Below are 56,287 nucleotides of genomic sequence, written 5' to 3' on the forward strand. Positions count from 1 at the left end.
CCACCTCGGGAACGGTCGTCTCTGCATGCGGTCTGCAGGTGGTCGGTGCCTGCAGATCAGTGCAGCAGGTACAGCGGCAGGGCGACTGCCGCGCCGAGCAGGCCGGCGATGAACAAGGCGGTGGCGGCGACGGCGACGACCGGGATAAGGAAGCGGCCGCGCACATGCGGACGGGGTGTGCCCAGCTCGGTGCCGATGTTGGAGGCGATGACGAGGTAGCTCATCGAGACCGGCAGCCGCAGCAGGGCCGCGGCGACGAAGAGGAAGCCGGCGGAGACGGCGTCGGCGACGGTGGCCTTGACCGGCTCACTCATGGTGACCATGCGGACACTGACGGTGCGCACCATCCGCCAGCCGCTGAGGAAGGTGCCCAGCCCGAGGGCGACGGCGATGAGGATGCGAACCGGCCAGGCGATGCCGAGCACATCGTGGCTGATGCCGACCGGGTCGGTGTGGGCGAGGATCGCGATCATCATGACGACGCCGACCTTCTGCGCGTCCTGCATGCCGTGGGCCAAGCCGAGAAAGGCCGAGAGCACGTTGTTGGCGAACCGGCTGTGGCGGAACAGCGGCTTGGGCGCGTGGCCGGCCAGTACGCGGGTGGTGGCGCTGCTGACGGCGTAGGCGATGACGAGCGCGACGACCGGGAGCAGGAAGGCCGGGGCGATGAGCGTCCAGAACACCAGACCGGCATCGGTGGCGATGCCGAATACGAGGGCTGCGCCGATGATCCCGCCGAACAGACAGTGAGTCGAGGACACCGGCACTGCGACCAGGTAGGTGGTGATGTTCCAGACCAGGGCGGCGAAGATCCCGGCCGCAAGCACTAGTAGGACGGTGTTCTCCACCGGCGGGAACTCGACGAGGGCCACGGCAACGCTTTCAGCCACGCCCTGGCCGAGCAGAGCCCCGATGAAATTGAACACCGCTGCGATGATAAGTGCCAGGCGCGGGTGGACGGACCTGGAGGCCACGGCATTGCCGACGGACAGGCCGGCGTCGTGGAAGCCGTTGACGAAGGCGTAGCTGATGGTGAGGACGATGACGACAGTGAACAGCACGTCGGAGGAGACGACATCCACGTCCGGCCTAGGATTCCTTGAGGGCGATGGCGGCAGCGATGCGGCCGACGTCCTTGAAGGATGCCGAGGCCTGGGTGAAGGCGGACGCCAGCTGCATCGAGGCTGCGGTGTAGGTCAGGCCCCGGCGCGACAGCGGCACGGCGTCGGCGATCGATTGGCTCAAGGAGATGGCGCGCAGGTGCAGACGATCCATCGTCTCGACGTAATCCCACTGGTCATAGTGGCCCTGCAGCCGGCGGGTCATGCGCAGCGTCTGGTCTGATTGGTGCGACAGCACTGCGAGCATCTCCGGCACGCCGGCCGGCAGCTCGTCGAAGACCTGGGAGGTCATGGCGAAGCTGACGGACTCCAGTTGGTAGCAGACCTCGCGCAGGCGATCGGCGAGGGCGAAGATGTCTCCGCGGTCGAGCGGGGTGATGTAGTTCTCGCGCAGCTGCCGGGTGATCACCCCACGTGCGGCGTCGGCCTGGTCGGTCAGCTCCTGCATGCGGGCACTGGCCTGCTGGCGGGCGTCTGCTGGGATGCCGGAGAGTTCGGCGAGGACGAGGTTGCAGCCCTGGATGAGCTCGGCGAGCTCGGTGCAGCGGGCGAAGAGCTGGGTATCCTGCGGTGTCCGTCTCAGGCGCACGCCGTCCTCCGGTGTCTGTCTCAGCGGGATCGTAGGGTGAGGGCCGGCAGCAGGACGCGGGAGGACCGGTTGGTGCCGAAGTGTGGCGGTGCCGGACCGAGAGCGCCTCTCGGCGTGTGGCCGCTCGAAGCGGCTGATGTTGGAGCCCGGGGCTTCAGCGATCCGGCACCGTGCGCCCAGGATACAAGCTCGTCTTGAATTGCCCAACCGGGGCAGATCCCGGCACGGACCCCGGTGCGACACGAGACCGGCTGGAGGCTGGCCGTCTGTTGTGCAGAAGGCCGCCGGCAGAGCCCCTGGTGAGAGGATCGCAGGCGTTCTCTGCAATACTCAGCGCTCTCGATGTGGCGCTCAACGTCGATCAGTCGAGGCGGCCTTGGGTGTAGGCCCGCGCGGCGGCGGCGAGGTCGTCTGCGAGGCGTTCGAAATCCCCCGCGCCCGAGGTGTCGGCTGGGCTCTCGGCCCGACGTCCACGGGCGGTGACGGTGATGAAGGCTGCGGCCCGGGCCAGTGCGATGGCGTAGTCGCCGCGGAAAGCGCCGGCGAGGATCTCATCGGCGGCCCGGGCAACCTCGTCTGGACCCGGCGGGGAGGCGATGCCGGCGATCACCTCGGGTGCGGTGCGGCCGTCCCGGCCGGACGAGAACCAGTCCGCGGCCTGGCGCGGCGAACGGCGGATCCACTCGCGGATGGCGTACAGGCGCCACAGGGAACCGGGCAGGCTCACCGCCGGGGCGCTGGCCCACACCTCGGCGATGGCTTCCAGACCGAACTCCTCGGCCAGGTGGACGAAACGGGCGGTGGCGGCGTCGTCGCGGTCAGGATCGGTGCTGGAGTCGCGGTGCGGGGAGATGAGCAGGGCAGCCGTCGAGTGCGCGAGCTCGGTGCGCGCGGCAGGGTCGGGGGCGGTGTCGAGCGGATCCATGTCCGGCATCGGCAGGGGCTTGTGAAAACGAGGCTGTGACACGCCGCCCAGTCTACGCGGGCTGGCAAGGCGCCCTGCCGGGAATCCTACACCTGTCTCTCAGCCAACGGCGCTACCGTATGGCTATGACCAACAGTGCGAAGGTCCAGACGGGTCTCAAGACTGCTACGAAGTTCGCGTTCACGAAGGACGGCGAGCTCAAGCCGCATGCGGAGGGCACAGTGCGCAGGCTGCTGGCCGTGCAGCGCCCTGCGGTGCTGGCGTACCTGCGAATGCTGCGGCGGAAGAACCCCGAGGCCTCGCCTGCGGAGATCGCCGACATCGTCCGCAAGCACTACCTATGGGCAGCCACCGGTGGAGGTGCTGCAGTCGGCGCAACTGCCGTGGTGCCCGGGCTCGGGACGCTGGCTGCCGCTGGTGTCGCGGCTGTGGAGACGGCCGGATTCTTAGAAGCTTCAGCACTGTACGCGCAGGCGATCACCGAACTGCACGGGCTGCCGGTGCGCGATCCGCAGCGGGCGAACGCGCTGGTGATGGGTCTGATGCTCGGCAACGCAGGCAAGGACCTGGTGAAGAAGTTCTCCGCCCAGGCTGCCGGTGAGGGTCCGGCACTGACCTCGCATTGGGGCCCGATGGTCGCCAAGCAGATCCCGGCACAGATGATGGACACGCTGACCAAGCGGATGCGCAAGACGATGATGCGCAAGTACGCTGCGCGCACCGGCGGGTCGATGGTCGGCCGCCTCATGCCTTTCGGCATCGGTGCGGTGATCGGCGGTGTCGTCAACCATCAGATGGCGCGCACCGTCGTCCGGCATTCGCGCAGCGCTTTCGACCCGTACCCCGGCGCATTCCCCCACGACCTCGACCCGAAGATCAGCACGCCGAAGGCCGACGCCGACCTCATGGGCGGGCTCAAGCACCTCATCCGGCTGCTGCAGCTGCGCAAATCCAAGGGTCAGGTGATCCCCGGCGAGGTCATCGACCCGGTGACCGCTGACAGCCAGATCCTCGTCCACGAGGGTGCGGGGGACTTCGACCCCGAGGCGCCGCGTACCTATCAGACCGGCAACAGTGAGGCTGGCGGCAGAGGCAGCCGGTGGTGGGGACGCAAGACGGGCCAGCCTGCAGACGCTTCCGGGCGCAGGAAGCGCGGGATCAGCCCGTGGAGCGTTGATTGGCGGCTGTGAAGCCGCAGCTCAGTCTGTCGAGTTGGGCACCGTGGGACCAGCGGTCTACAATCAGTCTGCGGGCCTCTAGCTCAGTTGGTAGAGCAACGGACTTTTAATCCGTGGGTCGTGGGTTCGATCCCCACGGGGCCCACCAGGAGGTCGTTGTTCACACCGGTGGCATTACCGGTTTGAGACCTCGTTACAGCGGCCCGCCCCTCGTGGCGGGCCGCTTTCGCGTGAGATTCGGGGTCGGAGAACGCGTTGAACGGTTCTCCCTGATGACCGTCTGCGGTGCGCCGCGCTGTGCTTTGCCCACAGCGTCGAGACCACGGGAGTATCACTGTGCCTATACGACATGACGTCCTCGTATTTCGCAACCGAACACGAAGACGAGCTGCGACGAGGCGGCTGGGCCCAGGAGCATCGTGGATCGCCGCGAGTTCGGTGAAGGGTTCGCAGCGATACGTCGGCCATCATTGCCCCATCATGAGGCGGAGCAGGCCGGAGGCGCGCCTCCGCTTGGCGCGGCAGGTCTGCCGGTAAGTTGAGAGCTCTGTTCTGCCAGTCTCACGCGCAAGGATGGTGTCGATGCCTTCCCCTCGGCCTCTGAAGACCCGCCGGGCTGCCGGGGACCGGAGGCGGCACCGGCTGTGGTGGACCGCGGCTGCGATCATCGTCTTCGCCGTCATCGGGGCGTTCGTCGACTCCGATGACGACGAGCAGTCAGGCAGCGCGGTGCCGGAGGCCGGGCCGTCATCGATCAGCGGGGTTCCGACGAGCGAACCGACGGCCGCAGCTGGCACCGATGCAAGTCCCACCCTGCCGCCGACCAGCACCGAAACGGCCGCGCCGGGCAGCGCTCTGGCGATGCTCGCCGAGCTGGAGGTCAAAGGCCGCGCACCGAGGACCGGGTACGACCGCGAGTTCTTCGGGTGGCGCGACGACACCGACCGCAACGGCTGCGACACGCGCAATGACGTGCTGCGCCGAGACCTGCGCGACATCACCCTGCAGCACAGCGGTTGCGTCGTCCTCGGTGGAAGGCTCACCTCGAAGTTCTCAGGCGACACGTTCGACTTCATCCGCGGCGACGGCAATAACATCGACATCGACCACCTCGTGGCCCTGTCGAACGCCTGGCAGACCGGAGCGCAGTCCTTCGATGCAGCAACGGCAGTGGAGTTCGGCAATGATCCGCTGAATCTGCTGGCCGTCGAGTCACGGCTCAACGCCCAGAAGGGCGATGGTGACGTCGCCACGTGGCTGCCGCCGCGGAAACCCTATCGCTGCGAATACGTCTCGCGGCAGATCGCGGTCAAACGCAAGTACGAGCTGTGGGTGGTTCCTGCGGAGAAAGAGGCGATGATTCAGGTGCTGTCCGCCTGCGATGACGAACCGGCCTTCACCTCCGATGCCAGCTGGCCGAGCACCTCAGGCGGAGACATCGCCTCCTACGTTGATGCACCGACGAAGAACGGGTCGAGCAGTTCAGGTTCGGGCCGATCGAGCTCAGGCGGTTCCGGACCGGGCGGTTCGGGCACCGGCGCCTCCTCCAACGGGTCCGCTGCGAAGTCAGATTCCAGGGGATCGGGTGGCTCTGGGCCAGGGTCGGGCACCGGCGGTGCCTATAAGAACTGCACCGAAGCGCGTGACCGGGGCGGAGCGCCGGTGCACGTCGGGGAGCCGGGCTACGGCTCGCATCTCGACCGCGACGGTGACGGCATCGGCTGCGAATGAACCGGTCGCACCGGGGCACTGCCGCTCCGCCTGCGTGCGCACTGAGCCCCGGGCCGATATCGAATCAGACGTTCCACAGCCCACGGGCGCTCGGTCTCCTGCGGGCGTCGGCGCGGCTCATCATGATCGTCCGGGCCGCCGCCTGGGCAGCCCTGGTGGAGAGCCCGATGAGCACGAGCAGCGAGGCCCCCGGCGCCCAACTCCGACCTACGGTCGCAGCCGAACCCGGCGGCCAGCAGCAGTCCGAGCCAGCGGCAGCCCGCTGGCCCGAGTGCCATCGCAACCAGCGAAGGCCGCCCCGGCGGACGCCCCGAGCCGGCCGGTGGGCTCGGCCGGGGCGGGTTCGGTCTATGGCGGTTCAGTGCCGCCACCGGCGGGAGCCGATGATGCTCAGCAGCCCGCCGATGATGGCGGCGTTCTTGGAGAACTGCAGCTGCTGGCCGGCACGCTTGTCCGGTTCGGTCTCGTTCCAGAAGTCATGCCCGGCGATCGTAGTCGGCACAAGGGAGGCCAGCAGCACAGCTGCTGAGGCCTTCGGCAGCACACCGAGGCCGAGTGCGGTTCCGGCAGCTGCCTGAACGATGCCGTTGAGGCGGACGACGAGTTCGTCGTTCTCGGGGATCGCTGGAACGTCTTCGCGGAGAGTGCCGATAGTGGCGGCGGCCTTGTCGGGTCGGCCGGCAGGGTTCTTGGCGGCGTTGATGCCACCGGTGATGAAGATCGGGGCCAGGGCCAGACGGCCGCCTATGCGGACGAGAGTGGAGAGCATTCTTCCTCGATTCGCTCAGCTGTCGTTTCGTGGATGCAGACTGCGCTCTTCACTCTACGCCTTCGCACTGTCACTGAGATGCGCGTGTGCCGTCGTGGCCGAACATCGACAGGGTCTCCGCCAGGCCGCCGGCGAGGCGGAGGGCATGGCGCTGACCTCCGTCCGCGACGGTGTGGGCGAACGTGCCGTCGATGAGAACAGCAGCAGCATAGTCGCCGACTGCATACCCGAAGGTGTACTCGCCGCCGGAGATCCATGCGCACAGCAGGCCCCGACAGTCGGGCTCACGGGTCCGGACCGAACAGGGAGAGCACCGAGGGGCGGGCCCGGGCGCTGAAGGCGGCTTCGAACCGCTCGGCGGACAAGGCGGCATCACCGCTGGCGGTCGGATGCAACACCCCCGCAGCTGCAGTGAGCCGGTGAGCGCCAGCAGGCAGTCGCCGATGACTGGTGCTCCGTCTTCGGTCAACGAGAAGCCGCCTCCGTCGAGAGTGACGCCTGTGCCTTTCATAGGCTCTCCCGTCCGATGACCGCCGGTCGGCTCGATCGGACTCTGGAAGTTCGCGTGATCTGGGATATTCTGCTGTCATGATCGGCCGCGGAAGTCCCTGGGAGCAGTTCGCGCATGACCCGCGCCGCAATCCGGATCTGCGGGCTTCGACTGCCGACCGCTCGACGGTCTGCGACTTCCTCGCCGAGGCCTACGCGGATGGCCGCCTCGACCGCGAGGAGTTCGATGAGCGCACCGATGCCGCCAACGCGGCCAAGACCCTCGGGCAGCTGCCGCCGCTGCTGTCCGATCTCGCCCCAGATGTCGACCCGCAGAAGTCGGCGCTGGCCGGCCTCAACAAGGACATTCCACTCACCCGCGAGGAGATCGACGCGGCAGCGCTCGAGCACTACCGGTCCCAGCGGCGCAAGGCGCTCCTGGGGATCGTCGCAGGCCCGGTCGGCATCTGCGTGGCGATCTGGGCTTTCACCTCGATCGTCTCCGGAACGGTCATCTGGTTCTGGCCGCTGTTCGTCATCCTCGGCACCGGTCTGGGCTCATTCGGCGTCCTCGCCCGTCGTGACGAGATCATCGACGCCAAACGCGTCAAGCTCACCGAGCAGGCCCGCCGGCAACTCGAAGGCGCCGGCCGGGCACCGCACCCCGAGCTCCGGGAATCCGATCCTGAGGAGGACGCGGACCCCGATCACCGCACCGGCTCAGACCGCTGAGCCAGCGCGGCGGGAACTGCGGATCAGTCCTCGGAGTCGGTAAGCCCGAGCCGGGTGAGGAACTGCTCGAAGGTGCCCGTACCCAGACCGGGGACTGCGGTATAGGCAGCCTCGAGCTCCTCACGGGAGTGGGCGGCCGCATCAGCTGCGGTCGATACGCGCGGGTCGAGGTTGGCGAACGTCATCGCGACGTCCATGAGCGCTTCGCTCTTGAGCCGGCCGGCCATCATGTCCTCGCCCATCACCTCGCGCACGGGCGCCTCACCGAGGTTGATGAGCGCCTGCAGGTCATCGCCGACGTTCGGGTAGGTCTCGTGGAACGTCTCCAGCCGGTGCACGACATCTGTATCGGCATCCGATGCGCGGTCGGCAGGTGTCGTGGCGAAGACCGCTTCGAGCAGGGCGAAACCGATCCCCTCCCCTGAACTGCGGTCTGTGGTGCTGTGCTGCGATTCCGTGGCCATGGGACCCCCTGGGTCAGATGACGTCGCTGTCAGCACCATCGTAACCCGGCTCCTCCGCGCGGCCCGGGGTTTCGCAGAATCGCTGCGTCTGCAGGTTCTTCAGCTCCGCGTGCGCGGCAATGACGATGCGCGGCCGGCCTGCTGTCGTGGGGTGTAGTCGACGACAACGGCATAACGGTGCTCAGCGTCCTTCGAGAGCGCCTCGGCCTTTTGGCCGTGCGGTCGGAGTTGAGGGCTGAGACCCGCCTCTTGGAGTGCCGGGAGCTGCAGCGGGTGCTCCACCGGTCGTTGCGACCGATCCGGGGGCGAGCGTCGTGCCGTCTGGCTTGCCGGCGGGGCCGAAAGCGCATGGGACCCGGTATCCGCTCATCGGGGTCTTACCGTTGCCGGCGATGCCGCGCAGCAGGCCAGCGGAGGCCACACCGGTGATAACGGTCCCAGGTGCGGGCGAAGTTCACCCCCGCAAGGCTGCGATGAGGTCGTCTTTGTTCATCTCCGAGCGGCCGGCGATATCGAGTTCGGCGGCGCGCTTGCGCAGCTGCTCGACGGTCCAGTCCTCGTAGGAGTCGGCATGCCCGCCGCGTTCGCCCACGTCAGAGCGGGAATCCTGCGCGGCGGCGTTGGCGATGCGCGCGGACTTCTCCTTGCTGTTGCCCTCACGGCGCAGCGCTTCATACATCTCGTCGTCTTTGACCGATGGTCCTGGAGTCTTGCGATCCGGTGCAGCCATGCCCTCAGTCTACGCCACGGCGCGACAGACAGCCGGGTCAGCGTCGATCAAGCGCAGGCGCGGGCCGGCTGGCCAGCGGCGGCAAACCGGCGAGCTTCGACCACATCGGTGGGAACGATGCGCTCGCCGATGCTGACATACGGCGGGATGGTGGCAGCGGGGTCGGCGGCCGCAAGCTTGCGGCGCACGGAGAAGCGCAGGCACACGGCATCGAGCGTCAAGCCCTCGACGACCTTGTGGGCGATGTCGATGCTGGTGATATTGTCATCGGCCAGCCACTGCTGTCCGGTGGTCTCGATCCAGGTGCGAAGAGTCGAAATCGTTGCATCCATACTCCCGAGAGTGACAGATCGACATGGCCTGTCGGTGACGCTGACGTAAACAGGGACACGTGAGCCCAGGCGGTCGCAGCCCTCATGCTCAGCTGCGAACCGGCTGCGGAGGGCGTGCGTTCGCCTCCGCCCGGGCGACCGCACACCGGAATACCGCACTTCACACCAGAGCACCGCACCTCATCGCACCCCGCACCAGACATTGCAGCACAGCAGCTGAGACATCAGTCAGTGTGGCAGCGCATCAGTGCGGCTTCAGCGACTGCACCGTCGCCGTCTGCAAGCGCGGCCAGCAGCTCCCGGTGGGTGGCCAGCGTCGCCTGCCGCTGGGCGCGGTCGGCTCCGGCCCGGGCGCCGATGCGCTGCTGGACCGGATGGTCCCACACGCTGGTGAGCACTGAGCGCAGATAGGAGTTCGCGCACGCGTCGACGAGCTCGATGTGGAAGCGGCGGGAGAGTTCGAAGAACTCCGCCGGGTCGTCAAGGGCGAGTTCGGCCTGGTCGAGCCGGTGGGACAGCTCCAGCCGCGCCCGAGGTGTGAGCTGGCCGGTCAGCGAGCGCAGGGCGAGCGCCTCGAGGCTGAAGCGCACCTGCTGGACATCGGCGACGGTGGTGTCGTCCAGTGGGCAGACTTCGAAGCCGCGGCCGCTGCGCTGGCTCACCACCCCGGCGGCAGCCAGCTGCACAAGCGCCTCGCGGGCAGGGGTGCGCGAGACGCCAAAGCGCTCAGCGATGTGCTCCTGGCGCAGCACCGTGCCTGGGGCCAGCTCACCGCTGGCCACCGCGGCAGTGATTTTGCCTTTGACCTCAGCGGTCAGGTTGGCCATCGGCGCCTCCTCTCCTGCGGTGTCTGCGCTGTCGTCGTTCCCATGCCCTTGCGTTCAGCTGTCCCGGCGCTCAGATGTCGAGGACGAGTCGGTCGCCGGTGCAGCGGGAGACGCAGATCATCATGGTATCTCCGGCCTGCCGCTCAGCCTCGGACAGCAGGGAGTCGCGGTGATCGATTGCTCCTGCGAGCACATCGGTCTCACATGATCCGCAGATGCCCTCCCGGCAGGAGTTGAACGGCCGGTAGCCAGCCCCTTCGAGAGCTTCGAGCACACTGCAGCCCACCGGGACTCTCACCTCGGCTCCGGTGTTCGTCTCGACGAGGAACTCCCGGTCATCGGCCATGACGGTGACCCCCTCGCCGGTCTCGTTGACGAACCGCTCGGTGTGCAGCCGGTCAGCGAAGCCCTCCTGTTCGGCGATGATGGCCAGCCCGTCGAGCAGCGCATCGGGCCCGCAGGCGTAGACGCGCGCGCCGGCGGGCAGTCCGGCAAGATCAGCGGCGATGTCGCGCCGGCCGGCGATCGCGGATTCGTGGACGGTGACGTCGTCGCAGAGCTCTTCGACGATGTCGATGAACGGCAGCCGGCCCCGGCTGCGGCCCAGGTAGTACACACGTGCCGGCTTCTTGCGCCACCACGCCTGCCGCAGCATCGGCAGCAGCGGGGTGATGCCGATGCCGCCGGCGATGAAGACGTAGGCGTCAGCGTCGTCGAAGGCGAACCGGTTGATCGGCACAGTCGCCCGCAGCACCGCGCCGGGGGCGAGCTGATCGTGTACGAAGTCCGAGCCGCCTCGGGAGCGGGGCTCGCGGCGCACTGCGATCTGCCAGGTGCGCGGGAGGCGCGGGTCCGAGCACAGCGAGTACTGGCGCACCAGCCCTGCAGCCAGTTCGATGTCGATGTGGGAGCCGGGACTCCAGGTGGGCAGCGGGCCGCCGTCGGCGCGTTCGAGTTCGACGGCCATGACGTCCTCGCACACCGCCTGGGTGCCGATGACCTTCATGTCGATGAGTTCGGGCATGATTCCTCCTTCTGCACTGGCCGTTCAGGGCACCCAGCGCAGCGGGCCGCCGTCGGCGGCGGCGATCTCGATCGCCTCGACGCGGGTGCGGGCATCAGCGGCGGAGATGCGCAGGGTCTCGGTCTCCTCCCCTTCGGCGATGTAGACGTCGCCGGGGGTGATGTCGCGGGCCCATGGGCCGCCGGCGATGCTGATCTGGCAGGCGCCGGCGACTGGGACGATGACGAACTGGCGGCCGGCGGCGCGGTCCAGGTCCTTCTCACCAGGGCCTTCGACGGTGGTGCGGGTGATGGTCACCTGGGCAGGGTCGTGGTCGATGTCCACGCCGGCGTGGGGTTCGGCCCCGGTCAGCCGGATCGTCCACTTCCAGCGGTCTCCGCGCTCTGGGGAGTCCGGGCACGAGGCGAGCACCCGCCCGTTGCCGGCTCGGGCGGTGTAGTCGGCGCCGATGGTGGCGGCCTCACCAGAGGCGTCGAGGGCGCTGCCGCGCGAAAGCATCCACATCGCTCACACCTCCTGACCAGCCGGCTGGGCGGCGCTGTTCACGGGGTCGGTGTTCGCGGTGCTGGCGGTCCCGCCCGAGGCGGCGACGGCGTTCTTCTCAGACGCCTCGCGCTTCGCATCCGCCTCACGCTGCTCAGCGCGGATGAGGGCGTTCATGATGCGGCGCGCCTTGGCGACCCCGCCGTCCTGGGCGATGAGCACGTCGAACTCATCAGCCGGGCGGGTCTTGAGCCCGCGCTCCTGGTTCTCAAGCGCCCACGCGTCCTCCTTGAGGACGGTGGCCAGGCCGACTTCGAGGTCCTTGGTCGCCTGCTCGTCATCGACGGCGAAGTTGCGGGCGAAGCAGTAGTAGTACCAGCAGTGGTCGGCGTCGATCGGGGTGATCGCGTTGGTGACCTTGATGAGGTAGCCGTCTTCGCGCGGCTGACCCTCGGCTGTGATGCCCGAGTGCAGGGTGTGGTGGTTGGGCACATGGAATTCGGTGCAGTGGAACCGGTCGTAGGGCCCGGAGATGCCCATCGTGTCCTTGTACAGCGGCGGGGCCTCGACGCTGGGCATGAATCGGTCGACGCTGACGGTGTTGCCCTCGACTTCGACGGTGACGCCGTATTCGTAGATGTAGTCGTCGCCGACGGTCGTCTGGTGGATCCACGATTCGTGGGTGAGGTCAAGCAGGTTGTCGTGGACGAGTTCGGCCCGGCAGTTGATGCCCAGGGAGTGGAACACCGGTGCCCATTCAGGGTCGTTGTGCCAGTGGGTGTCGGGAATGTCGCTGATGTCAGCACGTTCCGGATCGCCGGTGTAGACCCAGATCCAACCGTCCTTCTCGTAGACCGGATAGGTGCCGACGCGAGCCCGGTCGGGCAGCGCGGTCTGACCAGGCACACGCGTGCAGCGGCCGTCGCGGCCATAGGTGAAGCCGTGATAGGCGCACTCGACCGAGTCGTTGACGACCCGGCCCTCCGAGAGCGGGAAGCCGCGGTGAGCGCAGCGGTCGACGAGCGCGTGTGCTTCGCCGTCCTGGGTGCGGAAGAGCACGAGCGGCAGCTCGCAGATGGTGCGAGCGGTGGGCTTGTCGGTGACTTCGGAGCTCCAGGCGGCGACGTACCAGGTGTTATAGACGTACACGACTACTCCTTTGAGCGTGAGTGAGACGGCGGGCCGCGCTGCCCTGCCTATGTTTTGTATACAGTGTATTCACTGTAGGTGACGAGAGTGATCCGGCGCAAGAGCCAGCCGGGGCGATCTGACTGACCGGACAGGGGGTTTCCAGCGGGACCGCAGGCGAAACGGTCGCGGGAAGTTGCAGCCGCAGGGACCGTCGACACGGACACGCAGGAGTTCGTCACCTATGACGCGACGGCCAGGGAGCTGCGGACGACGACGTCGCGGATGCGGCGGCGGATTCGCAGGTGAAGCCGGAGCTCGACCAACAGGCAACACGTGCCACGGCTCCCGACCGCAGTGGCCTGCGGTGATGCACATCAAACGCCGCTTTAGGCATATTCCATGCCAGTAGAGCATGATTGATTCCATGCCGGTAAAGCATGATTGCTGATGAGCGCATTGGGCGTCGGGTCGAGTCGAGAGCTCACTCCGCCCGGCGTCTTGCGGGGACCCGCAGGCGGTGATGAGATAAGAGCTGTCAGCCGCACGGCAGCGCACCGCCGCGCCGACGACCCCTGACACGCGGGCTCCGGCCGGTCAACCCCATGCCCGGCCGACCGCTGACACAGCCGACCCGCGGCAGTGACAACGCAGCTTCAACTGAGACACGCAGCGCCAGCTGATGAGAGAAAGCAGAGAACCGATGACGAACGGCGCCGACAGACTCCTGGCCACCCTTGAACACAACGACATCGAGGTGTGCTTCGCCAATCCCGGCACCTCGGAGATGCACTTCGTTGCCTCCTTGGACAAGGCGACGAAGATCCGCGGCGTACTCGGGCTGTTCGAGGGCACGGTCACCGGTGCGGCTGACGGTTACTCTCGCATGACCGATCGCCCTGCCGCGACTCTCCTCCACCTCGGGCCAGGTCTGGCCAACGGCCTGTCGAACATGCACAACGCTCTGCGCGCCCGGGCTGGGATCGTCAATGTCATCGGCGATCACGCCACCTACCACCGCGACCTCGACGCGCCGCTGACCTCCGACATCGAAGGCACCGCGCGCCCGTTCAGCCACTGGGTGCGCAGCTCTCCATCACCGGACACCATCGCAGCCGACACCGCCGATGCCATCAGCCAGGCCGAGGCCGGTCGTGTCGCCTCGCTCATCCTGCCGGCTGACACGGCCTGGAACCCGGTCACCGGCGACCCGGCCGTGCCGACTGCCGCCGCATTGCCGCGTCCGGTCCTCGATGAGCGCGTCATCGCTGCCGCTGCCAAGCGCCTGCGCGCCTCCGGTGAGCACACCGCGATCCTCATGGGCGGCCGCTCGCTGCGGGCCGATCAGCTCGCTGTGGCCGGGCGGATCGCTGCTGCCACCGGCGCCCATCTGCTGTCTGACACCTTCGCCCCTCGCACCGAACGCGGCGCCGGGCGGGTGACGACACTCAAGGTGCCGTACCCAGTGGGGCCGTCCCAGGAGCTGCTCGCCGATTTCGATGCGCTCATCCTCGTCGACTCGAAGGAGCCGGTGGCGTTCTTCGCCTACCCGGACAAGTCGAGCGTGCTCACTGCCGCCGGCACGACCTTCTTCGAGATCTGCCCGCGCGAAGGCGATGCGCTCGCCGCATTGGAGGCTCTCGCCGAGGCGGTCGGTGCCACCGATGCGGATGTCACCTGTGATGGGATCGCCTCCGGCGCCGGCACCGCTGAGGGTCGTGGGCAGACTGCTGAGCTGTCTCTGCCGGGCATGCCGAGCGGGACGATCACCCCGGAGAAGATCGGCGCATTCCTCGGCAATGCGATCCCTGAGGGCGCGATCGTCGTCGATGAGTCGATCACGACCGGCGCGAGCTTCTGGGTGCAGACCGTCTCAGCGCGTCCGCACGACTGGTTCTCCGGCACCGGCGGGTCGATCGGCTATGCGATGCCGGTGGCCGCAGGTGCCGCGATCGCCTGCCCGGATCGGCCGGTCATCACGCTCGAAAGCGATGGTTCGGGCCTGTACCAGCCGCAGGCGCTGTGGACTCAGGCCCGCGAAGGCCTCAACGTCGTCACGCTCATCTTCAACAATGCCAAGTACCAGATCCTGCGCAATGAGATGGCCAATGTCGGGGTGCCGGACTTCGGCCCGAAGGCCAGCGCACTGCTCGACCTCAGCGACCCGGTGCCGAACTGGTCCGCCATCTCCGAGGGGATGGGCGTGCCGGCCCGTCGTGTCGAGACCGTCGAGCAGCTCGACGCCGCGTTCTCCGAGGCACTGGCTGAGCCGGGACCGCGGTTGATCGAAGTGATGGTCTGAGCCCCGCTGAGTCCCCCTGAGCCCTCTGCGCTGAGGTTTCCGACCCCGGTTTGCGCGCGATCGTGCGAACCGGGGTCTTTCTCTTCTCGAGTGCCCCCGGGCGGTGCGTGGCACGCGTTTCGGGTTCAGGGCGTGTGGTCGAGCACGGCTCCGCACAGCCAGCGCAGTCGTCTGCGGGCGACATCCAGCGTCAGCTCCAGGTCGGTGGCGCCGAACTGCGGCATGAGCCCATCGCAGGCCGCGCTCAGCAGCGAGGCGCGGTCGGGGATGTCCACTTCGGCAAGATGCCCTTCGGCGGCGAGGACGTGCAGCCATGACTCGACCCTGGCCAGCCCGATCTCGTAGAGCCGTGAGAGCATCCGCGTACTGGAGCCATCAGCCTCCGGGCCGAAGGCATTGGACATCTGGGTGACCCAGATGCCGAGCAGCGAGCGCGTCGATGCGTCATCATGCGGCAGGAACTGCAGCATGCACTCCGTCAGCCGCTCGGCTGGATCCCGCGAGGAGTTCGCGATGTCGAGATCGGGCACCTCACGCGAATAGGCCCGCTCAGCCACTGCGCGCAAGAGCGCACTTTGGGTCGGGAAATAGTACCGAAGCGTGCTCGCGCCGATGCCGGCGCGCTCGGCAACAGCGCGCACGCTCGCAGCACCTGGCCCGCCGGACTCGACGAGCTCAAGGGCGGCCTCGACGATCTGCTCCCGCCTGTCAGCCATCGGACTCCTCCCGTCACGCGCCTCTTCCAGCGCTTCGTTCACGACTCTCAATCGCCACTTGACAATCTAGCACACCGTACTAGTACATTGAACTAGCACGCTGTACTAGACGAGTGCAGCCCTGCGTGAAGCCACCCCTCGTGAAGGAGAGACCATGTTCGAAGCACTCCAGGAATTCACCACCTCGCTGCCGGTGTGGGCCCGCTGGGCCGGCATCATCCTCATCTCCGCACTGCCGTTCGTCGAGTCCTACTTCGGCTCAGTCATCGGCATCGTCGCCGGCGTCCACCCCGTCGTCGCGATCCCGGCTGCGATCCTCGGCAACGTCCTGTCGATGCTCGCCCTCGTCTACGGCGCCCACAAGATCCGCGCCCGGGCGACTGCCAAGAAGCCGGCTGACTCACCGAAGAAGGCACGGCTCAGGAAAGCCTTCGACCGGTGGGGCGTACCAGGCGTCAGCCTGCTCGGCCAGACCGTGCTGCCCAGCCAGATCACCTCGATGGCGATGGTCTCCTTCGGCGCCTCCCGCAACGCTGTGGCGCGCTGGCAGATCGTGTCGATCATCGCCTGGGGCGTGCTCTTCGGCGGGCTTGCGATGGCCGGTGTGCAGCTGTTCGGCTGAGGCACGCGGTCGGCTCTGGCGTCCGCCAGGTAGTGCTCCCAGCCGGTTCGGATGCCGATAGGGCACACTTAGAAGAGCACCAGCACGCGCACCTGTTCGCGAAAGGAGCTCGCATGTCGCCCTACGCCACCGAACCGGCCAAGGATCCCGGCCTCGCCCTCGTCCTCACCCTCCTCGGCTTCGTCCTCATCGCGGGCCTGCAGTACTTCTACATCGGCAAGATCGTCATGGGTCTGCTGTTCCTCTTCACCGGCGGATTCTTCTTCGTCGGCACCGTCATCTCCTGCTTCACCATCCGCGGAGAGACCCGCCGGGTGAATGAGCGCCGGGCACGCCGCGCCGCCCGCTACTGAGACCCGCCACCACCCATCAGCTGAGTCACCGCCCTCGGCGCCGACCGTTTTCCCCAGCCCCTCCCGACGCCAAACCGGCTCCCATCCCGTAGAATTGTTCAACAACGATCAGGGGACTGCGGCCCGCCGAGGCGAACTGGAGGAGAAGCTATGAGCAGCATCGACGTCAACTCCGACCTGGGCGAATCGGTCGCCGGCATTCCCGTCGGCGATGACGAGGCGATCCTCGACGTCGTCTCCTCGGCCAATGTCGCCTGCGGCTTCCATGCCGGCAGCCCGCACGGCATCTCGGCCACCGTCAGCCAGGCCGCTGCCCGCGGTGTGACGATCGGGGCGCACCCGGCCTACAACGACCCGTCGGGCTTCGGCCGCCGGTTCATCGACTACGACCCCAAGCAGCTGGCTGACGAGGTGCTCTACCAGATCGGCGCCCTCGATGCGATCGCCCGCGCGCACGGCTCCGAGGTCCGCTACGTCAAGCCCCATGGCGCGCTGTACAACGCGCTCGTGCGCAATGCCGAGCACGCTCAGGCCGTCATCGACGGGCTGCGGGCCTTCTCCCGCAGCGTCCCGCTGCTTCTGCTGCCCGGCTCGATCGCCGCGGAGATGGCCGTCAAGGCCGGTCTGCAGGTCATCACCGAAGCCTTCGCCGACCGCAATTACAATCCCGACGGCACGCTTGTCTCCCGGTCGGAGGACGATGCGGTCGTCACCGACATCGACACCGTGCGCTCCCGGGTCATCGAGATGGCCACCTCGGGCACGGTCACCGCACGCGATGGCTCGACCCTGCGCGTCGACGCCCAGTCGATCTGCGTGCACGGCGACTCGCCGGGCGCTGTCGAGATGGCCAAGGCCATCCGCGAGGCCCTCGACGAAGCCGGCGTGACAGTCACGAGCTTCGCATGAGCCCGGCCGACCAATCCGGCGCTGCCACCAGCTCTCCGGACTTCCGACCCATGGGCACCCGCGCGGTGCTCATTGAACTGCCCGACACCGCCACCGTCATGGCCTGGCACGCCCACCTGAGCGCCCACCCGCGCGACGCGCAGATCGAGGTCATCGCCGCCGCCCGCACGCTGCTGTTCAAAGCCGCCACCCGCCGCGGCCTCGACTCAGCCCTGGCCGCCCTGCGCGAACTGACTCCGGATGATGCGACCGCCGGCGCGCACAAGCGCATCGACATCGACGTCGTCTACAACGGCGAGGACCTCGAAGCGGTCGCCGAGCACTACGGCATCTCGACCGAGGCGCTCATCGACCGGCACACGAGCGAGGACTGGCTGGCCGCCTTCGGCGGGTTCTCCCCTGGCTTCGCCTACTGCACCGCTGCCGGCAGCGGCTGGGACACCCCGCGCCGGTCCTCCCCGCGCACCAAGGTGCCGCGCGGCTCCGTCGCCCTGGCCGGGCCATTCTCCGCCGTCTACCCGATCGACTCACCCGGCGGCTGGCAGCTGCTCGGCTCCTCCCCCACCCCGGTGTGGGATCTGGGCGAGAATCCACCCAACCGCATCAGCCCGGGTGATGAGATCCGCTACCGGGCGGTGGCCGAGGAGGTCACGCTCTCCCCGGCCACCGCCTCGGCGCCGGCGAGCCAGCCGGCCCGCCCGGCGGCGACCGTCACCGCCGTGGGTCTGCAGGCGCTGTTCCAGGACCGCGGGCGCACCGGCCACGGCGACACCGGCGTGCCGACCTCCGGGGTGCTCGACCGCGCCTCAGCCCGGCAGGCCAACCGGATCGTCGGCAACCGCGGCGACGCCACTGTCATCGAATGCCTCTTCGGCGGGCTCGCGCTGCAAGCTGAGACCGACCTGACGCTGGCCGTCACCGGAGCCGAGGCGCCTGTCACCGTGGGTGGCAAGCCCGCCCCGCTGCGCACCCCGCTCGTCGCCCCGGCTGGTGAGAGTGTGGAGATCGGTGCGCCGACGCATGGGATCCGCTCCTATGTCGCGGTGCGCGGCGGGTTCGTCACCAGCGAGGTGCTCGGCTCGACGGCCACCGATACGCTCTCCCGGCTCGGGCCTGAGCCGATCAGCGTCGGCCAGCAGCTCAAGGTGCCCGTCACACCCGACGTGGTTGCCGTCGGCGGGCCGGAGCCTACGACCCTACCGGAAGGTAATCTCACGACCGCAGAGCTGCGGGTGGTGCCCGGGCCGAGAGATGACTGGTGCGCCCCCGGTGAGCTGGAGACGCTCACCAGCCAAGTGTGGAAGGTCAGCCAGGAGTCCAATCGCATCGCCCTTCGCCTGCAGGCAGGCGAAGACGGCCGGCCGCTGCGCCGGGCCGAGGACACCGGGGAGCTTGCGAGTGAGGGCATGGTCTCCGGTGCGATCCAGGTGCCGCCGGAAGGCCAGCCGGTGCTGTTCCTGGCCGACCATCCGGTGACCGGCGGGTATCCGGTCATCGCCACCGTCATCGCCGAAGACCTCGACCTCGCCGCCCAGCTGCCGCCGGGTGCCGAGGTGCGCTTCACCATCCACGCCGCCGACCTGCCAGGAGAACCGTCATGACGCTAGCTTCCGTGCTCATCGCCAACCGCGGGGAGATCGCCGTGCGCATCGCCCGCGCGGCAGCCGACCACGGGCTGCGCTCAGTGGCCGTGTACTCCGATGCCGACGCCGAGGCACTCCACGCCCGCATCGCCGATGAGGCCCACCGGCTGCCGGGCACCGCCCCGGCCGAGACGTACATGAACATCCCGGCCCTCATCGAAACCGCGCTGCGCGCCGGTGTCGATGCCGTCCACCCCGGCTACGGGTTCCTCGCCGAGAACGCTGAGTTCGCCGCCGCCGTCGCCGAGGCGGGGCTGACGTGGATCGGGCCGTCGGCAGAGGTGATCGAGAAGCTGGGCAACAAGGTCACCGCACGTGAGATCGCGCTATCGGTCGACGCGCCGCTCGCGCCCGGTTCCGATGGCCCGGTCGAGGACTGGGAGGAGGCGCACGCCTTCGCTGAGGAGCACGGGCTGCCGATTGCGATCAAGGCTGCCTACGGCGGTGGCGGGCGCGGGCTCAAAGTCGTCCATGAGCTCGCTGACGTCGAGGATGCTTTCGCGGCCGCCGGGCGCGAGGCGGTGGCGGCGTTCGGGCGCGGGGAGTGCTTTGTGGAGAAGTTCCTCGTCCGCCCCCGCCATGTCGAGGCGCAGGTCCTGGCCGATGCGCACGGGCACACGGTTGTCGTCGGGCTGCGGGACTGTTCTTTGCAGCGGCGCAACCAGAAGCTCGTCGAGGAGGCCCCGGCGCCGTTCCTCACCGCCGAGCAAGAGGCGACGATCCGCGCTGGTGCGGTGAGGATCTGCCGCGCTGCCGGGTACGTCGGCGCCGGCACGGTCGAGTTCCTCATCGCCGAAGACGGCACCATCAGCTTCCTGGAGGTCAATACGCGCCTGCAAGTCGAGCATCCGGTGACCGAGATGACGACCGGCGTCGATCTTGTCGGCGAGCAGTTCCGGATCGCCGCCGGCCTGCCACTATCCTTCGCCGACGGCGATGCTTCTGACGGCAATGCCGCAGGTGGGGACAGCGAGATCACTGTGCCGCAGCTCGGGCATGCGATCGAGTTCCGGCTCAACGCCGAAGACGTCGCCAACGGCTATGTCCCCTGCCCGGGCACCATCACCCGATTCGAGGCCCCGACCGGCCCGGGCATCCGCGTCGACACCGGGGTCACGAGCGGGTCGACGATCCCGGGTGCCTATGACTCGATGATGGCCAAGCTCATCGTCTTCGGTGCCGACCGCGACCAGGCGATCACGCGTGCCCGGCAGGCGCTGCGCGAACTCGTCATCGAGGGAGTCGCCACGGTCGTGCCGTTCCACCAGGCAGTGCTCGAACACTCTGACTTCGCCGATGACTTCGCCGTCCACACGACCTGGATCGAAAACGACTTCGCCGAGCAGTTCGAACGCACCGAGGTCTTCGCCGATCAACGTGACGGTCAGCCGCTCACCCGGTTCGGCGTCGAACTCGATGGCAAGCGCGTCGAGCTCGGTCTGCCTGCTGAGCTGCTGAGCCGGCTCGCCAGCCCAGCCCCAAGCGGTGCGTCCACCGGCGAGGCCCAGCCTGCCGGCACCACGGGCGCGGACACCGAGACCGAGGCGAGCAGCACCGACAACGGCGCCGACGCCTCGGGAGCGGAGGTCACGAGCCCATATGCCGGCAGCTTCGTGACGTGGAAGGTGGCAGACGGCGACGCGGTCGAGGCCGGGCAGACGGTCGCGGTCATCGAGGCGATGAAGATGGAGTCCAATGTCTCCGCCCCGTCCGGCGGAACGATTGCATGTGAGTCCCTGGATGCAGGTGACAGCGTTTCGGCAGGTCAGGTGCTCGCGCGGATCTCCTGAACCGTGCCGAGGATGCGGCGCGAGGCTGGTACTGAGGGCGTATGGGAACGGTAAGGGAACATGACAGAAAGATCACAGCCGCCGCTACCGCGATTGTCTCCTACTATGGCGGCGTGACCATGGAATTCGTATCGGCACAGCAGCGGGTGACCCACACGCTACTGGAGGAGATCTCAACCGGCCAGCTCGCCCCTGGCGAGAAGCTCCACGAGGTTGCCCTGGCCACCCGGCTGGAGGTCTCCCGGAACACGCTGCGCGAGGCGTTCGTCGCACTGCAGGGCTACGGGGTCGTCGTGCGGCTGCCGCACCGCGGGGTGCATGTGACGCTGCCGGAGATCTCGCACGTCGATGAGATCTACCAGTGCCGTTCGCTGCTCGAACCGGCCGTCCTGCAGTGGTCGGACCGGCTCGACACGGCCACGCTTAAGGACTGTGTGGCCGCCGGGCGGGCCGCACGCGAGGCGGGCGACCCCCATGCGGTCGGCGATGCCAACCAGCGGTTCCACTCGGCGATCATCGCCTCGGCCGAGTCCTACTACGCCAACGAGGTCATGACCCGGGTGCTCGCGCTCATGCGGCTCGTCTTCATCCGCGGTTCAGCCGAGCGCCGCGGCTTCCACTACCCCTATATCGAGCTCAACGCCACGATCGCCGACCTTGCCGCAAGCGGCCGGCGCCGCGAGGCCGCTGAGGAGATGCGCAGCTACCTCGACCGGGCGCGCAGCGAGGTCCGCGAGCTGCTGTCCTGAACTTGGTCTCCTCACGCAGGTACGCCCGGCCTATGAGGAACCGACCTCGGGAACCTGGACTTAGGGGACCTGGAACTCGGCATCCCGGGCGTCAGTGATGAGCATCTTCCCGGGTGAGTGGGCGATCGCGATCTCCGGGCGGGCGGCCAGCAGCGCGGCTTGCGGGGTCACCCCGCAGGCCCAGAACACCGGCAGATGCCCATCCGGGATCGTCACCGCATCGCCGTAGTCAGGGTTGCCGAGGTCGCGGATGCCGATCTCTGCCGGGTTGCCGATGTGCACCGGTGCTCCGTGCACGGCCGGGTAGCGGGAGGTGATGCGCACCGCCTCGGCGACCTGGTTCGCCGGCAGCGGGCGCATCGACACAACAAGCGGGCCTGAGAAGATCCCGGCCGGTTCGGTGTCGATCGAGGTGCGGTACATCGGCACGTTGACGTTCTGGCTGATGTGAGCGATGTCAATGCCGGCGGCCAGCAGCGCGGTCTCGAAGGTGAACGAGCAGCCGATGAGGAAGCTGACGATGTCGTCTCGCCAGAACGCGGTGGCATCCGTGACGGTCTCGGCGAGCTCACCGTTCCGGTAGATCCGGTAGGCCGGCACATCGGTGCGGATATCCCCGCCTTGAAGCAGCGGCGAGCTCGTCTGCCCGGCTTCGAGCACTCCGATGATCGGCATCGGCTTGGGGTTGCGCTGGGCGAAGAGCAGGAAGTCGAAGGCATGCTCGCGCGGCACAGCAAGCAGGTTCGTCTGCGTGAACCCCGGGCACAGGCCGGCGGTCGGCCGGTCGAGACCGGCCCGGAAGGCCGCCCTGGCCTGCGCAGGTGAGGTGAACGGGGAGCCCGCCGGTGCCTCGGGAGCGGTGTCCATCGTCATCCCTGCCAGAGTGCGGCGATGCCGGTGAGCGAGTTCCAGCCCAGCCAGATCGTGACCAGCCAGGTGAGCGTACCGAGGGCGGCGAGCCACTTGGGGTACTGGTAGCCGTGCAGCAGGTCGCGGCGGGCCCAGGCGACCCACAGGACGACGGCGAAGCCGATCGGCAGGATGAGGCCGTTGAAGGCGCCGGCGAAGATGAGCAGTGTCTGCGGGGCCTGGTCGAGGATGAGGAAGGCGGTCGCGCACACGGCAATGAAGGCGATGGTGAGCAGGTTGCGGGTGCGCGCGCTCGTCCGCTGGGTGGTGACGAAGCTGATCGAGGTGTACGAGGCGCCGATGACCGAGGTGAGGCCGGCGGCCCACAGCACGACACCGAAGACGCGCAGGCCGACTTCACCGGCGGCGGCGAGGAAGGCATCGGCGGCGGTGTTGTCCTGCGACAGCGTCACGCCGCCTGCGACGACGCCGAGGATGGCGAGGAAGAGCAGCACGCGCATGACGCCGGTGATGATGATCGAGAGCACGGAGACCTGGGTGATGTGGCCGACGTTCTCACGTCCGGTGATCTTCGAGTCAATGAGGCGGTGGGCGCCGGCGAAGGTGATGTAGCCGCCGACGGTGCCGCCGATGAGGGTAGTGATGACGAGGAAGTCGACCTCCTCGGGCAGCACGGTGTTCTTCAGCGCCTCGCCGACCGGCGGCTGGGAGACGATGGCGACGTAGAGCATGAGCAGGATCATGATCGCGCCGAGTGCGACGACGATGCGGTCGAGTGCGACGCCGGCGCGCTTGGACAGGAAGATGAAGATCGCGATGAGCGCTGAGACCGCGCCGCCGATCTTCGCGTCGATGCCGAGCATCGCGTTGGTGCCCAGGCCGGCACCGCCGATGTTGCCGATGTTGAAGATGAGCCCGCCGACGAAGACGAAGGCGGCCATCACCCAGCCGATACCCGGCAGCACCCGGTTGCCCAGTTCGTTGGCACGCAGCCCGGTGACGCCGAGGACGCGCCAGACGTTGAGCTGGATGGCGATGTCGACGAGCAGGGAGACAAGAATCGCAAACGCGAAGGCCACGCCGAGCTGGACGGTGAACACCGAGGTCTGGGTGATGAAGCCCGGGCCGATCGAGGAGGTGGCCATGAGGAACATGGCCCCGAAGATCGCGGTGCGACCGGTCGCCCCGATGGTGACGGCCTTCTTCGCATCGGCCTGTGTGCCGTTTGCCGGGGCGGTGTCGCCTGGCTGGGCTGTGTGGGCGCCGGTGTGATCGGGCGTGGGGTCCGGGGTGTGGCTGCTCATCGTGCTTCCTCGCTCGGGTGGGCGCGGGCGGCACCGGTGCGGTGGCTGCCCTGTGACGCGACACACTCTAGCAATTGTTCAACAATGAGCGCGAGGGGAGGGGGTGTGGACAGGGACCGCTGCGCGGTTCGGTTCGCGCCGGCGCCGAGGCGGTGGCTGGGTAGTCAGGTGAGCTTCTGAAGTGCCAGGTGGGTGAGCCATTCGAGGGGGCCGCGGGCGGCCGGTCCGCGCACGCCGCGGCGGGCGGCGATCGCCTGCCAGACGAGTGCGAAGGCAATGACGGCTGCGAGCACGGCAACGAAACCGGTGATGGTGAGCGCCAGGCGGGCATCGGGGAACCGGCCGGCGAGGTCGAGACCCCAGCCGAAGAACAGGGCGCCGGCGAGCAGGTTCTGGCCGACGTAGACGCTCAGCGACATCCGCCCGGCGGCAGCGCATGCGGTTTCGATGACCCGGGGGATCCAGCGGTGCAGGCTGGCATGGGCGATGAGGGCGAGCAGACCGACGGCGACGAGGCTGGCGGTGAGGTAGCGCTGGGCGACGATCCCGGCCGGCGAGCCGATGATGCCCAGCAACAGGTCGACAGGTGCGGCAGCGGCGCCGATGAGCAGGCAGCGGCGGCGCAGCCGGGCGCCGCCTGGGGTGAAGATGCCTCCTGCGAACAGGCGGGCACCGATGAGGAAGAGGCAGATGCCCATGGCGAGGGTGAAGATCGGTTCGGCGCGGAAGATGAGGCTGTTGTCGAGGCGGAAGACGGCGAGTTCAGTGAAGCCGGCCTCGCGGTAGGGGTTGATGCCGTCCCACAGCAGCCAGTCGGCGGCCGAGCCGGTGAGCTCGGAACCGGCACCTCCGTTGGCGCTTCCCGGCTGGGTGAGCAGCAGGAGGCTGAGCAGACCGATGCCCAACACATGGAGGACCCCGGTCACCCAGGCCCAGATGCGCGTGCTGCGCGGGGAGGTGGCGATGATGCCGGCGACGATGAAGCCGGTGACGGCATAGCCCATGAGCACGTCGAATTCGGCGATGAGGATGAAGTTGATGAGCCCATCGAGGAACAGCAGCCCTGCGCGCGGGGCGTAGGTGCGCAGCCAGCCGCGGCGCCCGCGGCGCTTGCGCCAGGCGGTGAACTGCAGGAACACGCCGATGCCGAACATCATCATGAGCAGGGAGAGGCACTTGCCGTTGCTCAAGGAGCTGAGCACCTGGAAGGCCAGCGTCTGAGCACCTGCGGGAATCCCGGCGAGGGGATCGAGGAGGGAGCCCAGCAGGCCAGCGGGGTGGGTGAAGAGCCAGATATTGGTGCCGAGCGTGCCGAGCACGGCGGCACCGCGGGCGATGTCGAGTCCGGCGATGCGTCGGCAGCCAGGGGCAGCTGCGACGTCACCAGCGGAGGCATCAGCGGGACTGGCTGGCCGGTCGTCACGAACGGCGGGAGCCGCTGCCCCGCGGGTGGGTGAGGTCTTCATAGCCGAAACAATACAGTCGTATGGTCAGGTGTGCAATACGCTTGTATTCCCGGTGCGTAAGCACCGTGACCGCCGACAGAGAAGGATCCATGAGCACCAGCAGAGACCACATCGTCGAGGCGATCGTCACCGTCATCGCTGCAGGCGGCATCGAGAAGGCCACCGTCCGCACGGTCGCCAGTCAGGCCGGGGTGTCGATCGGCGCGGTCCAGCACCACTTCCCCAGCAAGGCCGCGATGCTGACCGCAGCGATGGCGGCGACCTCGGATGCTGTCACCGCCGACATCGAGGACTACCTCAGCACTTTGGAACCAGCCGGCACTCCCGCCGAAGCGGCCGGGCAGGCCGCCTCAGTGCTGCGCCACCTGTCCTTCATGCTCTGCTCGATCAGCGAGGACGACCTCGCTGCCGCCGGCATCTGGCTCGACTTCGTCGCCCTCTCCCGTGTCACCCCCTCACTCGCCCAGATCCACACCCGCACATGGACCCAGCTGCGGAAGCAGATGAGCGAACTCATCGCGGCAGCCCACCCGCAGCACCCCGATCCTGAAGCGGCAGCCGGGTGGGCGCTGGCGACCTTCGACGGCATCGCCATCTCCCGGGCGACCGAGCCGCAGTTCATGACCGGAACACGGGCTGCAGCCCTGGCCGAGCGCACGCTCGCCGCGATCGCCGCCGAGGCAGCCGGGGCCACCGGAACCGGCACCTCGGGAGCGGAGCCAACCACCGCCTCGGCACCGGTGACCGGCACCGTCTGAACCACCGCCTCGGGCACCGGGATGAGCGGACACGATTTGGACACAATCACCGGTGCCGCACAGCCGCCTATGACTTGTGACATGCTTCACGATAAGCTCAACCGCACACCGCACTTTCGGTGGGCGCCGGAGCACCGGCGCCGGGTTCGCACCACCCGGTGACAACCTCACCGCACCGCAACCAGGAGGAATTCCGTGAAGCGATCCTTGAGCATTGCTGCCCTGACGGCGGCATCTGTCCTTGTCCTGTCCGCCTGCGGCGGCAGCGGCGGAGACGACGGCAACGGCGCCGAAGGCTTCCAGCCTGTCTCCGGAGGCAAGCTGACCCTGTGCTCCGACATCCCCTATGAGCCGTTCGAGTTCACCGACGAGAACAACGAGACCGTCGGCTTCGACATCGACCTGGCCAAGAAGCTCTCCGAGCGACTCGACCTCGAACTCGACGTCGTCACCACCGGCTTCGAAGCCATCGAATCAGGCTCCGCTCTCGACACCGCACAGTGCGACCTGGCGCTGTCGGGCATGTCGATCACCGAAGAGCGGGCGACGAAGTTCGACTTCTCCCACAAGTACCTGCTCGACAACCTCGGCCTCATGGTCACCAAGGACTCCGGCATCAAGTCCCTTGACGAGCTCAAGGACAAAGAGGTCGGGGCTCAGCAGGCGACGACCGGAGAGTCATACGCCAAGGACGCCGGAGCCAAGGTCGTGCAGTTCGAGGACTCCGGCCTGCTGACCCAGGCGATCACCTCCGGCCAGATCGACGCTGCGGTGGCGAACCTCTCGACGATCTACGCCGCCACCCAGGCCAGCGACAAGCTCGAGCTCGCCGAGGACTACGACACCGACGAGGCACTCGGCGCCGGCTTCAAGAAGGGCAACACCGAACTCGCCGATGAGTTCAACACGATGCTCGGCGAGATGTTCGAAGACGGCTCGTACGACAAGCTCGTCGAAGAATGGTTCGGCGAGGTCGCCGATGCCGCGAAGGTCCCGGAGGACCAGCGCGGATCCTGATCCAGCTGCCCTGCGCCCGAGGCGTGCCGACGCACTGACGCCGGCGCGCCTCGGGCGCGGCAGGGTTGGCGCCTGAGCGAACGGCCAGCCGGCGGCGCGAACCGCAGCCGGGCCAGCAGCACGACTCCACCCACCCCACTAGGAGCTATACGGTGGCAATGACCATGCGCCAGCGGGCCCGCATGTCCCGCGGCATCCAGTACGCGATCCTCGTCCTCGCGATCCTCGTCGCGGCCTTCCTCGCCGACTGGGGCACGATCTTCGGGAAGTTCTTCAACCCGCAGGTCATGGCCGACCAGTTCCCCGGCATCATCACGATCGCGCTGAAGAACACCCTCATCTACACCGCCTTGGGCTTCGTGCTCGGGCTGGCGCTGGGCGTCCTGCTGGCGCTCATGAAGATCTCCTCGGTCGGGCCCTACCGGTGGATCTCGACCCTGTACATCGAGTTCTTCCGCGGGGTGCCGGCCCTGCTTGTGTTCATTGCGCTGGGCTACGGCATCCCGTATGCCTTCGGCATGCGGATGGACACCTACCTCACCGTCATGCTGGCACTCGGCATCGTGTCCTCTGCCTACATCGCCGAGACCCTGCGTGCTGGCCTGCAGGCTGTGCCGAAGGGCCAGTACGAGGCGGCCCGGTCGCTGGGCATGACGCATTCGCGGGCGATGATCACGATCGTCATCCCGCAGGCGTTCCGCATCATCCTGCCGCCGCTGACGAACGAGATCATCCTCATGACGAAGGACTCCTCGCTCATCTACCTGCTGGGACTGGCCGCCAGCCAGTACGAGCTGACGAAGTTCGGCCGTGAGGCGATCACCGCCCCCGATGCGGGACTGACCCCGCTCGTGGTCGCCGGTGCCTGCTACCTCGTCATCACCGTGCCGCTGGGCATCCTGGCCCGGAAGTTCGAGTCCCGTACCGCCAAGATCAAGAAGTAGGTGCCACCTGTGTTCAACAACGAAGCGAATGCCGCGGCAGGCGGCACCGGATCCCACTCCGCCGCTGATGCCCGCGCAGCCGCCGAAGCCGCCACCGCCGAGCAGGCCGCCCGCTCGGGTGTGACGATCAACGACCTGCACAAGTCCTACGGCGATGTCGAGGTGCTCAAGGGCATCAGCCTCACCGTCGCCCCCGGCGAGGTCGTCTGCCTCGTCGGCCCGAGCGGTTCGGGCAAGTCGACGCTGCTGCGCTGCATCAACGTGCTCGAGACCGCGAACTCCGGGCTGATCGACGTCGGCGGGTTCATCGCCACCGACCCCGACATCGACCTCGACGTCATGCGCCGGCACGTCGGCATGGTGTTCCAGGCCTTCAACCTGTTCCCCCACATGACCGCGATCGAGAACTGCTCGATCGCCCAGCGCAAGGTCCTGGGGCGCTCCCAGTCAGCCGCCGACGAGGTCTCGCGGGCGAGTCTGGAGAAGGTGGGCCTCGGCCACCTGGCCGACCGGTACCCCGACCAGCTCTCCGGCGGCCAGCAGCAGCGCGTGGCGATCGCGCGTGCCCTGTCGATGGAGCCCTCGCTCATGCTCTTCGACGAGCCGACCTCTGCGCTCGACCCCGAGACGGTCGGCGACGTCCTCGACGTCATGCGCAACCTCGCCGATGAGGGCATGACGATGATCGTCGTGACCCACGAGATGCACTTCGCCCGCGAGGTCGCTGACAAGGTCGTGTTCATGGACGGCGGCGTCGTCGTCGAAGAGGGGCCGGCCGCCGAGGTGATCGGCAACCCCCAGCACGAGCGCACCAAGTCCTTCCTCGCCCGCGTCCTGCACCCCGGCGGACTCGACGAGGACTAGGCCAGAACCGCCTCGGGAACGGGGCGACCGCCTCGGGAACGGGCCCGAGCGGAAGGCTCACCAGCACAGGAGACGACATGACACGCACACGGCACCTCACCTCCCTGACCGCACTGGCTGCCGCCGGTGTCCTGCTGCTCTCTGCCTGCGGCGGGGGCGGATCCGGCGAGGCCGACGGCGGCAACGAGTACCAGCTTGCCCAGGAGGGCAAGCTCATCATGTGCTCGACGCTGCCGTACGAGCCCTTCGAGTTCACCCGCGACGGGGAATCGGTGGGCTTCGACATCGACCTGGCGAAGCAGCTCGCCGAGCGGCTCGACCTGGAGTACGAGCTCGTCGACACCGGTTTCGAGGCGATCGAGTCGGCCTCGGTGCTCGATACGCAGCAGTGCGATATCTCGCTGGCGGGCATGACGATCACCGATGACCGGGCGACGAAGATGGACTTCACCGACGCCTACCTGCTCGACAACCTCGCGCTCATGGTGCGCAAGGACTCCGGTATCAAGTCGATCTCCGAGCTCAAGGGCAAGGAGGTCGGGGTCAAGCAGGCGACGACCGGTGAGAAGTACGCCCAGGAGCAGGGTGCCGAGACCGTGCAGTTCGAGGACAACACGATCATGATCCAGGCGATCAGTTCCGGGCAGGTGAATGCGATGGTCTCGAACGTATCGATGATCTACTCCGCGGTGCAGACTGATGACAACCTGGAGCTCGTCGAAAGCTACGACACCAACGAGCAGCTCGGCGCTGCGGTCGTCAAGGGCAACGACAAGCTGGCCGGGGAGTTCAACGCGATGCTCGGTGAGATGTATGAGGACGGGTCGTATGACGAGCTCGTCGACGAGTGGTTCGGCGAGGTCGCCGATGCCGCGCGGATCCCGGAGGACAAACGGGGCTGAGGGCGCGTGGCTGGGCTGGGCCGAGCCGGGATTGGCTGGGCCGTGGGTGGCTGGGCCGAGGGTGGCTGGGGCTACTGATGGCCCTGAAACTGGCCGCGGCTCAGTGCTCGTGAGAAAAGTGAGTCAAGCTGTTCATGGTTGTTCGCGCAGAAACCATGAACAGCTCTACTCACTTTTTCCGATGGAGGCTGGGGCGGCTAATGGCGGCGCACGTTCGGTGCAACTGTGAAGGCACCAATGACCGATAACGCTTACGCACACCCGCGATTGGCGAAGCTCTATGACGGTTTCGAAGGTGACCGCTCCGACCTCGACTGCTACGACGAGGGGCTCAGCGAGGCGGGCGTGCGCTCGGCACTCGACGTTGGATGCGGCACCGGAGTGTTCGCACTGCGGCTCTCCGGTCTCGGCTTGGAGATCACCGGGGTGGACCCCGGTGCTGGGATGATCGGTGTCGCGCGTGCCAAGCCTTGCGCGGATGCGGTGAGGTGGATCGTCGGTGAAGCCGCAGACGCCCTGCCGATTCAAGTCGATGCGGTCACGATGACGGCCAATGTCGCGACGGTCTTCACCTCCGACGGTCACTGGAATGCGACGTTACAGGCCATTCATGCCGCGCTGCGCCTGGTGGGCTCCTCGTGTTTGAGTCGCGCAACCCCGCCGACCGCGGTTGGGAGCGGTGGGGTCACTCTTCTATGGAGATAGCCGTAGCAGACGAGAGGATCGTGACATCGCAAGAGGTCACCTCCGTCAACCTGCCGCTCGTGACGTTCGTCGACACTAACCGGTTCCTCAGCGACGGAGAAGTGCTGACGTCCACGTCGACCCTGCGGTTTTTGGGAGGGGAAGGAGATTCGCACATTCCTGGAGGAGTGCGGATTCGCCGAAATCAACGTCCGCGATCTGCCCTATGCCCCGGGCCGAGGCTGGCTCGTCGTCTGCCGGAAGCCTCCGGGAGAAAGTTTGTAGAACTATTCATATGATCCGGCCCTCAGAATATGAACAGCTCTACAAACTTTGCGCGGTCAGGGGCGCGCAGGGGATTCTCTGGTCAGACTTTGGCCCCGTTTAGTGCTTCAAAGGGTCAAAGTGTGACCAGTATTCGCGGAGGCCCAGGCAGCGTCCGCCGGCCAATCCCAGCGATCAGGCGAATGCGGCGAGCACCTGACCGACGGCCAGGCCGAGGAAGGTGCCTGCAAAGGCGCCGATGAGGGCGAAGAGCACACCGACCGGGACGAGCTGCCGGTTGAAGGCGCTCGCGACGACCGGTGCTGAGGCCACTCCCCCGATGTTGGCCGTCGAGGCCACCGCGATGCTGAACAGCTCGGTCTTCGTCGCCTTGGCGTACAGCACCATGAGCACGAGGTGGATCAGCACCACCATGACGCCGGCGAGCAGGTACAGCGGTGCTTCGACGAGCGAGGTGAAGTCCGAACCTGCGGCGATGACGCCGATGATGATGTAGAGCATGATCTGGGCGACTTCCGATGAGCCCGGCATCTTGCCCCAGCGGGTCGAGCCGATGATGAGGCCGAGGACGGAGACGATGAGGATCGTCCACGTCGTCGAGGTCACGACGACCCCGATCTCCGGCAGCAGTCCACCGATCCATGTCGCCACAGCTGAGGCGAACAGGCCGAGGGCGAGCACCCGGAACAGAGAGACGAGGTCGAGAGTCTCCCCCGCCTCGGCGCCGGTGGCAGCGGGCGCACCGGTGGCAGCGGGCGCACCGGTCGAACGGGTGGCAGCGGGCGCGCCGGTGACGGCAGTCGCTGCGGCGGAGGAGTGGACGTCGAGGTAGGAGGTATCGGCCTTGGTCCAGGCGTTGAAGCGGTCGGAGACGGTGACCGAGGAGAACATCACGAGCAGCCACACGGAGTAGATGATCGTGTCGACGATGAGCACGTGGCCGAAGACGTTCTCCGGAGCATCGAGGATCCCCTGAACGGCGACCATGTTGGCCGATCCGCCGGTCCACGAGGCGGCGAGCGCGGACAGGCCCTTCCACGCCTCGGGGTCGAGCAGGCCGCGGAAGACGAGGAACGTCAGCACGAAGCCGAGCAGGATCGACAGGGCCGAGGCCGCGTAGGTCAGCAGCAGCTTGGGGCCGAGCTTGATGATCTGGCGGATGTCGCAGTGGAAGAGCAGGAGCATGATCATCGCCGGCAGGAGCGCGTCCTTGACCCCGCCGCCGACGTCGGTGATCGAGTCGGATTCGCCGAAGACGCCGATGGTGTTGAGCAGCGCGGCGATGAGGTAGAGGAACACGAAGCCGGGCACGAATCTGAAGACACGCACCCCGCGGCGCTTCTCCAGGTAGACGAGGACGGCCGAGATGGCGATGAGCAGGCTGAGGAAGAGGAATCCGTCGGTGATCATGAGGGGCTCCGGTTGGGGATGTGAGGGGCGGGTGCTCGGTAAGCGAAACCGGAGCTGAGGAGCCGGCCGGCGTCACTGCCGAGTACCTGCCACGCTAGCAGGTGCGGGCATCTGACGCTGAGTGGAGCTGGGATGACCACGCGCAGTGCAGCCGCACAGAACATCCGCACAGCATTGCGGTTCGGATGTCACGTTTGTGCATCAGCCCACACATGAGCCGGGCAGAGAGAGTAACGTGGTTCGGGGGGATACGCCTGTGCTTACGGCGCTCCCCAGCGCGCCTGGCGGCCAGTCGCAGTCACTTTCGCTTCAGGAGATCCAATGTCAGATCAGGCCAGCCCGTCCGAGACCGCCTCAGCGCGCGCCCCGTACATCGAGGTCGATGAGACCACCGCGCGCAAGGCCGCGACCGCCGCGCTCGTCGGCACGGCGATGGAGTGGTACGACTTCTTCCTCTTCACCACTGCGGCGGCCATCGTCTTCAACGTCCAGTACTTCCACTCCGAGGACCCGGCGATGGCCACCATCCAGTCCTTCGCCACGATGGGTGTCGGCTTCGTCGCCCGCCCGATCGGCGCTTTCGTCTTCGGCCACCTCGGCGACCGGATCGGCCGCAAGGCGGTCCTCATGATCACGATCATCGGCATCGGTGTGGCCACCGGACTCATCGGCCTGCTGCCGACGTACTTCCAGATCGGCATCTGGGCGCCGATCGCGCTCGTCGCTTTGCGCATCGTCCAGGGTCTGGCCGTCGGTGGCGAATGGGGTGGCGCGGTCACCGTCGCCGTCGAGAACGCCCCGCCGGCCAAGCGCGCCCGCTACGCCGTGTTCCCGCAGATAGGCTCCCCGATCGGCACGCTCATGTCCTCCGGTGGGTTCTTCCTCATGGCGGTCATCGTGCCCTCCCAGGCCTTCGACGCCTGGGGCTGGCGGATCCCGTTCCTCGCCGCGATCCCGCTGCTGCTCGTCGCCGTCTACATCCGCAAGCAGCTGGAGGAATCCCCGATCTTCCGCGAGCTCGAAGAGGCCGGTGAGAAGGAGTCCGCCCCGGTCCTCGAACTGTTCCGCAAGTCGTTCCCGCAGGTGCTCGTCGGCATGGGCGCGAACTTCCTCGGCGTCGGCGGGTTCTTCCTCGTCACCACCTTCGTTGTCTCCTACGGCACCGGCGTGCTCGGCATGACCAAGCCGCTCATGCTCGGCGCAACCCTGGCTGCCGCTGCCATCGAGATCGTCGTGCTCATCTACTTCGGCCGCCTGGCCGAGCGCCTCGGTGTCTCCCGCGTGGCGGTCATCGGCAGTGTCGCGACGATTGTCATCGCGTTCCCGATCTTCCTCATGATCGAATCGACCGTCCCCGTGCTCGTGATCCTCGGCGTCACCATCGGCGTGGCCTGCCTGTCGATCCCATACGCCGTCAACGGTGCGCTGACCACCGCACTGTTCCCGCCCTCGCACCGCCTGTCCGGTGTGGCGATCTCAGCGAACCTCTCAGCGATGGTCTCAGGTTTCGTGCCGATGCTCGCCACGATGTTCCTCGCCGCGACCGTCAACGCCTGGTGGCCGGCCCCGGCGATGCTTGCCGTCATCGCCGCGATCACCGGCATCTGCTCGCTCATCGCCCCGCGGGTCTCCGAGGACATCCCCGGTTACCTGCGCTGAGTGCTGCCGCTCCCGAGGCCGGGGTCGCCTTCCGGCAGCCCCCGCCTCGGCGCGTGGAGAGGAGACGCACCGATGTCAGAAGAACTTCAGTCCTGGCACTTCGGGATGACCGAAGACGAGGCGAACACGCTGCTGGTTCTCGTGCTCGACGGTCGCAAGACGGCGGCGTCGAGCAGTCTGCGCGCCTACGAGATCGAAGACGAACCGCTGCCGGAGCCGGGCCAGCGGAGCATCATCACCGATTGGGCCGGAACCCCGGGCTGCATCGTCGAGATCACCGATGTGCAGGTGATCCCCTTCGACGAGCTGACCTTCGACCTCGTCCAGCTCGAGGGCGAAGACGACCTTGATTCGTGGCAGGCCGAGCACCGGCGGTTCTTCACCGCCGAAGCCGCCGAGTTCGGCTACACGTTCAGCCCGGATATGCCGGTCGTGTTCGAGCGGTCCCGGGTTGTCGAAGTCCTCCAGCACGTGTGAGAGCTGGCAGAACAAAGCCCCGCGGTGCCTAACTGACCGAAGCCAGACAGAGGGCGGTTGCCGCGGGGCGATGCTTCTAGAATAGCAGATATGGCCAATAACGCGCCCTTGCTCGATGCCGCGCAAGCGGCACGGTGGCTAAGCGAGCCACGGTACCGCCGCTACCTCGACGTAGCAGGTGGAGACCACTGTTTGGCGATGTAGACATACCTATGGAACTCGCAAGTCGCAGCCGCCGGAATCGTTGATGTAGGTCATCTTGAAGTCGCGTTGCGCAACGCCTACGACCGCGAACTCACGCGGAGATTTTCGGACTGGACCGTTGACCCGCAATCGTCGCTGTTCCACCTGGAACAGGGCGTTCAGCGTGCTCGCGCTCAGCAGCGCCGCCGCAATATTGCAAGCCAGGCGCGGATCACTGACGCCAAGCGAGGCCTGAGCTCTGCACCAACGCATGCGGAGGTCGTGGCCGCTCTAACGTTCGGGTTCTGGTCAAGCCTGACCCTAGGTGAGCGAACGCCGACGCTGTGGAATCCGATGCTGCACCGAGCGTTTCCCAAGGGCACCAAACGAGCGAGGGTGCACGACCTCGTCGCTCGCGTGGTGAAATTCCGCAACAGACTAGCGCACAATGAGCCCGTATTCTCGACTCGCACTGGTTTGGGAGATCGTCTGGTCGAGGTCAAGACACTGTTCGAGTTGATCGACCCAGATGCGTACGCCTACGTCGCCGAGCACTCGAACCTCGACGCTGCGATCTCCGAATGTCCGATACCTGGGTTGACGACCGCCACTGGTTTGCGTTGAGCACCGCGCCGCCCGCATGCACGCGGGTGGGAATCTGTGATTGAGTGTGGCTATGACGCGCATCACCTCCACTGCTGACTCCTCCCCTGCCGCCTCCGCACAGGACTCCGCCGCCGGCTCCGATACCCCTGCCTCCCGTTCGGCTGGGCACCTCATCGTCGCCCAGCTCGAAGCCGAGGGCGTCGAGCGCATTTACTGCGTGCCCGGCGAGTCCTACCTCAACGTGCTCGACGGCCTGCACGATTCGGCCATCCGCACGATCACCTGCCGGCAGGAGGCAGGCGCTGGGTTCATGGCGCTGGCCGAGGGCCGGATGACCGGCCGGCCGGGCATCGCAATGGTCACCCGCGGGCCGGGCGCGGCCAATGTCATGATCGCCGCGCACACCGCCTACCAGGACGCCACCCCGCTCGTCATCTTCGCCGGCCTCATCCCCACCGACCACCGCGGCCGCGAGGCCTTCCAGGAGTTCGATCTGGCCGGCTGGTTCGGAACCACAGTGAAGAAGACCCTCATCCTTGACCACCCCGACGAGGCCGCAGCCCTCGTCGCCGACGCAATGCACACCGCCGCCTCCGGCCGGCCCGGCCCGGTCATCGTCGGCCTGCCCGAGGACCCGCAGCTCATCACCACCCAGGCGGCCACCGTCACCCCGCGTCCCGTTCCCGAGGTGGTGCCTATCGCCGCACAGATCGCCTCGGTGGCCGAGGCGGTCGCCAAAGCCCGCCGCCCGGTGCTCATCGTCGGCGGCGAACGCTGGGATGAGCAGTCCTCCCGCACCGTCGCCGATTGGGCGGCCGGGCTCGGGATGGGCATCATCGCCGACTTCCGCGCCTATGACGGCATCGACCATGATGAACCGCACTACCTCGGTGCGCTCGGCTTCGGCTCGGCACCCCTGACCCGCAAGGCCTTCGACGAGGCCGACCTGCACGTCTACCTCGGCTGCCAGCGCACCGATGTCTCGACTAACTCGTACTCGATCGGCTGCAGCCCTGAGCACACGATCGTCATCAGCCCTGATCCGGATCTGCATGCGCACTTCGGGCCGGTCGATGAGCAGATCATCGCCACCACCCGCGGCTTCGCCCAAGCACTCACGAGCACCGACGCAACCACCAGCACTGACGCAACGACCGGCACCGAGGCGACCACCGCCTCGGGAACGGAGACGAACCTGCCCGACTGGGTCACCGAGACCCGGCAGCGGTTCCAGCAGTGGCGCCAGGTCCCGGCACCCACCGGTGATGAGGACCCGGCCTATGTCGATATGGACACCGCCTTCGGCGAGGTGCACCGCCTGCTGCCGGATGACGCGATCATCACGTACGGGGCCGGCAACTACTCCGGGTGGGCCTCGCGCTACCTGCCGGTGCACAGCTTCCCGTCAGCGCTCGGCCCGCGCAACGGGGCGATGGGCTTCGGGATGCCAGCGGCGGTGGCGGCCGCGCTGGTGTGCCCTGACCGGCCGGTGCTCGCCGTCGCCGGTGACGGCTGCTTCCTCATGAACGGCCAGGAGTTCGCCACCGCGGTCGCCCATGACCTGAATATCACCGTCATCATCAACGACAACAGCGTCTACGGCACGATCGTCGGCCACCAGGAGCGCGACTATCCCGGCCGGCCGGAAGGCACTGGGCTGAAGAACCCGGACTTCGCCGCCTACGCCAACGCCTTCGGCGGCGCCGGATTCAGTGTGACCCGCACTGAGGACTTCGCGGCCGCCTTCGAAGCGGCGCTGAACCATCCGGGTCCTGCGCTCGTGCATGTGCACACCGATCCAGCCATCCGCTTCACCCGCAGCTGAGACGCTCAGAAGGAGACCCGAGATGCGACTCGACACGATCATCCGCAACGCCCGCATCCACACGATGGCAGCTGACCGGGCTGACCGGCCAGACGGGCTGCCGGGTGATACCCCGCCCGCGCCCGAGGCGGTGGGGATCGCCGGCGGCCGGATCGTCGCCTTCGATGATGAGCTGGAGGGCTCCTACGCCGAGGCTGGAGAGGTCGTCGATGCCGCCGAACTGACCGGCAGCGCAGGTGGTGGCGTCGGTGGAGGCGGTCGGGGCGGCACCGGCGCAGACGGTGATGACGGCGCGGGTGTGCCGACGGTGGTTCCAGGGTTCATCGACGCGCACTGTCACACGACGTGGTTCGGGCTGACCCTGGCCAGCGTCGATGTCGAGAACTTACCCGGCGGGCTCGACGAGGTCTACGACCGCCTGGCCGCCGCAGCCGCGCAGCTGCCTGACGGTGAGTGGGTGCAGGCGACCGGGTACTCCCACCACGACTATGCCGGCAGCTATCCGGACATCGCGGTGCTCGACCGGATCACCGGTGGCCGGCCGCTGTTCATGCGGCAGGTCAGCGGCCATTCGGCGATCGTCAACACCGCAGCCCTGACAGCCGCCGGAATGCTCGAACCCGGCTACACGGATCCGCCCGGCGGCAAGGTCGTCCGTGAGGCATCCGGCCGCCCGACCGGACTGGTCGAGGAGACCGCGCAGACGCAGGTGCAGGATCTCATCCGCCCGTATTCGGTCGAGACGATCGTCCACGCCCTCGACCTGGCCACCGCCCACTACGCGAAGGAGGGGATCACGAGCTTCGGTGAGGCCGGGATCGCCGCTGGCTGGATCGGGCATTCGCCGCTGGAAGTCTACGCCTATCAGCAGGCTCGGCGGGCCGGGCTGCTGCGCACCCGTGCTCAGCTCATGCCCGTCGTCGATGCCCTCCACCCTGTCAGCGGACATGCCGCCGACAGCCCGGAGCTCGGCCTCGACTTGGGGATGGTGACCGGGTTCGGCGACGACGAGATCCGCCTCGGCCCGGTCAAGATCTTCATGGACGGGGCGCTGTCGGGCCGGACGGCGGCGCTGAGTCAGCCGTATGCCGGCCAGTCCGATGCCGGCTACCTGCAGGACGACCCCGAGGTGCTGCGCGCCCAGACGCTGGCGGCCTACCGGTCGGGCTGGTCGCTGGCCGTCCACGCGATCGGCGACCGGGCGGTCGATGAGGCGATCGCCAACATCACCGCAGCCGTCGATGAATGCGGGAAGCCGGCGTTTCCCAACCGGATCGAACACGCCGGTATGATCCGCGCCGAGCAACTGTCGGTGCTCGCGGAGTATGGGATCGCGGTGACCCCGCAGGCGGCGTTCTTCGACAACATCGGCGACGGGATGCTCGAGGCGATCGGGGCCGAACGCGCCCACCTGCTCTACCGCGGCCGCTCATTCCTCGAAGCCGGGGTGACTCTGGCCGGCAGCTCGGATCGGCCGTGTGCGGAGGGCAATGTGCTGCGCGGCATGCAGCTGTTCATGACCCGCCTGACCCGCTCCGGCCGCGTCTCAGGACCCAGCCACGAACGCCTGTCCGCGCACGAGGCGCTGGCGGCCTACACCTCGGGCGCGGCTGCCGCGATGGGCATGACCGGCACACATGCCGGCCAGGCCGGCCAGCTGGTTCGCGGGGCGCTGGCCGATATCGTCATCCTCACCGGCGACCCGCTCACCACCGCACCTGAGGCGGTGACCGAGCTGGACGTGCAGGCGACGATGCGCGGCGGGCAGTGGACGCACCGGTGAACACCAGGCGCCGGCAGCAGGCGTCTGACCAGCGGAGTTCATGGTGAGTTCACGCACTCACCGGATCCGTCATGCCTGCTGGCAAGAAGCTCTCAACTTGGGGCACGGACCTTCGTCGAGGACAGCGCCGGCATCGAAGCGATCGGCCGCGGTGAAGATGTGCCCGAGAAGCTCTTCGGCCTCGCCCCGGTCGCCGAGACCCTGCAGTTCAACCGCTCGAGCCTCGAAGACGCTGAGCCGCGCAACTCCAACGGTGGCCGCGAGAACGGCAAGCCGATCGACGGGGATGCCCTGCTGCCCGGTGAGGCCACGCCCAACGACGTCGTCTCCCTGGAGGACATGTCAAGTGCCGCGCTCAACGTGCTCTCGCAGGACGAGGACGGGTTCTTCACGATGATCGAAGGCGGCGCCATCGACTGGGCCGGTCACGCCAACGCCACGACCGGCAACCTCGAAGAGATGGACGACTTCAACAATTCGGTCGCGGCCGTCCACGACTGGGTGGAGAAGAACTCCAGCTGGGATGAGACCCTGCTCATCGTCACCGCCGACCACGAGACCGGCTACTTATCCGGGCCGAGCGAGGACAAGCACTGGACGCCGCTGACCGGTGAGTCCGGCAGCCTGCCGGTCGATGGCTGGTACTCCCCGGAGCACACCAACCACCTCGTGCCGTTCTTCGCTCACGGCGCTGGCGCCGATTCGATCAGCGGATATGTGCGCGGCACCGACCCGGTGCGCGGTGATTACATCGACAACACCGATGTCGCCAAGCTCGCCTACGACCTGTGGCAGGAGAAAGCCGACGACGATCCGAGCGAGGACCCCTCGGAAGAGCCATCGGAAGATCCCTCCGAGGAGCCGAGCGAGGAGCCTTCCGAGGAACCGTCCGAGCGCCCGTCCGATGAGCCGAGCGATGCTCCCAGCGAGCAGCCCGGCGACGAGCCGACCGACCGCGATGACGACGGATCCGGCCGTGATGACAATGCCGGCAAGGACGACCGGGGCGGCAATCTGCCGCGCACCGGCGCTGAGCTCGGTGTCGCCGGAGCTATCGCTGCCGGGCTCGTGGCTCTCGGCAGCACGGCCGTGTTCCTGGCACGCCGCCGTCAGCATTGAACCAGTCGCGCGTGAGAGCGCAGGTCCCCGGGAGTGCTCCCCGGGGCCCTGCGCTATCGGCGGCTACAGTGGCATCCATGGGCTATCAGACTCTGCGCCGTGAGGCGCATGCCGAGATCGAGATCAAGCGCTCGCGCTTCATCGCCCGCGTTGTTCCAGTCGAGACCGAGGAGGCCGCGCGTGCGGTCATCGAGGAGCAGCGGGCTGCGCATCCGAAGGCCCGCCACCACTGCACGGCCTTCATCCTCGATGCCGATGGGCGCACACAGCGCTTCAACGACGACGGCGAGCCGGCCGGCACGGCCGGTGCCCCGATCCTGGAGGTGCTGACCGGCCATGAGCTGACGTATGTGGTGGCGGTGGTGACCCGGTACTTCGGCGGCACGCTGCTGGGCGCCGGCGGGCTCGTACGCGCCTACGGCGGGGCAGTCTCCGCGGCACTCGAGGACGCTGAAGCCGTCACCCGAACGCTGCTGACGCCGGTGGCGGTGGAGTTGGACTATGCCACGGCGGCTGCCGCCCAACGGCAGGCCCAACAGGCCGGATGGCAGGTCATCGACAGCGACTACGGTGCCAGCGTGCGGCATGTCTTCGCAGTGCCGGCTGACGAGGTGGAGGCGTGTGCGGCGATGCTCGCCGACGTCTCGGCAGGAGTCGCCACTCCCGAGGTGGGGGATCCGGTCTACCGCTAGGCCGGCTGTGCTGCCAGGTCGGTTGGCGTCGCTGCGCCGGCACGTCGGTGCTCGGCTGGGAGCAGTGCCGGTAGGGATCAGTGCCCGGCTGGGACCGGTGTTCGGCTGGGGCCGGCGCGTCGTCAGTCGAGGCTGGCGATGCGGGCGACCTGCGCATTGGTGAGCATGACGAGGTCGTCAGGACGCAGTTCGATCTCCAAGCCGCGGCGGCCGGCGGAGACGTAGACGGTGGAGAAGTCCTGAGCGGAGAGATCCATGACCACCGGCGAGGAGTTGCGCTGGCCGAAGGGGCTGACGCCGCCGATCATGTAACCGGTGCGGCGCTCGGTTTCGGCGATGCCGGTCAGCTGAGCCTTCTTGCCGCCGCACACGCCCGCAATCGCTTTGAGATCAAGCTGTCCGGAGACGGGCACAAGTGCGACGACCGGTTCCTGATCGACGTGGATCATGAGCGTCTTGAGGATTCTGCCGGATTCGACGCCGAGCTTCTCTGAGGCTTCGGTGCCGTAGCGGCGGCGGGCCGGGTCGTGGTCGAACTCATGAACCGAGTAATCGATGCCGGCGAGGTTGAGCACGCGCAGGGCGGGGGTAGCCGCGGCGTGTGATCGAGCTGCAATCGACATGGGTCTTCGCTGCCTCCTGCCTGCCGGGTCAGTCGGGGACCTGACGAGTCGGCGGGCCGGTGTGTAGGTGCTGATCGGACGGGTGGACGACAGCTACTTTAAATGACCGATCAGTCCGATGACCAATCTTTTGTCCGTGCTCGACAATCCGGCAGGAGATGACGGGCGGATCCAGAAGCGCTTTTGTCAGCCCCAGCCGAGTTCGTGGAGGCGTTGGTCATCGATGCCATGATGATGGGCGATCTCATGGACGATCGTGGTGAGGATCTCCTCGCGCAGCCGTTCGGCCGTGCGGGAGAACTCGATGAGGTTGATGCGGTAGAGGAAGATGACGTCAGGGGGCACAAAGGCCCACGGGTCGCCGCGCTCGGTCAGCGGGATGCCGTCGTAGACACCGAGGATGTCCGGTTCCTCCGGCGGGGGTTCGTCCTCGGCGAAGAGGACGACATTGTCCATGTAGTCGAGCACACCTTCCGGCAGTTCGCCCATCACCTCGTCGACGAGGTCGTCGAAGATCGCGTACAGCGCCTCGAAGGTCGCATCGTCAATCGGCTCGAGCGAATCGTGCTCGCCGGGATCCGCATGCTCAGGGTGACCGCATGTCATGGCCTCAGTCTACTGAGGCGTCTCAGTCTGCTAAGGCGTCTCAGTCAACTGAGGCGAGCCGACTGACTGGCGGGGTGCGCACCGGGGCGCGGACCGCCTCGGGCGCGGTGAGCGACATCACAGGAAAGGGCCGCCGATCCGTTTTGCAAATCTACCGAGCGGTGCGCTAAGCTATCGGAGGTTCATGCGCCGGGCAACCGGAGCTGACAGCCTCATCGGGAGACTGATGCGGGAGGCCCCCATCGTCTAGTGGCCTAGGACACCGCCCTTTCACGGCGGCGACACGGGTTCGAATCCCGTTGGGGGTACGTGTAGGATGGAGTTCGCCCCATCCGGCACACAAATGAATATGGCCCTGTGGCGCAGTTGGTTAGCGCGCCGCCCTGTCACGGCGGAGGTCGCGGGTTCGAGTCCCGTCAGGGTCGCGGAGCATTCGGCTCTTCTGTTTCAGAAGAGCCTTTGTTCTATCAGCAGACAGGCGAGCTGCACTCGCTGTCAGCGGATCTGGCTCTGTAGCTCAGTTGGTAGAGCGTTCGACTGAAAATCGAAAGGTCACCGGATCGACGCCGGTCGGAGCCACGAAACCCCCGCTCAGGCGGGGGTTTTCTGTTTCTAACAGTCGGTCACCCCTCAAAAACCCCGCACTTTCAGATCAGGCCGGACAGCTGCGCCTGCATGACCGAGCCGGCCCTGGTGTCGCCCTTGAGGGTGTTCATGTAGACGTCCTGGGTCATCGACGGGTTGGCGTGTCCGAGGTAGGCGGCGATCTCCGCAGCGCTCATGCCAGCCCGGTCCAGCATCGTCGCCGCGGTCTTGCGGAACGTGTGAGTGGACAGCTGCGGATAGCCGAGGTCCTCGCGGATGTCGCGCAGCTCGCGCTGCGTGTTCGACGGGTCGCGCAGGCGCATGAGCACGGTCGGGAACAGCAGGGTCGTATCGTCCTTCAACTTCTCGTGGCGACGACGCAGCAGATCCATCGTCGGCCGAGGAAGCGGAGTGACCCGCCAGGCCGATTCGGTCTTCGGCACCGCTTGCCGGACGATCCCCCGGCCCGTCACGCGGACGTTCGTCGCCTCGACCTCGGCGGTCTCGGCGTCGAAGTCGATGGAGCCGACGTCGAGCGCGCAGGCCTCGCCGACCCGCCAGCCGGAGGCCAGCATGAACTCGAACAGCTCGACGGTGTCCTGCTCGATGAGCGATGGCGCGGCGCGCAGCTTCGTCATGAGGTCGGGCAGATCCTGCGGCTCGATGCCGACGAGCCCCTCTTGCCCTTGGGCTGACTGATCCGCTCGATGTCGCGGACCGGGTTGCGCGGAGCCGCGCCGTTGCCCACGGCCAGCGCCATCATCCCGCTCAGCGTCGACCGGCAGTTCTTCGCCGCCCCTGGACCAGATTCCTTGTGGACGGTGTTGAGGAACTTCTGCAGGCGGTCCGGCTTCGCCTCGGCGACGGTGAGGTCCCCCAGTCGCGGGGTGATGTGCGCGGTCACGGCGTACCCGTAAGTCTCGATGGTGCCGTCGGAGCGCTCAAGATCGCGCTTGTGAGCGAGGAACCGCTGACCGAGCTGCCGCAGCGTCGTCGAGGGCGTCAGCTCACCTCCTTGGCTGTCCTCGATGGTCAGCAGCGCCCTCTTCAACGCCGCCTCGGCCTTCGCCCGACTTGTGCCGGAGCGTTCGACCTGACGGGACTTGCCGTCGGCGAATCGGTACCGCGTGCGTGCCCGCCAGCTCCCCACGGTCGTCTGCGCGACATGGATCGTGCCGTAGGTGCCGATCTCGAGCCTCGGCCTCCCCATCAGGCCCCCTCCTCGATCGCTTCACGAAGCTCGTCGACGAGGACCCGGGTCACGCGCCCTCGCGCCTGCGGCGTGCTTCCCTCCCCCGCCCGTTCGGCGGCCTCCGCCTCGAGGCCCTGCGCCCACAGGGAGCGCGCGAGGCGCTGCAGCTCCTCCGGAGCGATCTCAAGCTTCTTCGCCGCGCGTGCCTCCGCAAGGCTCGGCGGAAGCGAAGGCGCTTCGACGCTGTCGTCGGGCTCCGGCGGCTGCTGGCTCTGCTCGACCAGCTCGTCGAGCGCTTCGGACATCTCCTCGTCAGTCATCGCAGCTCCGCCGCGGTCGTAGACTGCGGACTCGATCGACGGGTCGACCCGCGAGAGCCGTTGGGCGCTCGAACCACCATCAGGGTCGTCGGGAGGGCCGAACGGCTCGCCGCCGTGGATGCGGGCGTCAAGCACGGGCGCTCGGTCCTCGTCGGCGATCTCGACGGGCCCTCCGCGCAGAGCGCGCTCGACCACGGAACGCGGGATCGGCACGCCCGGGTCCCCGACAGCCGGCTTCTCGAACGCCTCGGCGGACCCGAGGAGATCGACGAGCGCGAGCGGCCTACCGCTCAGCTCCCCGAGGACGAGCGCCAGCGTGAGCAGGGTCGGCAGCGTCGGCGCTGCGCGACCCTGCTCAATGGCCTGGACGCTCGACACGCTCCAGGCCAAGGTGATGTCTACGAGACGACGGGCTCCTTGACGCGTGTATCGCCGATCGGCACGTCAATCCGGTCTCGGGCGACGACGACCCCATCCTTGACGACGTAGCACTCGACGACATGCTCGCCTTTGAAATCTGAGTACTCGGTGCGGATCCCTGGTTCGCTTGAGTCGACGATCTGGCCCCTGACCATGTCGCGGCGTTCGGCTTCGGGGCCACGGTTGAGCACCTTCCACCTCAGCGCGTACGACCCTTCGACCGAACAACTCGTCACCCAGAACTTCAGACTCCGATTCGCCCTCAGTAGCACGCCAGTCCGCAGCATCTCGCGAAGCCTCGTCGGTCTCCAGCCGTCCTGAGTGATCTCGCAGTCGATCGACACGGTCTCGCAGATGTCGACCGGGTAGTGGCCCTCGATGAACTCCTCGGTGTCGGTGAACGTCCGCGAAGCTTCGCTCGCGCTGGTGGCCAGCGGCACGGAGGTGCCGAACACCTCGCGCCACTTCTTGTTCGCAGCGGTTCTGTCCTCTTCCTCGATCGCCTCGAGGCTTCGGTCGTACGCCTTCTTCGCCTTCGGCTGGAACCGGGACTTCACCTTCACCTGCTGGTTGCTGCCGAGCGCGAAGTAGTAGTCCTTGTCCGGCTCGTCCTTGAGGAACTCGAAGAAGTCCCGCACCATCAGGTCGAACGAGCCGGTGCCGGCCGAGTCGTATACGTCGGTCTGCGAGAAGAACCTGTGCACCAGGGTGTCGATGAGCAACCCGCCTATGTTGACTCCGTTCTGGTTCTTCCATGCCCTGGCCATACGAGCCAAGTGGCGCATGTTCGTCGAGGTGCGATCGTTGCACTCCCTGGTCGCTGCGATCTCCTCGCGCGGCTTCGTGACCTTCCAGTCCTCGGCCTTCGTGTCCGGGTAGTCGAAGCTGCCGTCGGAATTCTCGAACGCCGGCTGCACCTCGAACTTGAAGGCGTTGCTGGCGAACTGCACCCGTACGACGCACTGGTCGACACGGATGTCGGTGTTCGCGTACCGCGCCTTGAGGTCGTTGCGGACGCGTTCGAGGATCCGCCGCGGTCCGGTCTCGCCCTTGTAGTCCGCACGGATCCCCGCTGGCAGGATGAAGATCATGTCGAGGTCGGACACGCCCTTGACGGCGGTGTGACGACCGAAGGATCCCACCATTCGGCTGTAGTCGGTGCAGCCGTCCTTGTCCCGGAAGTCCTTGTTCAGCGCCTTGGTGATCTCGTCCCGACGGGAGCCGATCGTGGCTGCCGTGTCACCGACCTTGAGGTTCGCCAGCAGCGCGTCGAAGATCTCGGACGTCTTCATGCCTGCACCTCGCCTTCTTCGAGACGAAGCACTTCGGGGAGGAACAGGTCGATCTCCCGAGGAGTGAAGGTCATCTCTTCGTTGTCCTTCAATCCGTCCTGCGCGCGGCGGAATGCCTTGTGGCTGGTCCGAGGAGCATCCGCGTAGGCGTCCCGCGCGGCTTCCTGGAGCTCGTCGCGACGGACCCTGGCGTCGGCATCGGTGACGTCGCCGGACATCATGTCGGCGATCAACGAGATGTACGACTCGCGGACGTCCCACAGCAGGGAGGCGATGGCGCGGTGGGCGTCGGATTCCTCCGCGAACCTGAACGTCTTCGCACCGAGGCTGGCCCACGTGACCAGGAGCGCGACCGACGAGGTCACGAGGCTGGTCAGGACAGGGTTGCCTACGAGGCCGAACACAGATGCGAGGAACGTGCCGGAACCGAGCGCCGTGAACGCGATGAGCACGCCCTGCTGCCACCGGTGCTTGGTGAAGCAGATGTCCGCCTGCTTCTCGCGGATCTTGTGGCTGTAGACCACCCTCCCGAATGACTCGCGCACCTGCGCGAGCAAATATGGGTCGCGGTCGGGAACCGATGCGTTCTCGTGGGTCAATTCGCTCCTACTCGGTCAAGGACACCGGGCACGCGATCGAGGCCAATCGCGCTCCTTCCGAGTATGACCGGAGCCACTGACATACGAATCGGACCGCACCCTGGAGGGGCCGCGGCCGAAGCGGAAGACCAGCGCCGGTGCCGCCAGCGCCCAGGGGACAAGCCCCCTTCAGCAGTCACCCGGCAACCACCAAGCGAGACCGCGCGGTCGACGGGGTGGCGAAATGCACCGCGCACATGGTGGAGAGCTCGATGAAAGACCCAGGATCGCAGTCTCCCGTGAGATGATCTGAAAACCAGGCTCGAACCCTCTCACCGGAAGGCAACAACGTGGCTGACTACGACGTGCAGTACAACAAGAACACCGGCGACTCGAGCGCAAAGCGAGCAGGAGCGTCGAAGGCGGCCGGCCGCTACGACTCCCAGGCGGACGCACATGACGCGGCCCGAGGATTCGCCGAGAGAAGCGGCGGGGGCGAGGTGCGCGACCACCGAAAGGACAACAACCAGATCCGGAACACCGACACGATCGGCAAGAAGGACCCCCACCCGCCCAAAGGCTGAGGATTCCGCTGTGAACGACGACGGAAGCGCTGTCTACGCGCCAACTGTGCCTGCGGTTCTCGCCGACCGGCTATCCGAGCCGGTCCCGACGCAGCGAGCGTTCAAGTGGAACCGCTCCAAGTGGATTCCCGTGGTCCATGATGCTCCGGATGCCGTTGAGACGTTAGAAGCACTGCCCGATCACCTCGACCGCGCCATAGTGCGCGACGTCGTTCAAGAAAACCTCGCGATCGACCGCATCCTGGCGGCATTCATCCCCGTCCTGATCTGGGGAGGGCCGGGCGGCTACGGCCCGTTCCGCGCCAGGTCGATCCTCACAGGCCTCCGGAGACGGGCGAACGCGACCGCACCCCTCGACGAGACGATCAGGCATCGCCTGCATGCCGGAGCCATCGCTGTTCGGGATTCTGGTGCCGCGGAGGCGTTCCGGTTCATGAACAACGAGGGCAAGATCAAGTACCTCGGCGGAGCCTTCTTCACGAAGTGGATCGCCTTCTCGTCAATGGTCGACTTCGTCGACGGCCCCGACGTGGCTCCGATCCTGGACAAGCGCGTGAGCGACTGGATTGCTGCCCGCACTGCTGATGCGGGAAGCATCCGCCTGTCCCCGCGGTCCACTCGGGACTACCGCCGCTATCTCGACCTGCTCGACTCTTGGGGTACCCCGTACGGTCGGAGTCGGGCTCAGGTCGAACTGGCGATCTTCGAGCTGACGCGAGACCGGCCCGAAGCATCTCTGCGCGCCGTGTGACTCTCTCAGATCGATAGCCTCGAGCCACTCCCCCGGTCGGACAACGACGGCTCATAAGGACAGGACCCCGGGAAACCGTCGGTCTTCGGCCGCGTCCAACGAGCAGAGTGGACGATGCACCTTACCCGGCCGCCACGTACCCACCTCTTGGAACGAGTGTTTGCAGGGTGCTTCTGGTCGAGCTCGCCGGACCACGATAGGATCGAATCACTACGACCGGTTCCGCCTGCTTCGGCAGGTCCAGGGCCGGTCCTCATTTTCCAAGCGGTCGCCTCGGGGCAGTGACCATGTAGGTGCCTGCCTTTTGCCACTCGGTTCGTCGTCTCGAGTACGTGCGCCGGGCGAACCCACCTTGTCCCGGCAGTGCTAGCCTGAGGCCACTACACGACCGTTGCACTGGCGGCGTGACTACAACCTGTCACCTAACCGTGCAGCAGTCCCTCGAGCGCCCGGCCATCGGGTGTTCTTGGCCGCTCGGGCAGGTGTACCGACGCGCCCCGCGACGCATGACGGACTCAGGAGCGCACTTCCTGGGTTCGTGTGCCTCGGCGGCTGGCTTCGAGGGCTGAGGAGAGCGTTCGAGCGTCGTAGCTGCCCAGCAGCCGTCGGCCGTCGACGAAGAACGTCGGGGTGGCGTGCGCCCCGCTTGCATCGGCGCTTTCGAGATCCCGCTCCACACGGGCATGTACGGCGGCGCTATCGAGGTCAGCCGTGAACTGGGCGACATCCAGGCCCAGCTCTTCGGCGTAGCGGATCAGATCTTCGCGCTCGAGCGCATCTTGCCGCGTGAAGACGAAGTCCAGCCACGGCCAGAACATCCCCTGATTCGATGCCGCCTCCGACGCTCGTGCGGCTATGGGGCCGTGAGGGTGATGTGGCAGCTGGCGAACGACATACCTGAGATCGTCTCCGAACCGGTTGTGAAGGTCCTCCCAGGAACCCGTTGCGTGCGCGCAATAGGAACATTCGAAGTCGATGTACTCGACGAGCGTGAGCTGGGCGTCCTCTGGTCCGCGGATGTGGTCGACTTCAGGATCAACGGGTGGTGTGAGCATCATCGGCAGATCTGCCGTCTCCTCTCCCCAGCGTTTCGCAGCAACCCGGAAGATCAGCCAACCAAGCGCGGTGGCGAGCACCATCGCGACCAACACGCCGACGGTCGCTTGCCGACCCAGGTCGGACGTCGAGCCGAACGCGAGGCCGATCACCAGGAGAGCCACGGTGAACCCGATCCCCGAAAGCGCCGCGCCGCCGAACACGCTGCCCATCCCGACGCCCTCGGGCAGCCGACCGGCTCCGAGCTTCACAGCGACGAAGGTGGCGAGACCGATGCCGAGAAGTTTGCCGAGTACGAGACCCACGATGACTCCCCACGTCACGGAGGACTGGAAGGAACCGACGAGCACGCCGCCGCGCAGGTCGACACCAGCGTTCGCGAGCGCGAAGATCGGGACGATGACAAGCGCGGTGGGCATGCGCAAGACCTCGTGCATGCGTTCATTGACCGAGATACCTTGCGCCAAGCCTCGATCGACTGCGCGGGCCGATGCCGCGCTCGGCGACTGCCAGAAGTCGCGGAACAGCTGACGAGCCTCGACCACCTGTTGCCGACGCGTCGGGTAGGCAGGGATGAGGAGTCCTGCGACCATGCCCGCGAGGGAGGCGTGGACTCCGGAATCAACGGTCGCGAACCAGAGCACAATGACAATCAGCACGTACGGTGTGGCGCTCCATTGCCGCGAACGACTCAGAAGCCACAACCCGGCGAGGCAGGCAACGGCGATCAGCAGCGGAACGAGCCGGATCTCGTCGCTGTAGACGATGCCGATGATGGAGACGGCGAGGAAGTCATCGACGACGGTGAGGGTGAGGAGGAACACCCGCAACTGGCCGGAGAGTTTCGGGCCGACCAGCGCGAGGGCACCTAACAGGAACGCGGTGTCGGTACCGACCACCGCGCCCCATCCACCGAGCCCGTCGCCGCCCGCGGCGGCCACGATCAGGATGTAGAAAACAGCGGGCAGTGCCACGCCAGCGACGCCAGCGATCAACGCGAGGCGCGCGCGGCTGGCGTCTCGGAGCGTCCCATGTGCGAACTCCTGTCGCACCTCGAGGCCAACGACGAGGAAGAAGACCACCATGAGGCCGTCGTTGATCCAGTGGTGCAGGTTCATGTGCAGTCCGAACCCGCCGACATCGAACCCGATCTCGACATCCCACAGCCCGAAATAGGCCTCGGAGAGTTGGCGAGTTCGCCCAGAGCAGAGCGACCGCTGTGACGACGACCAAGAGCACAGCCGAACCCGCCTCCGTGCGAATCGTTCGCCAAATACTGCGCCGTTCCATCTGCCCGCTCGTCATGCGGGAAGCATATCGGCTTCGGTTCTTCGCCGTCGAATGTGAGTCATGCGAATAGTCCGCCGCCGATGAGCAGCATGCGCAAGCGGTAGTTGTCGCGGTTGCGTAAGCCGCGGGCGATGCGTCGGTGAGCTCGATGAGGCCGTTGATGGCCTCGGTGCCGACGTAGTTCGCGCCGCCGGTGTCGAAGTAGCCCAGGAACTCGCGCTGCCAGGTACGTAGCGTCCGGCCGAGGCGCGCGACTTCCGGGATCGGGCAGCTCGAGAACGAGGCGAGGACCTGGGTGGCGAGCGCTTGTCCTTCGCGGTGGCTGGCATGGTGGTAGCAGGCGCGCAGTTGTTGCGCGCAGTACCAGGCGACTTCGACAACGAGGTAGCGTTCGTCGGCTGCCCAGGCGCGCTCGAGCCTGACGCGCTGCCGAGCCGTGAGGTGTTCCTCGCCTGCGCCCAGCAGGTTGCGGATCCCGTAGAGCGAGTCGCCCTTGCGGCCCCGGTGGCCATGGATCTGCTACTGCACGCGGCGTCACACGTCGTCGACGATCTTGGTCCCGAGCTTCACGATGCGGAACGCGTCGAGCATTGCGCGGGCGTCTTCGAGTTGGTCGTCGATGGCGTTTTTATTGCCGCGAAAGGGGTCGAGCGTCGCGATCTCCACCCGGGCCCGGAACGCCGGCCCGCGCTCGTGCAGCCACGACCGGTACGCCTCGCCGGAGCGGCCCGGGACCAGATCCAGCAGCCTCGCGCGGGTGCGGCCGTGGACGTCGCGGGTGAGGTCGACCATGCCGGTGAGCTCCTTCGGGCCACCCCCGCCGGCATCGATCGGTCGGGTCAAGACGTGATGCCAGATATGTTCGTCGACGCCCAGCACGGTCACGTCGTCGAACCTTGCCGGGTCTGCCCGGGCTGCTTCCAGCAGCGGCCGGATCGGGGACCGACCTTCCGCGACGACCACTAACCAAGGCGGACGCGCCGTGGGCCGGTGGCACCGCACGATTTACTGCAGTAAGACCTATGGTCGTACAGCTAGAGATCAACGACCCGATCTTGTTACCGTTCATCAAGGTCTGATGCACGTTTAGGTGACATTCAACATGGCTAGTTTCGGCTGGCCTAAAAGGATGAACCTATGCCCACTCGGTACCCCAGAGAGTTCCGCGACGACGTCATCCGGATCGCGTTGGATCGCGGCCCGGAAGTGACACTCGCGCAGATCGCGAAGGACTTCGGTATCCATGTCGGAACCCTCGATAAGTGGCTACGAGAGGAACGCGTCGAGGCCGGACAGAAACCCGGCATGACCGTTTTGAGAATGCTGAGCTACGTGAGCTTCGTAAACGGAACAAGCTCCTCGAACAAGAAGTGGAAGTGCTCCGTCGTGCTGCCGCTTATCTCTCGCAGGCGCACCTGCCGGGAAAAGGCTCTACCCGCTCGTGAAAGAGCTCGCCAATGACGGGGTCCCTGTCGTGGTGTCGTGCCGGGTATTGAAGCTTTCCCGCCAGCCTTACTACCGCTGGCTCCGCAACCCAGTGACTGAGCGTGACTTTACGCAGGCGTATCGCGCGAACGCGCTCCACGACGCCCACCTTGAAGACCCCGAGTTCGGATACCGGTTCCTCGCAGACGAAGCAAAGACACTCGGCGAGCCGATGGCTGACCGGACTGCATGACGGCTTTATCGTGATCAGCAGTGGTGGTCAGCGTTTGGGAAGAAGAAAGCCCGCGGGAAAGGCAGAAAACCTGGCCCACCCGTTCATGATGACCTGGTGCAGCGCGAGTTCGTAGCAGCTGCCCCGAACGAGTTATGCCTTTCAGACATCACCGAGCATTGGACTGGTAAAGGCAAGATCTACCTCTGCGCGGTGAAAGACGTCTTCTCCAACCGGATTGTCGGCTACTCCATCGACGCGCAGATGACGTCCTCGCTTACGGTGACCGCGTTGAACAACGCCGTGCTTCGCCGCGCTCACTTGTCAGTTCAAGTGTGGTTTGTTAGCGGAGAAGCACGAAGGCGTGGGCCATTTCCGGGCCATTCTTTTCGTGAGAAGCAACCGAAATCAACTAACACTCACCGATCCGCATCGCGTGATTCTGCCGATCCGTCTATATATACAGTGCGGAAAAACCCCTGGTCAAACTGAAAATCGAAAGGTCACCGGATCGACGCCGGTCAGAGACACAGTCACGAAGGCCCTCGCATATCATGCGGGGGCTTTCGTGCATCCCCTGGGCAGCCCGTCCGGCGGTGAGCCCGGAAATCACCAAGAACCCAGGCCCGTGGCAGGGTGAGGAGAGGGACATGTGGAGGCCGACTGAGCAGGAGCAAACTGGGTTCCACGGTGCAAACCTGCATCAGCCCCGGCACAACTCGCGGTACCTGTCGCTGCAGCTCAAGGCCGGTTACGATGGCACCGAGACGCCCGACTATCAGCTGCAGGAGGTGCACCACCGTGCCTAGGTCATCAGCGAAAGATCGCCGCCTCACCGTCGATGGCGAGCAGTTCCGCATCCGGCAGACAGGTCGCACAGAGTACTACTACGACTGGCTCACCGGACCCAACCCGGACTATGGTTTCGCAGGCGGAACCTATCCGCCCAGCGAGCTGACCGACGACGACCATGTCGAGGCGATCCGTGACTTCCTCGCCGAGATCGACCCCGAGACCGGCTACCTCTCAGACTCCTGAGGCCCCGGCCACCACCGCAGGGTCGGTCACGATCCGGCGCAGCACCTCGGTGAGGTGGTCGAGGCCTGAGAGCAGATCCTCGTCCTTGGTGAACTCGTTGAGATTGTGCGAGATCCCCTCGACGCTCGGCACGAACAGCATCACCGTCGGCACGAGGTCCTTCATATTCGTCGAGTCGTGCCCAGCGACAGTGAGCACCTCGCCGTGGGACAGCCCCAGCGCCTCGGCGACGGAACGCGCGAGAGCAGTGCCCTCCGGCTGGTACGGGTTCTGGTCCCAGGCGTGCTCGTGGACGATGTCGATCTCGACACCGACGCTCTCCTCCACCTCGGCCATGGTCGCCTGCAGCTTCTTCGCCGCACTGTCGATGACCTCCATGCTCGGTGAGCGCAGGTCGAGCAGAATGCGGGCCTCGCTGGCGACGACGACCGGGGAGTTCGGGTAGACGGTGATCTCACCGACAGCGGTGTGCAGCGCACCCTCATCGTAGTCGTCGACGAGCTCGCGAGCGGCGACGATGAGCTTGGCCGCCCCGAGCAGCGCATCGCGCCGATCGGCCATGAGCGCCGAACCGGAGTGCGCCTGCTCGCCGCGGATGCGCAGCTCGTACTTATGCGCAGCCCACGTCGCAGAGACAAGGCCGATCGTCACGCCGTCCTCTTCCATGCTGCGGCCCTGCTCGACGTGGATCTCGGCATAGGCGGCCACGTCGAGCTCGACAGGCCCGTCGCCGCGCTCGCCGATCGCATCGAGGGCCTCGCGAACAGTCACTCCCTGTTTGTCACGAGTCTCAAGCGCCTCGTCGAGCCCGAGCTTGCCAGTGAACACACCCGAGCCCATCATCGAGGGCTTGAACCGGCTGCCCTCCTCGTTGAACCAATTGACAACGGCGATGTTGCAGGCCGCCTCCCCGGGATTGGCGGCGAAGTGCTCGCCGAGCCGGAACGCCGCATGCGCTGAGGCCATGACGCCGTAGGCTCCGTCGAAGCGGCCGGCGGTCGGCTGCGAGTCCATGTGCGAGCCGGTGAGCACATAGGGCGCACCCGGAACGAGTTCGAGCAGCCCGAACTGGTTGCCGATCTCATCGCGGAGCACCGTCATCCCGTGCTTCTGCATGAGACTGGCGAACCAGCGGCGCTGCTCGCCATCGGGCTCGGTGGCTGCCTGCCGGTCTACCCCGTTGGTGCCGGGCACCGCGCCGAAGGTGGTGTGGACGTCCCAGTCGGCGAGGAAGGCGTCGTCGCGCGTAGTGTCCTGGCTCATGTGTGGTCTCCGTTCTGCTGTGCGGCGTTCTCGTCCGTCCCCCCGGGCGCGGCTCGCGTCCGGCATCTGGCTGGAGGGTCCCCGCAGGGCCGGGTTGGCGACGTTGCAGCCATGAGCGCGACGTCCAGGCGGGCCAGGCGGCTGCGGGGTGGCCGCTGCGGATACGCCGCTCCTTGGGTTCCACGATAGTCGCGAAAGGACCGCTGTCGTCACCGGGTCCGCAGCGTCGTCTGCCGAGCGCGCGGCTGAGGCACTCCTTCGGCACGCACGCGTTGGATCCGCTCACCCAAACGCCCCGGCGAGCTCCTCCCACGCGGCCTCAACATCACTGCCAGGCGGCAGCCGCCCGTCGAGTTCGAGGATCGTGAGCCCGTGGGCGGCCGCCCACAGTGCCTGCGCAATCACCGGATCACCGATGACGGCGAAGAACGGCTGACCCGACCACTCCTCCAAACCTTCGGGCAGCGCGCCCCGGTCGAGCGGCCCGGTCGTCGCCAGCCGGTAGAGCTCCGGCGACTCAGCAGCGGTGGCGCGGTAGGCCCGCAGCAGCGCGGGGACCGAGGCTTCGGTCTCGATCGCATGCCAGCATGCCTGCCCCATCTGGGCGAAGGCATCGATGAGCAGCTGGGTGCGCACCGCATCCTTGCTCGGCAGATGCTTGTACAGTGACGGCGCCCGGATCCCGAGCTCGGCTGCCAGCGTGCGCATGCTCAGCGCATCCCAGCCTTCGGTTTCGACGCGGCGGCGTGCAACGGCGAGGATCTCGGCTTGGCGGGGGCTGCGCGCCGGAAGTTCGATCGGCATCTCAGTCATGGGCACCAGTCTGCCGCAAGTCGACGGCCCGCTGCCCGATGGCCGCGTTGACCTCGGCGAAGTCGGCTTCGAGGTCAGCACGCATCGATGCCATGAACGGTGCGACCACACCAGTGAACGTCTCCTGCTGCGTCAGCCGGGTGCCGCCACCGGGCAGCGCTTCGAGCCGGAACGAGTGCTCAGCATCGACCAGCCCCGGCACCCACATCCGCCCGGCCCAGGTGAGCTCGCGGCCGGGTTCGGCAGTCAGGACCGTCGGCGTGAAGGTCATCGCGCCTTCGCCGAAGACAACGACGTTGCGCAGCTTCTCTCCGGCGGCGACGGTGCCGGAGCTTTCGATGATCGAGGGATTCCATTCGCGGTAGCGCTCAGTGTCGGCCAGCACTGCCCACAGCTCATTGGGTGAGGCGTCGAGTTCGGTGACGGCGACGACCATGACCGGGTTGAGGCGGCTGTAGGCGAAGAGGCCGGCGGCCAGGATGACGGGGATGGACAGGCAGACGGCGATGGTGCGGGCGACGGTCATGACGAGGACTCCGATCAGTGAGGTGAACCGCCAGCCAGCAGCGGCTAACAGTGTTAGCCTAGCGGTTGGCGGGACCCCGGGCAATGCCATGTCGTTTTGAGTCCGGTCGCCCTGCAAACCCGTCAGCAACCGAGCCGTGTCTCAGCTGCTGCGGGCGTAGAGGCCGATCATCTCCCACTGGCGGGTGTAGCGGTTGAACGCGCGGATCGCACCCTCGGTGTCGTCGACATCGAGGCAGTCGATCCAGTCGGTGACATGCTCGGCACCGGTGCCCGGCCACAGCACTTCGCTCATGCCGCCGAGGTCGAGTTCGAGCATCGCGTTCATATCGAAGTCATCGAGCCAGTCGCCGAACGCCTCGGTCGATTCGACGACGGTGCGCAGCCGCGACTTCTCGTCCATGACGTCGTGGGCCCATTCGACGCGGGCGGCGGCGGTGACGATCGGGGTGCGGATGCGGATCCGGAAGCTGCCGTCGTCGGTGTCGGTGCTGATGACGCGGTCGTTGCTCGGGTCGATCGCCAGCCACCACACCGGGGAGACGTCCCAGGCCGAGGTGCGGGTGAACACGCGGGTGTCCGGGTCGTCCTGCATCCACTCGACCCGGTGGCTGGCCGCCCTCCGCCGGGCGGCCTTCGGCACGAACATGTCGAGTTCGGTGCGCGGGTGAGCCTCCATGAGCGCATCGAGGGCGTGCCAGGAGCGGATGTCGTCCTGGACGGGGCAGACGCGGTCGAAGCTGTCGCCGGTCTCTGCGCCGGTGAGGAACAGCGGGGTGCCGCGGTAGGAGTCGGCGACCGGGTCCGGGGGCAGGCTGATGAGCCGATCGTCGGCGTCCTCGGCGACGAGTCGCTCGATGGTCTCCCGGTTCGCACTGACAGGGTAGTCGGCGAACTCCTCGTGCACGACCAACGGCTCGAACACCCGCAGGGAGATGACATAGCTGCGCTCGTAACCCATGTGCTCACTCTATCGTTCGCACCCGGTTCGCCTCCGCCTCGGGCCCGGCTCTTCTGGACTCATTCGCCTTTTGCTCGGGACTGTCTCATAATGGTGTCCAGTATTGCCACGCTCGCCTGAGGTGACATGACACCTCTGTGGCGGCGGGGTAGGATTCGAAGCACAGACAACCGGAGAATCCCGGGGCCGACAGCCAGCAGCCCTGGGTCTGACCAGGAGGGGGTCGACGCCTGTGGGTCGCGGCCGCGCAAAGGCGAAGCAGATCAAGGTTGCCCGTAA

Annotated in this window: 54 protein-coding genes, 4 tRNA genes and 3 pseudogenes (1 of these 61 cut by a window edge); 32 read left to right on the forward strand and 29 right to left on the reverse strand. The window is 67.0% G+C overall.

All coding sequences use genetic code 11. The annotated features are described in order from the left end of the window. Positions 1-56: 56 nt before the first annotated feature. From B4E96_RS05305 to B4E96_RS05315, 3 genes are all read right to left on the reverse strand, one after another. The gene (locus B4E96_RS05305; protein ID WP_286956658.1) at positions 57-1,082 is read right to left on the reverse strand and encodes an inorganic phosphate transporter; all 1,026 of its coding nucleotides are present in this window, start codon (positions 1,080-1,082) and stop codon (positions 57-59) included. Between the two features lie 7 nt (positions 1,083-1,089). Next, on the reverse strand, positions 1,090-1,710 hold the full coding sequence (locus tag B4E96_RS05310) for a DUF47 family protein (protein ID WP_170274499.1): 621 nt from the start codon (positions 1,708-1,710) through the stop codon (positions 1,090-1,092). 361 nt (positions 1,711-2,071) lie between these two features. Next, positions 2,072-2,677, reverse strand: coding sequence for a hypothetical protein (locus B4E96_RS05315; protein WP_243743382.1), 606 nt, complete (start codon positions 2,675-2,677; stop codon positions 2,072-2,074). Between the two features lie 83 nt (positions 2,678-2,760). On the opposite strand from B4E96_RS05315, the gene B4E96_RS05320 reads away from it, so the two are divergent. The 3 genes from B4E96_RS05320 (at position 2,761) to B4E96_RS05330 (ending at position 5,544) form a co-directional block, all read left to right on the forward strand. Continuing rightward, on the forward strand, positions 2,761-3,825 hold the full coding sequence (locus B4E96_RS05320) for a hypothetical protein (protein ID WP_286956659.1): 1,065 nt from the start codon (positions 2,761-2,763) through the stop codon (positions 3,823-3,825). A gap of 60 nt (positions 3,826-3,885) precedes the next feature. After that, positions 3,886-3,961, forward strand: a tRNA-Lys gene (locus B4E96_RS05325). Between the two features lie 434 nt (positions 3,962-4,395). Further along, the gene (locus tag B4E96_RS05330; RefSeq protein WP_286956660.1) at positions 4,396-5,544 is read left to right on the forward strand and encodes a GmrSD restriction endonuclease domain-containing protein; all 1,149 of its coding nucleotides are present in this window, start codon (positions 4,396-4,398) and stop codon (positions 5,542-5,544) included. A 358-nt stretch (positions 5,545-5,902) separates the two neighbouring features. On the opposite strand, the gene B4E96_RS05335 is transcribed toward B4E96_RS05330, so the two are convergent. Then, the gene (locus B4E96_RS05335) at positions 5,903-6,313 is read right to left on the reverse strand and encodes a DoxX family protein (RefSeq protein ID WP_259794833.1); all 411 of its coding nucleotides are present in this window, start codon (positions 6,311-6,313) and stop codon (positions 5,903-5,905) included. Positions 6,314-6,901: 588 nt separating this feature from the next. Between B4E96_RS05335 and B4E96_RS05340 the strand changes: the two genes are divergently transcribed. Then, positions 6,902-7,534: a DUF1707 SHOCT-like domain-containing protein gene (locus B4E96_RS05340; protein WP_286956661.1), complete on the forward strand. Its 633-nt coding sequence runs from the start codon at positions 6,902-6,904 to the stop codon at positions 7,532-7,534. Positions 7,535-7,557: 23 nt separating this feature from the next. Here B4E96_RS05340 and B4E96_RS05345 read toward each other — a convergent pair whose 3' ends face one another. The 7 genes from B4E96_RS05345 to B4E96_RS05375 form a co-directional block, all read right to left on the reverse strand. Then, a complete protein-coding gene (locus tag B4E96_RS05345; RefSeq protein WP_259794820.1) occupies positions 7,558-7,998 on the reverse strand; it encodes a hypothetical protein in 441 nt (146 codons plus the stop codon). 454 nt (positions 7,999-8,452) lie between these two features. Then, positions 8,453-8,728, reverse strand: a complete 276-nt coding sequence (locus B4E96_RS05350) for a DUF7218 family protein (protein WP_102162058.1) — start codon at positions 8,726-8,728, stop codon at positions 8,453-8,455. Between the two features lie 47 nt (positions 8,729-8,775). Continuing rightward, the gene (locus tag B4E96_RS05355) at positions 8,776-9,060 is read right to left on the reverse strand and encodes a hypothetical protein (RefSeq protein ID WP_102162059.1); all 285 of its coding nucleotides are present in this window, start codon (positions 9,058-9,060) and stop codon (positions 8,776-8,778) included. Between the two features lie 224 nt (positions 9,061-9,284). Then, positions 9,285-9,887 carry a GntR family transcriptional regulator gene (locus B4E96_RS05360; protein ID WP_180964753.1) on the reverse strand — a complete coding sequence of 201 codons (603 nt, stop codon included), beginning with the start codon at positions 9,885-9,887 and terminating at the stop codon, positions 9,285-9,287. A 70-nt stretch (positions 9,888-9,957) separates the two neighbouring features. After that, positions 9,958-10,911 carry a PDR/VanB family oxidoreductase gene (locus tag B4E96_RS05365; RefSeq protein ID WP_286956663.1) on the reverse strand — a complete coding sequence of 318 codons (954 nt, stop codon included), beginning with the start codon at positions 10,909-10,911 and terminating at the stop codon, positions 9,958-9,960. 24 nt (positions 10,912-10,935) lie between these two features. Then, a complete protein-coding gene (locus tag B4E96_RS05370) occupies positions 10,936-11,415 on the reverse strand; it encodes a hypothetical protein (protein WP_102162062.1) in 480 nt (159 codons plus the stop codon). 3 nt (positions 11,416-11,418) lie between these two features. Next, a complete protein-coding gene (locus B4E96_RS05375) occupies positions 11,419-12,543 on the reverse strand; it encodes an aromatic ring-hydroxylating dioxygenase subunit alpha (protein WP_170274508.1) in 1,125 nt (374 codons plus the stop codon). A 682-nt stretch (positions 12,544-13,225) separates the two neighbouring features. Here B4E96_RS05375 and B4E96_RS05380 point away from each other — a divergent pair. After that, the gene (locus B4E96_RS05380) at positions 13,226-14,824 is read left to right on the forward strand and encodes an acetolactate synthase large subunit (RefSeq protein ID WP_102162064.1); all 1,599 of its coding nucleotides are present in this window, start codon (positions 13,226-13,228) and stop codon (positions 14,822-14,824) included. 125 nt (positions 14,825-14,949) lie between these two features. Here the strand turns inward: B4E96_RS05380 and B4E96_RS05385 are convergent, their stop codons facing one another. Continuing rightward, positions 14,950-15,540 (reverse strand): TetR/AcrR family transcriptional regulator, encoded by a 591-nt coding sequence (locus tag B4E96_RS05385; RefSeq protein ID WP_286956665.1) that lies wholly within the window; start codon positions 15,538-15,540, stop codon positions 14,950-14,952. A 154-nt stretch (positions 15,541-15,694) separates the two neighbouring features. Between B4E96_RS05385 and B4E96_RS05390 the strand changes: the two genes are divergently transcribed. The 6 genes from B4E96_RS05390 (at position 15,695) to B4E96_RS05415 (ending at position 21,606) form a co-directional block, all read left to right on the forward strand. After that, entirely contained in the window at positions 15,695-16,162 is a 468-nt protein-coding gene (locus B4E96_RS05390) for a hypothetical protein (protein ID WP_102162066.1), read from the forward strand. 113 nt (positions 16,163-16,275) lie between these two features. Beyond that, the gene (locus tag B4E96_RS05395; protein WP_165883714.1) at positions 16,276-16,515 is read left to right on the forward strand and encodes a TM2 domain-containing protein; all 240 of its coding nucleotides are present in this window, start codon (positions 16,276-16,278) and stop codon (positions 16,513-16,515) included. Positions 16,516-16,665: 150 nt separating this feature from the next. Next, positions 16,666-17,424: a LamB/YcsF family protein gene (locus B4E96_RS05400; protein ID WP_286956666.1), complete on the forward strand. Its 759-nt coding sequence runs from the start codon at positions 16,666-16,668 to the stop codon at positions 17,422-17,424. Further along, entirely contained in the window at positions 17,421-19,025 is a 1,605-nt protein-coding gene (locus B4E96_RS05405; RefSeq protein ID WP_286956667.1) for a 5-oxoprolinase/urea amidolyase family protein, read from the forward strand. The genes B4E96_RS05400 and B4E96_RS05405 overlap by 4 nt, the downstream gene beginning before the upstream one ends. Then, complete coding sequence (locus B4E96_RS05410; protein WP_286956668.1) at positions 19,022-20,857, forward strand: acetyl/propionyl/methylcrotonyl-CoA carboxylase subunit alpha; 1,836 nt, start codon at positions 19,022-19,024, stop codon at positions 20,855-20,857. The genes B4E96_RS05405 and B4E96_RS05410 overlap by 4 nt, the downstream gene beginning before the upstream one ends. 119 nt (positions 20,858-20,976) lie before the next feature. Next, complete coding sequence (locus B4E96_RS05415) at positions 20,977-21,606, forward strand: GntR family transcriptional regulator (RefSeq protein ID WP_257995120.1); 630 nt, start codon at positions 20,977-20,979, stop codon at positions 21,604-21,606. A 60-nt stretch (positions 21,607-21,666) separates the two neighbouring features. Here B4E96_RS05415 and B4E96_RS05420 read toward each other — a convergent pair whose 3' ends face one another. The 3 genes from B4E96_RS05420 to B4E96_RS05430 all read right to left on the reverse strand — a co-directional run bounded on the left by B4E96_RS05420 (position 21,667) and on the right by B4E96_RS05430 (position 25,246). Further along, positions 21,667-22,473, reverse strand: coding sequence for a putative hydro-lyase (locus B4E96_RS05420; protein WP_102162071.1), 807 nt, complete (start codon positions 22,471-22,473; stop codon positions 21,667-21,669). Between the two features lie 2 nt (positions 22,474-22,475). Next, positions 22,476-23,780, reverse strand: coding sequence for an NRAMP family divalent metal transporter (locus tag B4E96_RS05425; RefSeq protein ID WP_259794778.1), 1,305 nt, complete (start codon positions 23,778-23,780; stop codon positions 22,476-22,478). A 164-nt stretch (positions 23,781-23,944) separates the two neighbouring features. Continuing rightward, positions 23,945-25,246, reverse strand: coding sequence for a DUF418 domain-containing protein (locus tag B4E96_RS05430; protein WP_286956669.1), 1,302 nt, complete (start codon positions 25,244-25,246; stop codon positions 23,945-23,947). An 89-nt stretch (positions 25,247-25,335) separates the two neighbouring features. On the opposite strand from B4E96_RS05430, the gene B4E96_RS05435 reads away from it, so the two are divergent. The 6 genes from B4E96_RS05435 (at position 25,336) to B4E96_RS05460 (ending at position 30,436) form a co-directional block, all read left to right on the forward strand. Beyond that, the gene (locus B4E96_RS05435; protein WP_180964755.1) at positions 25,336-26,004 is read left to right on the forward strand and encodes a TetR/AcrR family transcriptional regulator; all 669 of its coding nucleotides are present in this window, start codon (positions 25,336-25,338) and stop codon (positions 26,002-26,004) included. A gap of 195 nt (positions 26,005-26,199) precedes the next feature. Continuing rightward, a complete protein-coding gene (locus B4E96_RS05440) occupies positions 26,200-27,021 on the forward strand; it encodes an ABC transporter substrate-binding protein (RefSeq protein WP_102162074.1) in 822 nt (273 codons plus the stop codon). Positions 27,022-27,173: 152 nt separating this feature from the next. Beyond that, on the forward strand, positions 27,174-27,965 hold the full coding sequence (locus tag B4E96_RS05445; protein ID WP_286956670.1) for an amino acid ABC transporter permease: 792 nt from the start codon (positions 27,174-27,176) through the stop codon (positions 27,963-27,965). Between the two features lie 120 nt (positions 27,966-28,085). Then, on the forward strand, positions 28,086-28,829 hold the full coding sequence (locus B4E96_RS05450; RefSeq protein WP_286956784.1) for an amino acid ABC transporter ATP-binding protein: 744 nt from the start codon (positions 28,086-28,088) through the stop codon (positions 28,827-28,829). 77 nt (positions 28,830-28,906) lie between these two features. Further along, a complete protein-coding gene (locus tag B4E96_RS05455) occupies positions 28,907-29,731 on the forward strand; it encodes an ABC transporter substrate-binding protein (protein ID WP_286956671.1) in 825 nt (274 codons plus the stop codon). A 237-nt stretch (positions 29,732-29,968) separates the two neighbouring features. Then, a complete protein-coding gene (locus B4E96_RS05460; RefSeq protein ID WP_286956673.1) occupies positions 29,969-30,436 on the forward strand; it encodes a class I SAM-dependent DNA methyltransferase in 468 nt (155 codons plus the stop codon). 438 nt (positions 30,437-30,874) lie between these two features. On the opposite strand, the gene B4E96_RS05465 is transcribed toward B4E96_RS05460, so the two are convergent. Next, complete coding sequence (locus tag B4E96_RS05465) at positions 30,875-32,110, reverse strand: DUF819 domain-containing protein (protein WP_286956674.1); 1,236 nt, start codon at positions 32,108-32,110, stop codon at positions 30,875-30,877. A 321-nt stretch (positions 32,111-32,431) separates the two neighbouring features. Here B4E96_RS05465 and B4E96_RS05470 point away from each other — a divergent pair, with 321 nt between their 5' ends. The 7 genes from B4E96_RS05470 to B4E96_RS05500 all read left to right on the forward strand — a co-directional run bounded on the left by B4E96_RS05470 (position 32,432) and on the right by B4E96_RS05500 (position 40,454). After that, positions 32,432-33,769 carry an MFS transporter gene (locus B4E96_RS05470; RefSeq protein ID WP_286956675.1) on the forward strand — a complete coding sequence of 446 codons (1,338 nt, stop codon included), beginning with the start codon at positions 32,432-32,434 and terminating at the stop codon, positions 33,767-33,769. A 72-nt stretch (positions 33,770-33,841) separates the two neighbouring features. Then, on the forward strand, positions 33,842-34,246 hold the full coding sequence (locus tag B4E96_RS05475) for an ASCH domain-containing protein (protein WP_286956676.1): 405 nt from the start codon (positions 33,842-33,844) through the stop codon (positions 34,244-34,246). Positions 34,247-34,516: 270 nt separating this feature from the next. Then, on the forward strand, positions 34,517-35,053 hold the full coding sequence (locus B4E96_RS05480; RefSeq protein WP_286956677.1) for a hypothetical protein: 537 nt from the start codon (positions 34,517-34,519) through the stop codon (positions 35,051-35,053). A gap of 52 nt (positions 35,054-35,105) precedes the next feature. Beyond that, entirely contained in the window at positions 35,106-36,860 is a 1,755-nt protein-coding gene (locus B4E96_RS05485; RefSeq protein WP_286956678.1) for a thiamine pyrophosphate-dependent enzyme, read from the forward strand. Between the two features lie 22 nt (positions 36,861-36,882). Further along, positions 36,883-38,643: an amidohydrolase gene (locus B4E96_RS05490; protein ID WP_286956679.1), complete on the forward strand. Its 1,761-nt coding sequence runs from the start codon at positions 36,883-36,885 to the stop codon at positions 38,641-38,643. Between the two features lie 159 nt (positions 38,644-38,802). Then, positions 38,803-39,762 carry an alkaline phosphatase gene (locus B4E96_RS05495; RefSeq protein ID WP_286956681.1) on the forward strand — a complete coding sequence of 320 codons (960 nt, stop codon included), beginning with the start codon at positions 38,803-38,805 and terminating at the stop codon, positions 39,760-39,762. Positions 39,763-39,839: 77 nt separating this feature from the next. After that, complete coding sequence (locus B4E96_RS05500) at positions 39,840-40,454, forward strand: YigZ family protein (protein WP_286956682.1); 615 nt, start codon at positions 39,840-39,842, stop codon at positions 40,452-40,454. A 122-nt stretch (positions 40,455-40,576) separates the two neighbouring features. Here B4E96_RS05500 and ybaK read toward each other — a convergent pair whose 3' ends face one another. Beyond that, positions 40,577-41,077: a Cys-tRNA(Pro) deacylase gene (gene ybaK / locus B4E96_RS05505; protein ID WP_102162084.1), complete on the reverse strand. Its 501-nt coding sequence runs from the start codon at positions 41,075-41,077 to the stop codon at positions 40,577-40,579. A gap of 186 nt (positions 41,078-41,263) precedes the next feature. Continuing rightward, on the reverse strand, positions 41,264-41,683 hold the full coding sequence (locus tag B4E96_RS05510) for a metallopeptidase family protein (RefSeq protein ID WP_286956684.1): 420 nt from the start codon (positions 41,681-41,683) through the stop codon (positions 41,264-41,266). 235 nt (positions 41,684-41,918) lie between these two features. Between B4E96_RS05510 and B4E96_RS05515 the strand changes: the two genes are divergently transcribed. The 3 genes from B4E96_RS05515 (at position 41,919) to B4E96_RS05525 (ending at position 42,262) form a co-directional block, all read left to right on the forward strand. Further along, positions 41,919-41,991: transfer RNA gene (locus tag B4E96_RS05515), tRNA-Glu, on the forward strand. 43 nt (positions 41,992-42,034) lie between these two features. Continuing rightward, positions 42,035-42,108 (forward strand) — tRNA-Asp (locus B4E96_RS05520). 81 nt (positions 42,109-42,189) lie between these two features. Then, positions 42,190-42,262: transfer RNA gene (locus B4E96_RS05525), tRNA-Phe, on the forward strand. A gap of 68 nt (positions 42,263-42,330) precedes the next feature. Here the strand turns inward: B4E96_RS05525 and B4E96_RS05530 are convergent. From B4E96_RS05530 to B4E96_RS05550, 5 genes are read right to left on the reverse strand one after another with little or no spacing between them, the layout of a single operon-like run. Then, a complete protein-coding gene (locus tag B4E96_RS05530) occupies positions 42,331-42,906 on the reverse strand; it encodes a site-specific integrase (protein ID WP_286956686.1) in 576 nt (191 codons plus the stop codon). Continuing rightward, entirely contained in the window at positions 42,903-43,478 is a 576-nt protein-coding gene (locus B4E96_RS05535; RefSeq protein ID WP_286956688.1) for a phage integrase central domain-containing protein, read from the reverse strand. The genes B4E96_RS05530 and B4E96_RS05535 overlap by 4 nt, the downstream gene beginning before the upstream one ends. After that, positions 43,478-44,158 (reverse strand): hypothetical protein, encoded by a 681-nt coding sequence (locus B4E96_RS05540; protein ID WP_286956689.1) that lies wholly within the window; start codon positions 44,156-44,158, stop codon positions 43,478-43,480. Before B4E96_RS05540 ends, B4E96_RS05535 begins: the two co-directional genes overlap by 1 nt. A gap of 20 nt (positions 44,159-44,178) precedes the next feature. Further along, positions 44,179-45,492: an SMODS domain-containing nucleotidyltransferase gene (locus B4E96_RS05545; protein WP_286956690.1), complete on the reverse strand. Its 1,314-nt coding sequence runs from the start codon at positions 45,490-45,492 to the stop codon at positions 44,179-44,181. Further along, positions 45,489-46,091 (reverse strand): SLATT domain-containing protein, encoded by a 603-nt coding sequence (locus B4E96_RS05550; protein WP_286956691.1) that lies wholly within the window; start codon positions 46,089-46,091, stop codon positions 45,489-45,491. Before B4E96_RS05550 ends, B4E96_RS05545 begins: the two co-directional genes overlap by 4 nt. A gap of 329 nt (positions 46,092-46,420) precedes the next feature. On the opposite strand from B4E96_RS05550, the gene B4E96_RS05555 reads away from it, so the two are divergent. Together B4E96_RS05555 and B4E96_RS05560 are read left to right on the forward strand one after the other, a co-directional pair. Further along, on the forward strand, positions 46,421-46,654 hold the full coding sequence (locus tag B4E96_RS05555; protein WP_286956692.1) for a DUF2188 domain-containing protein: 234 nt from the start codon (positions 46,421-46,423) through the stop codon (positions 46,652-46,654). Positions 46,655-46,664: 10 nt separating this feature from the next. Beyond that, positions 46,665-47,405: a hypothetical protein gene (locus B4E96_RS05560; protein ID WP_286956693.1), complete on the forward strand. Its 741-nt coding sequence runs from the start codon at positions 46,665-46,667 to the stop codon at positions 47,403-47,405. A gap of 515 nt (positions 47,406-47,920) precedes the next feature. Here the strand turns inward: B4E96_RS05560 and nhaA are convergent. Then, positions 47,921-49,751, reverse strand: a pseudogene (nhaA, locus tag B4E96_RS05565) (Na+/H+ antiporter NhaA). A gap of 58 nt (positions 49,752-49,809) precedes the next feature. Continuing rightward, positions 49,810-50,687: pseudogene (locus B4E96_RS05570) on the reverse strand (ISL3 family transposase); the annotation flags it as partial. A 201-nt stretch (positions 50,688-50,888) separates the two neighbouring features. Between B4E96_RS05570 and B4E96_RS05575 the strand changes: the two are divergent. Beyond that, a pseudogene (locus B4E96_RS05575) lies at positions 50,889-51,723 on the forward strand (IS3 family transposase); the annotation flags it as partial. Positions 51,724-52,209: 486 nt separating this feature from the next. Beyond that, complete coding sequence (locus tag B4E96_RS05580; RefSeq protein ID WP_286956694.1) at positions 52,210-52,446, forward strand: hypothetical protein; 237 nt, start codon at positions 52,210-52,212, stop codon at positions 52,444-52,446. Here the strand turns inward: B4E96_RS05580 and B4E96_RS05585 are convergent. The 4 genes from B4E96_RS05585 to B4E96_RS05600 all read right to left on the reverse strand — a co-directional run bounded on the left by B4E96_RS05585 (position 52,435) and on the right by B4E96_RS05600 (position 56,008). Beyond that, on the reverse strand, positions 52,435-53,709 hold the full coding sequence (locus B4E96_RS05585) for a M20 family metallo-hydrolase (RefSeq protein ID WP_286956695.1): 1,275 nt from the start codon (positions 53,707-53,709) through the stop codon (positions 52,435-52,437). The genes B4E96_RS05580 and B4E96_RS05585 overlap by 12 nt on opposite strands. Positions 53,710-53,991: 282 nt before the next feature. Then, complete coding sequence (locus tag B4E96_RS05590) at positions 53,992-54,522, reverse strand: TetR/AcrR family transcriptional regulator (RefSeq protein WP_286956696.1); 531 nt, start codon at positions 54,520-54,522, stop codon at positions 53,992-53,994. Beyond that, positions 54,515-55,048, reverse strand: coding sequence for an SRPBCC domain-containing protein (locus B4E96_RS05595; protein ID WP_286956698.1), 534 nt, complete (start codon positions 55,046-55,048; stop codon positions 54,515-54,517). The genes B4E96_RS05590 and B4E96_RS05595 overlap by 8 nt, the downstream gene beginning before the upstream one ends. 141 nt (positions 55,049-55,189) lie before the next feature. Beyond that, positions 55,190-56,008 (reverse strand): hypothetical protein, encoded by an 819-nt coding sequence (locus tag B4E96_RS05600; protein WP_286956699.1) that lies wholly within the window; start codon positions 56,006-56,008, stop codon positions 55,190-55,192. Positions 56,009-56,240: 232 nt separating this feature from the next. On the opposite strand from B4E96_RS05600, the gene B4E96_RS05605 reads away from it, so the two are divergent. Continuing rightward, positions 56,241-56,287: the start of a DUF3073 domain-containing protein gene (locus B4E96_RS05605; protein WP_102162091.1), read on the forward strand. 169 nt of this gene lie beyond the right edge of the window; 47 of the gene's 216 nt are visible here — the first part of the coding sequence; the start codon lies at positions 56,241-56,243; its stop codon lies off the right edge, out of view.

The organism is Brevibacterium sp. UBA7493 (assembly GCF_002479565.1).
GTDB lineage: Bacteria > Actinomycetota > Actinomycetes > Actinomycetales > Brevibacteriaceae > Brevibacterium > Brevibacterium luteolum.

Coding starts and splice junctions, on each gene's coding strand:
- B4E96_RS05350 (WP_102162058.1), bottom strand. CDS start 8,728: ATGGCTGCACCGGATCGCAAGACTCCAGGACCATCGGTCAAAGACGAC.
- B4E96_RS05340 (WP_286956661.1), top strand. CDS start 6,902: ATGATCGGCCGCGGAAGTCCCTGGGAGCAGTTCGCGCATGACCCGCGC.
- B4E96_RS05585 (WP_286956695.1), bottom strand. CDS start 53,709: ATGAGCCAGGACACTACGCGCGACGACGCCTTCCTCGCCGACTGGGAC.
- B4E96_RS05415 (WP_257995120.1), top strand. CDS start 20,977: ATGGAATTCGTATCGGCACAGCAGCGGGTGACCCACACGCTACTGGAG.
- B4E96_RS05355 (WP_102162059.1), bottom strand. CDS start 9,060: ATGGATGCAACGATTTCGACTCTTCGCACCTGGATCGAGACCACCGGA.
- B4E96_RS05330 (WP_286956660.1), top strand. CDS start 4,396: ATGCCTTCCCCTCGGCCTCTGAAGACCCGCCGGGCTGCCGGGGACCGG.
- B4E96_RS05595 (WP_286956698.1), bottom strand. CDS start 55,048: ATGACCGTCGCCCGCACCATCGCCGTCTGCCTGTCCATCCCCGTCATC.
- B4E96_RS05590 (WP_286956696.1), bottom strand. CDS start 54,522: ATGACTGAGATGCCGATCGAACTTCCGGCGCGCAGCCCCCGCCAAGCC.
- B4E96_RS05390 (WP_102162066.1), top strand. CDS start 15,695: ATGTTCGAAGCACTCCAGGAATTCACCACCTCGCTGCCGGTGTGGGCC.
- B4E96_RS05430 (WP_286956669.1), bottom strand. CDS start 25,246: ATGAAGACCTCACCCACCCGCGGGGCAGCGGCTCCCGCCGTTCGTGAC.
- B4E96_RS05485 (WP_286956678.1), top strand. CDS start 35,106: ATGACGCGCATCACCTCCACTGCTGACTCCTCCCCTGCCGCCTCCGCA.
- B4E96_RS05490 (WP_286956679.1), top strand. CDS start 36,883: ATGCGACTCGACACGATCATCCGCAACGCCCGCATCCACACGATGGCA.
- B4E96_RS05465 (WP_286956674.1), bottom strand. CDS start 32,110: ATGATCACCGACGGATTCCTCTTCCTCAGCCTGCTCATCGCCATCTCG.
- B4E96_RS05335 (WP_259794833.1), bottom strand. CDS start 6,313: ATGCTCTCCACTCTCGTCCGCATAGGCGGCCGTCTGGCCCTGGCCCCG.
- B4E96_RS05545 (WP_286956690.1), bottom strand. CDS start 45,492: ATGAAGACGTCCGAGATCTTCGACGCGCTGCTGGCGAACCTCAAGGTC.
- B4E96_RS05435 (WP_180964755.1), top strand. CDS start 25,336: ATGAGCACCAGCAGAGACCACATCGTCGAGGCGATCGTCACCGTCATC.
- B4E96_RS05425 (WP_259794778.1), bottom strand. CDS start 23,780: ATGAGCAGCCACACCCCGGACCCCACGCCCGATCACACCGGCGCCCAC.
- B4E96_RS05470 (WP_286956675.1), top strand. CDS start 32,432: ATGTCAGATCAGGCCAGCCCGTCCGAGACCGCCTCAGCGCGCGCCCCG.
- B4E96_RS05400 (WP_286956666.1), top strand. CDS start 16,666: ATGAGCAGCATCGACGTCAACTCCGACCTGGGCGAATCGGTCGCCGGC.
- B4E96_RS05380 (WP_102162064.1), top strand. CDS start 13,226: ATGACGAACGGCGCCGACAGACTCCTGGCCACCCTTGAACACAACGAC.
- B4E96_RS05360 (WP_180964753.1), bottom strand. CDS start 9,887: ATGGCCAACCTGACCGCTGAGGTCAAAGGCAAAATCACTGCCGCGGTG.
- B4E96_RS05385 (WP_286956665.1), bottom strand. CDS start 15,540: ATGGCTGACAGGCGGGAGCAGATCGTCGAGGCCGCCCTTGAGCTCGTC.
- B4E96_RS05510 (WP_286956684.1), bottom strand. CDS start 41,683: ATGACATGCGGTCACCCTGAGCATGCGGATCCCGGCGAGCACGATTCG.
- B4E96_RS05395 (WP_165883714.1), top strand. CDS start 16,276: ATGTCGCCCTACGCCACCGAACCGGCCAAGGATCCCGGCCTCGCCCTC.
- B4E96_RS05535 (WP_286956688.1), bottom strand. CDS start 43,478: ATGGGGAGGCCGAGGCTCGAGATCGGCACCTACGGCACGATCCATGTC.
- B4E96_RS05410 (WP_286956668.1), top strand. CDS start 19,022: ATGACGCTAGCTTCCGTGCTCATCGCCAACCGCGGGGAGATCGCCGTG.
- B4E96_RS05460 (WP_286956673.1), top strand. CDS start 29,969: ATGACCGATAACGCTTACGCACACCCGCGATTGGCGAAGCTCTATGAC.
- B4E96_RS05600 (WP_286956699.1), bottom strand. CDS start 56,008: ATGGGTTACGAGCGCAGCTATGTCATCTCCCTGCGGGTGTTCGAGCCG.
- ybaK (WP_102162084.1), bottom strand. CDS start 41,077: ATGTCGATTGCAGCTCGATCACACGCCGCGGCTACCCCCGCCCTGCGC.
- B4E96_RS05455 (WP_286956671.1), top strand. CDS start 28,907: ATGACACGCACACGGCACCTCACCTCCCTGACCGCACTGGCTGCCGCC.
- B4E96_RS05370 (WP_102162062.1), bottom strand. CDS start 11,415: ATGTGGATGCTTTCGCGCGGCAGCGCCCTCGACGCCTCTGGTGAGGCC.
- B4E96_RS05345 (WP_259794820.1), bottom strand. CDS start 7,998: ATGGCCACGGAATCGCAGCACAGCACCACAGACCGCAGTTCAGGGGAG.
- B4E96_RS05405 (WP_286956667.1), top strand. CDS start 17,421: ATGAGCCCGGCCGACCAATCCGGCGCTGCCACCAGCTCTCCGGACTTC.
- B4E96_RS05365 (WP_286956663.1), bottom strand. CDS start 10,911: ATGCCCGAACTCATCGACATGAAGGTCATCGGCACCCAGGCGGTGTGC.
- B4E96_RS05530 (WP_286956686.1), bottom strand. CDS start 42,906: ATGACGAAGCTGCGCGCCGCGCCATCGCTCATCGAGCAGGACACCGTC.
- B4E96_RS05500 (WP_286956682.1), top strand. CDS start 39,840: ATGGGCTATCAGACTCTGCGCCGTGAGGCGCATGCCGAGATCGAGATC.
- B4E96_RS05320 (WP_286956659.1), top strand. CDS start 2,761: ATGACCAACAGTGCGAAGGTCCAGACGGGTCTCAAGACTGCTACGAAG.
- B4E96_RS05420 (WP_102162071.1), bottom strand. CDS start 22,473: ATGGACACCGCTCCCGAGGCACCGGCGGGCTCCCCGTTCACCTCACCT.
- B4E96_RS05475 (WP_286956676.1), top strand. CDS start 33,842: ATGTCAGAAGAACTTCAGTCCTGGCACTTCGGGATGACCGAAGACGAG.